Consider the following 56,061-nt stretch of genomic DNA (forward strand, 5'->3'; position numbering starts at 1 on the left):
CTCGTCATCGACGACTACTGCGACCTGAGCCGCAACGAGCGGGCCTGGGACGGGCTGCCCGGGGTGAAGAAGGCCTGTGACGAATTCTTCGCCGGCACCGACCATGTGGTGGAGGTCGTTCCGGGCACGTCGGACCTGACCCTCGGTTACGTCTACAAGCCCACGTCGGACGGCGGACCCCGATGACGGTCGACACCACCGCGGCGGTGAACCTCGATTCCTTGGCCGGCATCTCGCCGACGCGCGTGTTCCGCCAGGTGCTTGAGACGAGCACGCCCTACACGTTCAGTTCGGTCGTCTCGTTCACCGGATGGAGCACCCTCCTGCTGGTCGAGCGGGCCGACCGGCCCGGCGTGAAGTTCGTCGCCAAGGGGCTGTTCGGCTACCACAGCGTCATCGCCGCCGCGCCGCCGCACCTACGGGCCGAGCTGCACGGCTACTACTGGTACCGCCAGTTGCCGGAGCGGGCACACCGGCAGGCGAGGGACCAGTTCGGCCAGGAGGCCGACCTCCTCTCCCGCCTGAGCGGCTCGCCGTACTTCCCCGACCTGGTCGAGATGGACCTCGGTGCCCCGGTGCCGTACTACGTGATGGAGCACCTGCCGCTCGGCTCGGTCCGCCACTGGCTCGGCACGCACGGGGCGCCGGACGCCGCGACCGCCATCGCCTTCGCGCGCCGGCTGCTGAGCGGGATGACCGTCCTGCACGACATCGGCTACGTCCACCGCGACATCAATGCCGAGAACGTCCTGATGGCCGACGGCGGACCGGTCATCGCCGACCTCGGCTGCGCCCGCGCCCGCACCGCCACCGAGCCCCGATCGCCGAAGTCGGCGCTGATCTCGTGGCCACCGGAGTACGACGTGGGCTACCACGAGGCGGACATCACCAGCGATATCTACTGTTTCGGCATGGTCATGTACGAGCTGCTGACCGGCACCATGCCCCGCTACGGCGCACCGCCGCTGCCCAGCGTGGTGACCGGACACGACCCGCGCCTGATCGAGCTGGTCGAACGGTGCGTGCGGTGGGAGCCGGACCGCCGGCCACCCAACGCCACCGCCGCATTGGAGGTGCTCTCGTGACGACCCGGACGCTCGCCCCTCGACCGCAGACGACCGCCCCAGCCCACCCCGACGACCTGATGCGGCACATGTTCCTCGGCCGGTTGATCAGCCAACACACGATGATCTTCGAGCCGCTGGTGTACGCCGAACACCTGCGCGTCCTGGCCAAACTGGTGGACGACTACGTATTGACCCCGACCGGAGCCGGACAACTCGCCACGTACACGCCCGCGAACGTGGCTACCGTCTGCGTGGCCGCCGCCACCGGGGTGCCGGACGGTGGCTGGCCGGAGTTCGCCGCGAGCCTGCGAACCCACGAGGTCGCGGTGGGCATCCGCCGCCACCAGCTCGTGGTCGGCTCGTCCGGCCCCGCGGACCTGCGATACGTCCGGGAGGCGGTGGAGATCCTGGTCGACGGTGACCTGGGCGCGTTGGTGGAGCTGGGCACGGGCGGGCTGTTTCCCGCCGCTTCGCTGCCGCGCCCGCCGGGCCTGGGCGCCGGGCTGCTGCTGGCACCGGACCGAGCGTTCACGTCGGAGGCCTCCGCGCTGGAGCGCCTGCTGTACGAGATGATCGCCGCACCTGCCCGGATCTGGGCGGCGGTCGAGCCCTCCGTGTACGAGTGCCTTCGTCGCAGTCTCGGCGACGTCGGCGTCGACGATGTCTTCGTCGCCGGCTGTGTGGCCCAACTGCTCACCAGCGCCGACGAGCGGGGGCAGGACCTGGCCGCGCGGCTACCCGCGCTGGCCGCACTGGTGGAGACGGTCCGTTCGCCACTGACCAGCGCCGCCCGAACCGTGGCCCTGGGGTTGAAGGAGGCGTCCCTCTTCGCCGAGCTGCTGTGCTGCTGGTGGCCGGGGACCGAGCGGTCGGTGCATCTGTTCACCTCCCGGCTCGACTACCTGACCCGGCACCCGGCCGGGCGTACACCGCAGGAGCGTCAGCCGTGATCCCGGCGGGCCGGCAGGACCGGCGATTTCCGTTCATCGCGTTGGAGGGCACCGACGGCAGCGGGAAATCGACGCTACGGATCAGCCTCGCGCAGGCCCTCCGGCAGGTCGCGTCGACGGTGACGGAGTTCGGCCAGCACAGCTGGCTCGACACCGACGCCGCTCGGCTCATCGTGGGCAACCGGATGGCCCGCAGCAACGGGAACGCCGACGCCGTCGTGGAGGCGTACCTGCGCGACAAGCGGCTGCACTTCGAGTTCAACATCAAGCCCGCCCTCGCCGTCGGTCCGGTCCTCACCGACCGGTACGTGCTCAGCGACATCGTCTACCACCACGTCCTGCACGGCGTACCGATGGAACGCATCAGCGCCGCCATGACGGCGCTGCGGATGCCGACGCCCGACGTCATCGTCTTCGTGGACACCCCACCCGCGCTGGCCTGGACGCGCATCGGCACCCGCAACAAGGAGCTGCGGCCGTACGAGCGCCCGGACACCCTGGTCCAGCTGTACGACGCCTACGACCGCGCCATCCAGGCGAACCTCGTACCGACGCGCGTGCTGCGTTTCCGCAACCACGAGGAGTTGTCCGACAGCGCGACGCAGCGTCTGGTCGCCTCGCTGCTGTCACAGTTTCCGCAGTTGTCCCACGACCGAGAGGTGCCCACAGATGTCTGAGGTCCGAGTCCGCGTCGCCGTCTATGTCGTGCGTGACACGCTCACCGGGCCGGAGCTGCTGGTGTTCGACCACCGAGACCAGCCTGAGGCGGGCACGCAGGTGCCCGCCGGGGGCATCGAGGCCGGTGAACCACTTGAGGATGCGGTGCTGCGCGAGGTGGCCGAGGAGACCGGCGTCACCGCCGTCACGGTGCGGAAGAGTCTCGGCGTGCAGCAACGACCGCATCCGCACACCGGTCAGCCGCGGGTCACCGTCTTCTACCACGCGAGCACGACGGAGCGTCGGGACCGCTGGTCCCACCAGGTCGCCGGCAGCAGCGGCACCGATGACGGCATGGTGTTCGAGTGCTTCTTCATCCCGGTGGCGAAGGCGTTGGACCTGCTGCCCGACCGACAGGACGAGTTCGTTGCGGCGCTGCTCCAACTCCTGCCCGAGAATGCGTAGCGCGGCCACGGGCCTGCGGAAGGCGCCCCGTCCGATGTCGCGGTCGGGCGACCTCTCGTCGGGCAACCCGGATCCGGACCTGCTCCTCTGGCGTCACGACCGCTGGCCCACCGCCGTCGCGGCCGACCTGCTGCTCTACGGCACCCCCAGGATCGTCGACGCCCTGCTTGTCCCGGCCCAGGCGTACCTGGCCGGCCAGGGCGTCGCCAACGACCACCTGACGGCGCTGCCCGGTGGGCTTGAGGCTGTCGATCGGGCGTTGGCCACGCTGCTGCGTCCCGGGGACCGCGTGATCGTGGAGAGCCCCACCTACAACGGAGACCTTCCGCTGATCGCCGCGCTCGGTCTGGTGCCGGTGCCGGTACCCGTCGACGAGGAGGGGCTGCGACCAGAACCGTTCGTCGCGGCGCTCCGGGACGCCGCCGGTGTGCTGTACCGCCCGCGCGCACAGAACCCCACCGGGGCAGCACTCACGTCCGGGCGCGGCAACACGCTGCGCGCCATCATCGAACGCTTCCCGAGCCTGCTCGTGATCGAAGAGGACCATGCGGGCGGGATCGCGGGCACCGACTACCACTCCGTGATACCAGCCGGCCATCCACGATGGCTGCACGTCGCGTCGGTGTCCAAGTGGCTCGCCCCCGATCTCCGGTTCGCGTTGGTCTGTGGTGACCGGGAGTCGATCCAGCAGGTGGACCAGCGCAGGCTCCTGGGCGGTGGGTGGATCAGCCGGATGACCCAGCTCGCCGTGGCCGCCCACCTGGCCGACCCGGACCTCGCGGCAGACCTCGCCCGGGTGCGGGACGAGTACGGCAGACGCCGCCGACACGTGCTCGATCTGTTGGCCGAGCGGGGTCTGCGCGGATACGGGCGCACCGGACTGAACGTGTGGATCGAGGTGCCCGACGAGGCGGAGACCGTGTCCCGGCTGGCCAGGCGCGGTTGGCAGGTCGCCCCTGGGTCGCGATTCGCCGCACCGACACCGGCGATCCGGGTGACCGTGGCCGCGCTCGCTGTGGCACAGGCGCAGCGGTTCGCGGACGATCTGTTGTCGGCCACCCGGGGGCCCGGCCGTGTCGCTGATTGAGACCGCGATCCGCCGCGAGTTGCGCACGCGTCCGGATCAGGGCCAGCGGTCGGTCGACGAGATCCTGACGGGCAGATCCTTCGCAGCCGTCGTCCTCGATGACGGCAGCGTCGGCACCGCCATGGACTACCAGGGTTACCACGGCGGCGGGTCACCGGGCGCGGTCGTGTGCCGGCGTGGCCCCCAGGTCACCGACTACCTCGGTACGTCGCCCGGCAGGTCGCTGCTGGACTGTGACCTCGTGCGTACGCCACCGGCCGGGTTGGACCTGACCCGGCAGGCCGTCAAGATCGCGCTCCTCAGTGCGCTGTCCCGGCCCTGGCTCCGGCCGACCGCACTGGCGGAAGCGGGCCTGGGTCACGTGGTCGCGCCCTTTGACGAGGTGCACGCCCACCAGGCGGGGTCGACGGTGACGGAGGCGCTGACCCGGGCGGTGGGGAGCGCGGGCACGGTCGGGGTCATTGGCTTCGGCGGGCTGATGGAGCACCTGGCCGAGGTGGACGGGGTGGGTCGCGTGCTGGTGGCCGATCTGCACGACGCGCCACGAGCCGAGCGTGTCCGGTCCACTCTCGCCCGGTTCAACGCGAGGTTCGGCGAGGCGCGCATCCAGCTGGTCGGCGATGACCTGCACCGGCTGGCCGACGAGTGCGAGGTCGTCCAGATCACCCCATCGTCGCTCTGCAACGCGACGATGGACGAAGTCCTTCGTACGCTACGGGGGTTGCGGCTGATCGTCGTCGGGCCCAGCGGCGCGGTGCCACCGCCGGTGTGGCAGGCACACGGAGCCGTCCTGGCCTGCACCGAGCTGAGGGACAGCCGTTTCGTCCGGGCGTACCACCACGACGATCATCTGTACGAATGGTACGTGGAATACGATCGGCGGCTCGCCTACTGGCCGCAGGAACGGCGACCGGCCGAATGACCGGGCACTTGCGGTCGAGTCGCGCCGGGTTCCACCCCGGGTGGTCGGGGCACCACCTCGACCGTGGCCGACGTGGTGCCCCGACTACCGCAGAGCGATCGTCAGTACCGCAGGTTCCGCAGGTAGCGGTAGCCGATCTCGGCGGTGAGCTGAGGCGTCACGTCCGGAGTGTCGTTCTCCACGATGTACTCAAGCACCGGGTGCTTCCGGAAGATCCGCCTGAAGTCGATCATTCCGGTGCCCAGGTCGGCCATGTCGCCGTCGGCGGCGTGCCGGTCCTTGACGTGGTATTGGAGCACCCGCTGCGGTGCGGCGCGGATGACGTCCAGGGTGAAGCCCTCGGGGTCGGTCACCCCGTCACCGGACTCGATGCCGCCGGTGACCGCCCAGTAAATGTCGATCTCCAGGTGGACGAGCCGGGGGTCCAGCTCCTCGGTCAGGATGTCCCACGGGGTCCGACCACCGCCGAGGTCGATTGTGAACTCGTGGGCGTGGTTGTGGTAGCCGTACCGCAGACCCGCTCGGGCCGCTGCGGCGGCCTCCACGTTCATCTGCTCCGCCCACCGCTTCCAGTCGTCGGCGTTCTCCGAGTAGAGGTACGGCACCACCATGAACTTCTGGCCCAGCGTCACCGCGTTGCGGATCTTCTCCTGTAGCGCGGCGGGAGTTTCGCTGATCCCGTCGTGGCTGGACGTGGCCTTGATGCAGATGCTGTCCAGGAAACGGCGCAGCTGGGCGGCGTTGCGGCCGAAGTAGCCCAGCGCCAGCTCCACCTTCGGGTAGCCGATCCGGGCCAGGTGCCGCAGCGTGGCGTCGTACCCCGGCTCGCCGTTCAGCGCGTCACGGACCGTCCACAACTGAATGCTGATCAGCCCCGGCGGCACCCGCCGCCGACCGGCATGCCCGTGCCCGTGCCCCGGACCGTGCTTGGGACCGGCGGAGGCGGCCGTTGCGCCCGCCGTGGCGAGGCCGACACCGGCCATCGCGGCCACCGAGCCGCGTAGCAGGCCCCGCCGGTCGAGGACGGAACGCCGCAGTGCGGCCATCCCGTCGTAGCCGTAACACATGATGACTCCTCTCGTGGGTGTCTACACGCCCGGTACGAGCACGACCTGGTCGGTCCCGGTCAGCGGCGGCAGCCCGTCGTCACCCGGGTCGGTGTAGGAGGCGACGAACACGGCGGACAGGTTGTCCGTCTCCGGGTCGTGCCCCGAGGGGACAGTGGTCAGTATCGACCCGGTGCAGCCGTTGGCGGTGGTCTGCGGGTGGCCGTGGTCGTCGTGGCCGAGGATGTAGGTCACGCTGACCCGGGCACAGTCCACCGCCTGGTCGTCGGTCACCCGTACCTCGTACTGAATGGTGTCGCCGAAGGCGAAGGGTTGGCCCTCGACCGGCGCGACGAGCTCGACCACCGGCACGGCGTTGCCGACCACGACCCGCACCGACGCCGACGCCGAGCGTCCCTTCCGGTCGGTGACCTTGAGCGTTGCGTCGTAGCTGCCGTTCTCGCGGTAGGTGAAGGTCGGGTTCGCCGACCGCGAGTCGACCCGGTCGTCGTCGTCCAGGTACCACTCGTAGCGCAGTCGGTCGCCGTCCGGATCGGTGGTGCCCTCGCTTGAGAACTCCACCGTCAGCGGGGCCAGACCCGCGGTCTGGCTGGCCGAGACCGCCGGGATCGGGCTGCGGTTGCCGTCCCGACCGATGAAGTCGATCCGGGCCACCTGCGCCTCCGGATTCTCGCTGAAGAAACCGTCACCGTATTCGAGGACGTAGAGCGCGCCGTCGGGGCCGAACTCCAGGTCCATCGGGTTGTCGAAGACGACCGAGGGCAACACCGGCTCGATCCCGTCTAGCTTGCCGCGCCGGTCCAGCTGGAACGCCTTCACGTAGTCGCGGGTCCACTCGTAGAACAGCGGCTTGCCGTCGTAGTACGCCGGCCACGCCACCGGGTTGCGGCCCCGGGTGGTCGCCCGGTCGAAGCGGTACGCGGGACCGGCCATCGGGCCGATGCCGCCGGTGCCCAGCTCCGGGAACTCGGAGGAGAGATCGTAGCTGTACCACACGTCCGGCTGTTGCGTCGCTGGCAGCTTCCGCAGCCCGGTGTTGTTCGGCGACTCGTTTACCGGCGCCGAGCAGTCGAACTCCGCACCGGACTCCTCGGCGGCGAAGTCGTAGTCCCGGTAGGGCAGTTGCGGAGTGATGCAGTAGGGCCAGCCGTGGTTGCCGGCCTTGCGGGCCACGAACCACTTACCGTGCCCCGCCGGTCCGCGCAGCGGGTCGGGTTGACCAGCGTCCGGCGAGTAGTCGGCGACGTACAGGTCGTTGGTCTTGCGATCCAGTTCGATCCGGAACGGATTACGCAGACCCATCAGGTAGATCTCGGGGCGGGTGTCCCGGGTGCCGGGCTTGAACAGGTTGCCCTTGGGAATGGTGTACCTGCCGTCGGCGCCGACCTTGATCCGCAGGATCTTGCCGCGCAGGTCGTTGGTGTTGGCGCTGGTGCGCTGCGCGTCGTACGCGGGATTACGGCCGGGCCGCTCGTCGATCGGGGCGTACCCGCCAGACTCGAACGGGTTCGTGTCGTCGCCGGTGGAGAGGTACAGGTTGCCCTTGGCGTCGAAGACGATGTCCCCGCCGACGTGGCAGCAGATGCCCCGGTCCACCGGCACGTCGATGATCCGCTGCTCGGAGCGTAGATCCAGAGTGTCCTTGACCAGCCGGAACCGGGACAGTCGGATGACGCCCTCGAACGGCGCGAGTTCCTCCTCGGAGCCCCAGGCCGGCGCGTCGCCCTCGTTGACGTCCGGCGTGGACGGGTCGTCGACCGGAGTGTCCATCGGCGGCGAGTAGTACAGGTAGACCCAGTTGTTGCCGCGTCGGCCGAAGTTGGGGTCGACGGCGACGTTCTGCAGGCCCTCCTCGTCGTGCTGGTAGACGTCGAGAGTGGCGGCGATCGTGTTGCGGCCGGTGTCGGGGTTGTGCAGCCACACCACGCCGGCCCGGGTCACGTGCAGCACCCGGCCGTCGGGCAGCACGGCGAGGTCCATCGGCTCGCCGGGGCGGTCGTTGAGGGTGACCTTCTGGAAGGCCGTGTCCGGTGGGGGACTGGTGGTGCCGGGCGTGGCCGTGGGGGTGGTCGGCGCGGCCATCGAGCTGGCGGGCGGGGCGACGAGCGTGATGGTCGTCAGGCCCGCCACGGCGAGCGCGAGTCGTCTCTTCAACTGCCTCTCCTAGGTGTGAGGACGGGTCGGGCAGGTCGGGACGTACGGGTGCTGGGCTTCTCCTCCGGGTGTCGGGCAGCACCGGATGGCCCGTTGAATCGCCGGTGGGCGACGCGGGCGCGGGAACTGGGAGTTGGGGGTAGGTGTCCGAGGGGCCGTCGGAGGTCACGATCGAGACGCTGGCCCCGGCGACGGTTCACCTCGTCGTAACATCCGGGCTGAAGTTAACAAAAGCGATGTCGATATGTCCATGGCTTCTGCCAGGTTTAATCGAACTTTTGGCTATGGTGGCGAAAGGATCGTCCACACACGAAAAACCGCCCGCAGGGTCGGCGGGCGGATCCTCGGCCCTCAGGGCGGTGCAGGTCGGATCGACGGCTCAGCGTGGCCCGTCAGGCCACCGGGCCCGGGCTGCGGACGCCTCGGACCGCGTACCGGTGCATCGTCACACCCTGATCGAACGACGCCTGCTCAATCAGATCCAGCTCGACCGGCTCGTCGTGCGCGTCGAACAACGGCCGACCGGTGCCGAGCACCACCGGATGGGTGAAGAGCAGAAGCTCGTCGAGCAGCCCCGCCCGCAGCAGGCCGGTCGCCAGGGTGGCGCCGCCGACCCCGATGTCACCGTCGGACTGCGCCCGCAGCCGTCCGAGCTGCTCGATCGCGTCGTCCCCACCGATGACCCGGGTGTTGTGCCCGGCGCTGTCACGGGTACGCGAGACCAGCACCTTGGGCATCGAGGTCCAGATCTCGCCGTACTCACGCATGAAGTCCGGCAGGGATTCGTCGTCACGGGCGCCCGGCCAGAACGCCTCCATAGTCTCGTAGATCGTGCGACCCTCGATCATCAGCGACATCGCCCGAGCCCGCGCGTTGAACTCCCGGTGCAACGACTCCCCGATGCGCATCCAGTCACCGCCGCCCTGCTCACCCGGGGCGCGCTCGATCCGCAGATCGACCGACACGTTCATCCAGTACACGAACCGACCCGACACGCTGTCTCCCATGAGGTAGTGAACTGCAACTGCTTCCGGCTCGACGCCAGGTTGTGTCGGAACGTGGCTTCATCGAGGCTCGTCGAGCCGGGCCAGCAAGGTCCGGGGCGCCACCGACCGATAGCCGTCCTCGATGACCTCGGCCAGCTCGGACTCGCCGATCCCGGTGTCGAGGCGTACGCCGACCCACCCGCGATGCCCCACATAGGGCGGGCGAAAGTAGGTCCGGGGATTCTCCGCGATCAGCTCCTCGGCGGAGCCGGGCAGGGCGGCACACCACAGGTGGGCGAAGTCGTCCTGATGATGGCCGTCCGGCCAGACCATGACGAACGACCTCTTGCCCCGGACGAACCAGGTCGGGGTGCCGTGGCTCAGCCGCTCGCTGACCTCGGGAAGACGCAGGCAGGCCCGCCAGACGATCGCCACCATGTCGGTCATCGGCCCAAGCTACGACACCGGTCCGACAGAACTCGGGAACGCCGGGGGCAGGATCGGGAAGCCGGGGACGGGCGGCACTCACCGGCCCGGCCGAAGTCGACTGATGGGCCGGCGGCGGTAGGGTTCGGCCCCGTGGAACACGAACCGAACGACCCCGGGCTGGCCGACCTCGTGCACCGGCTGCGCCGGTTCGCCGACGAGCGGGACTGGCAACGGTTCCACACGCCGAAGAACCTGGCGATGGCCCTCGCCGGCGAGGTGGGCGAGTTGCTGGCCGAGTTGCAGTGGCTCACCCCGGAGGAATCCGCGCAGGTGATGGCCGATCCCGAGCACGGCGCACGGGTGCGCGCCGAGATCGGCGACGTCATGATCTACCTTGCCCGCCTGAGCGACATCCTGGGCATCGATCCGCTGGCTGCCGCAACCGACAAGTTGACGGAGGCAGCGCATCGCTACCCGGTCGAGCGGTCGTACGGCTCGGCCGTCAAGGCTCCTTCGGCCGACCGCACCGGCTAGCCACCAAGACCCTGATCCGACTCGGTAAGGTGCTCAGAGCCAAGCGGTCCGACGGGCTTCCGGTGCACGGATATGCCCCCCATCCGCACGATCACATCGTGCTGCCTGGGGGCATGTGCCAATGTCGGCGTTTCGGACGTCCGCCGCCAATCTGTTGCGTCTGGCCACTGACGGCACCCTCGCCGACCGGGTCGCCGAGCATCTGTGGTCGATCCGCCACGGAGTGAGCCCGGCTGAGCGGCGGTCCTGGATGAACAGCCTGCCGGTCCTGGCGCAGGATCTCGCCGACGCTGGCCTCGACCAGGTGGAGGTGCTGGTCGAGTACCAACTGCCGTTAACCAGCCGACGCATCGACGCGGTGCTCGCCGGCGTTGATCCTCGTAGCGGGGATGACTCCTATCTGGTCGTGGAGCTGAAGCAATGGTCCTACGCGACCGCGTACGAGGAATCCGACACCCTGGTCGCGGTCGAGCACGCACGTGGACCACGACTGCATCCCGGCGTGCAGGTCGCCGACTACTGCCAGTACCTCACCGATTTTCTCGGCATCCTGGGCCGCCGCCGCTACCCGCTCAATGGTGCCGCCTACCTGCACAACGCCGTCGACCGGGACATCGTCGACCTGCTCGGTCGACCAGTCACCGAGCAGAGCCGACTCTTCACCAGGCAGCGTCGCGGCCAGTGGCTCGCCTATCTCCAGTCGCGGTTCGCGCCGAAATCCGGCGCGGCCGCCGCCGATCGCTTCCTGACCAGCACCGTCCGGCCCAGTCGACATCTGCTTCGGTACGCCGCGCAGGAACTCAAAGACCGGTCACAGTTCACGCTGCTCGACGAGCAGCACGTGGCGTACGAATTGGTGCTGCACGCGGTCGAGCGGGCCCGGAAGGCGAACCGAAAGCGGGCAGTGGTGGTGGCCGGCGGACCAGGCAGCGGCAAGAGCGTCATCGCCCTGTCGGTGATGGGTGAATTGGCCCGTCAGGGTCGGACCGTGCTGCACGCCACCGGCTCCCGCGCGTTCACCCAAACCCTGCGTCGCTACGCCGGACACCGTTCGACCCGGCTCCAAGGGATGTTCAAGTACTTCAACAGCTTCATGGACGCCGGGGCCAACGACATCGAGGTGCTGCTCTGCGATGAGGCACACCGGATCCGGGAAACCTCCGTCAACCGGTACACACCCAAGGCTCGGCGGGACCGGGCGAGGCCGCAGCTGGACGAACTGATCTCGACTGCGCGCGTGCCGGTCTTCCTGCTCGATGAGCATCAGGTGGTCAAACCGGGGGAGCTGGGCAGCGTCGAGGTCATCTCGGCGTACGCCGGGAAGCTGGGCCTGGAGGTCGAAGTCGTCGCCCTGCACGACCAGTTCCGGTGCGGCGGCAGCGCGGCGTACGAGGACTGGGTGCTCACTCTGCTCGGCCTGGACGGCGATGGACCGACCGTGTGGGCCGGCGACGGACGGTTCGATCTGCGGCTGGCGGAGTCCCCGACGCAGCTGGAAGCGTTCCTGCGGGCGCGCCAACGCCCGCCGGGCGCCGCCGGTGAGCCGGGACAGACGGCCCGGATGTCGGCCGGCTACTGCTGGCCGTGGAGCGACCCTCGACTCGACGGCACCCTTGTGCCGGACGTGGTGGTCGGTGAGTGGGCCCGACCCTGGAACGTCAAGAGCGATCGCAGCGTGGGTGATGCTCCCGGTAGTGCCTTCTGGGCCACCGATCCGAACGGCTTCGACCAGGTGGGCTGCGTCTACACCGCCCAGGGCTTCGAGTACGACTGGTCCGGTGTCATCATCGGCCCCGACCTGGTGGCGCGCGACGGCCGACTGGTGACCCGGCGGGGCGAGTCGAAGGATCCGGCATTGCGGAGCCGCAAAGCCGTGAGCGACGACGAAGCCGACCGGCTGATCCGCAACACCTACAAGGTGCTGCTGACCCGCGGTATGCGCGGGACGATCATCCACTCGGTCGACCCGGAGACCCGCGAGTTCCTGGCTGCTCTGGTGAGACCCACCCGCGAGGTGGAAACCCACTATGAGCAGAATGGCGACGGCGGGGGTGGCCGCACGTTCGACTGACCGGTCCTGGCGGGGCAGAGGGCAGCGGTTGTCGGAGTACGTACGCAAGTAACGAACATTGGTGAAGTTCGATGCATTCTGGACCTTCCTCCGTCACGTCCCGGTAACGCTGCACTACCGTCGGGGCATGGTCTCGCGTCGATCGATTCTCGGAGCGGTGCCACTCGCGGCCGCCGCTCTCACCGCCGCCCCAGGTCATCCCCGCTGGCTCACCGGAGCGTCCGCGTCCAGCGATCCGGTACGCGTACCGCCCGACCCGGCCACCATGCAGGCCGCCGCGACAGCGGTACGCGGCTTCACCGCCGACCTCTACCGCACGATCGCGTCGAGCCACACCGGTGGCAACGTGGTCTGCGCGCCGTACTCGGTCCAGTTGGCTCTGGCGATGGCCAGGGCGGGTGCTGGCTCGACCACGGCGGACGAGATGGATGCCGTGCTGCACGCGCCGCATCCGCGACCCGGCGCGCTCGACAGCGGTCTGAACACCGTCGACCAGTCGCTCGCCGGGCGGTTCCAGGATGGCGACGGAGTGCGGCAGCCCCGGATGACCACGGCCAACGCGGTGTGGACCCGCCTCGACCTGGGCCTGCGATCCGGGTTCCGGGACACCCTGGCCGGCTACTACGGTGCCCTCCCGCACCCGGTCGACTTCCGTGACGCGCCGGAAGCGGCCCGCCAGGAGATCAACACCTGGGTGTCCGATCGGACCAACGCGAAGATCCCGGAGTTGTTGGTACCGGACTCGGTGCGCTCCGACACCAGCCTGATGCTCACCAACACGGCCTACCTCAAGGCGGCCTGGTACTACCCCTTCAGGGCGTCCGCCACAGTGGAGGAACCGTTCACCCGGGATGACGGCACGGTCGTCCAGGTGCCGATGATGCGCGGCCCGTTCGACCGGATGGGGCACCTCCTGGGCGACGGTTGGCGGGCGGTCGACGTACCGCTCGCGGGCAACGGGCTGGCCATGGCGATCGTCATGCCGACCCGGGACAACCTCGCCGCGGTCGAGGCCAACCTCGACGGGGCGTGGCTGAGCGCGTTGTTCGCCGGCTTCCAGTTCACCGACATCGAGCTGCGGATGCCCCGGTGGACGTTCCGCCTGCCGGCCCAGTTGGGCGCGGCGCTGAGTGGCCTCGGCATGCCCACGGCCTTCACGCCGTACGCCGACTTCACCGGGATGAGCACCACCGACCCGGCGTTGTGCATCGACGACGTGGTGCACGAGACGTTCATCGGGGTGGACGAGAAGGGTGTCGAGGCGGCTGCCGCGTCGGCGGTCATCATCCGGCCACCGTCGATCCCGCAGGGGCCGCAGTTCTTCGTGAACCGGCCGTTCCTGTACGTCATCCACGACCGGGTCACCGGCGTGCCGCTGTTCCTCGGCCGGGTCCACGACCCGCTGGTCACCGGCTGACCGGCCCGGCGGCACGGCCACGTCCGAGCCGGTCGCGTCCGGGCCGGTCGGGTCAGGTGGGCGGGGTGCGGTCCCGACGGGCGTCGGCCAGCACCTCCGCCCACCAGCGCAGTTCGGCCAGGCTCGCGGTCAGGCCACGGGAAAGCTCCGCGTCCGGTGTGTAGCGGCCCTGGTCGTCCAGGGCCGTCCACGGCACCCGCAGACCCAGGGCCCGGCGGGTGGTCACTACGCTGAGTTCGGCGAGTACGCCGCGCAGGTGTTCGATCGCCGCGTACCCGCCGTAAACGCCGTAGGCCACGATGGTCGCGGGCTTGAGCCGCCACTCGCCGTAGTGCCAGTCGATCAGGCGCTTGAGCGAGGCGGGGTAGCTGTGGTTGTACTCCGGCGTGACGAACACGAACGCGTCGGCTGCGGCTATCCGGTCGGCGACCTCGCTCTTCGGCCCGCCGCCGGGATACAGGAGGCTGTCGTCGGGCAGCTCCACGTGGGCCACGTCGATCAGGTCGATGTGAAGAGGGCCCATCCCGGCATCAGGCTTCAGCGCGGCAGCCGGGTTCAGGGCGGCGGCGACCCAGCGGGCGATCGTCGGGCCCATGCGGTCCTTACGGACGCTGCCCGAGATCACGGCCACCCGTATGCCGGCGGCGGGAGACAAGCTGCTGTGCTGGTCGGTCGAAACACTCATGTCCCAGACCGTGCAGGTTCAACATATGTTGAAGTCAAGTCGCCCGCGTGCCTATCCTGCCGCCATGACAGTGCTCGCGGGTTCCCCTCGGACGTTCAGCGTCGGTGAGGTCGCCGTCGACAGCGGCGTCGCGCCGTCCGCCGTGCGGTTCTACGAGAGCCACGGGGTCATCACCGCGGTACGCACGGCCGGCAACCAACGTCGTTTCGACGGGTCCGCCGCGTGCCGGATCCAGGTGGCCAAGCTCGCCCAGCGGGCGGGTCTGAGTGTCCGCGAGATCGCCGCTCTCTTCGCCGACCTGTCGGCCGATCCGACACCCGACGAGTGGGCAGGCGTCGCCCACCGGCTGGTGGCCGAGGTCGAGGGGCGGGTACGCAACCTCAAGGCGCAGCTCGCGGCGCTGGAGTCGGGCACCAGGTTGTGCGAGATCGGGCGGGCCGATCCCGCACGATGACCGACCCGTGAACGTGACCGCCTGCGGACTTGACTTCAACATATGTTGAACCCCGATCGTCGGGGGCATGAGTGATCTCCCTTCGTCCGCCCGGACGCTTGCCGCCCTCGTCGAATCGGCCACCATCGTCGGCCTCGGCACCAGCACCCGGGAGGCCAACGAGACCTTCCGACTGGTCGAGGAGGCCACCCACGAGTTGATCCGGCGCGGATTCCGGACCGTCGCGCTGCTGGACAACCAGCGGGTCGGCGACCTCTACGACTGCTACGTCCGGGGCGAGGACGTCGACCTGGACACTGCGCTCGGCCAGGCTTGGGGTCCGTGGCGGACGACCGAGATGCGCGACGCGCTGGTCCGGCTGCGCCGGCACAACGCACATCACCCCGACGATCCGGTACGCGTCATCGCGGTCAACGGGCGGCGTGCGCTGCCAGCCGACTACGACCGGGTCGTGGCGCTGCTCGATCCGGTGGAACCGGCGACCGCGGCCCGGATCGGCGAGATCTTCGCCGTCATCCGTACCGCACACGACAACGGTGAGCACGTCCAACGCCTGCGTGGCACCCACCCGGGCGTACCCTTCGTGGAACTCGCCCGCACCTCCCGCGACCTGGCCGCCCAGCTGTCGGCCGGCCCGGGGCGCGACGAGGCGCTACGGCTGATCGACGCGATCGTCGACTTCCACGCGCACGCCCTCGGCGGCGGCTACGACGCGGCTTCGGAGGAGCGTGCGGCCGCCGGGCGACTCCTCGACCACCTGCGGCGTACCGGCGACCGCGTGGTGTTCTGGGAGGGCAGCGCACACGTCGCGGCACACGGCGATGCCATGGTGGGCGCACACCTGAGGGCCGCGCTGGGCGATGGATACGTAGCCGTACATGTCACCTTCGGCCACGGCCGGCTCCCCGCGACGGACATTCCGCGCCCCGCCCCGTCGTCACTGGAGGCGGTGCTGCTCGACGACCCCGGTGAGCGGATCATCGACCTGCGCTCCGCCGTTCCTGCGAACCTCGCGGAGCGGCGTGAACGGCCGTGGCGAACCCGGTTGATCTCCGGCCTCTACCAGGCCGAGCGCGACGAGGACCACTACTACGAGCTGCCCACCCTTGCCGGCAGCTTCGACGTGATCGCCTTCATTCCCACCGTCACCCCGATCCACCCGCTGGTGATCGAGCCGGAGACCCGGCTGGGCCAGTACGGTCGGCAGACACCGCGCCACCTCGTCCTCGGTGAGGGTGTTCGCGTAGCGGCGAATTGTACGGCCTGGAGCAGGATTCGGTGAGCCGTCCGTACTTGGGGACCGGATCGACCGGATCGACCGGAGTGACAGGCCGTGCTGACGCGTGCGCATTCAGGGTCGTCGGACGTCATACCAATCATGTTTAAGTTCCTCTATGCTCTCGGAAGTCGCACCCCGACCTCCACCACCACCACCACCCCCGGAGGAATCACCATGATCGTTGCGAGACGTCACCGTCCCCGACGGCTGGCGGCCATCGGCGCGTCAGCTCTCGTCCTGGTGGGTGGGGCCATCCTGGCCCCACAGGTCCAGGTCGCGGTCGCTGCGCCGGGCCCGGTGATCGCCGAGGCCATCGTCCCGGGGCAGAGCGCCGTGATCACCGGTGTGGCCTCCGGGCGGTGCCTGGAGGTGCCGAACGCGAGCACCACGAACGGCACCCAGACCCAGTTGTGGGACTGCTTCGGCGCAGCCCACCAGACCTGGACCTACACCGCCGGCCGGCAACTTCAGGTGTACGGCACCAAGTGCCTGGACGCCAACGGCGCCGGCACCAGCAACGGCACCCAGGTGATCATCTGGGACTGCCACGGCGGCACGAACCAGCAGTGGAACGTCAACGCCAACGGCACCATCACCGGCGTGCAGTCCGGGCTCTGCCTGGACGCCAACAACGCCGGCACCGGCAACGGCACGAAGATGATCCTGTGGTCCTGTCACGGCGGCACCAACCAGCAGTGGACCTCGCCGGCACCCCCGCCGACGAGCCCGCCGCCCACCCCGCCGGCCGGGTCGCTGCCCTGCGACATCTACGCGGCCGGCGGTACGGCGTGCGTGGCGGCCCACAGCACGACCCGGGCGCTGTACGCGGCGTACCGTGGCAACCTCTACCAGGTGCGACGCTCGTCGGACAACACGACCCGCGACATCGGCCTGTTGACCACCGGCGGCACCGCAAACGCGGCCACGCAGGACTCGTTCTGCGCCGGTACGCAGTGCGTGATCACCGTGATCTACGACCAGTCCGGTCGGGGCAACGACCTGTGGTATCAGGGGTCCACAGTCGTCCCCGGCTCGCCGCAGAGCCGGCCGGCGATCGCCACCACCGAGTCGCTCACCGTCGGGGGCAGCAAGGCGTACTCGCTGTACATCAACCCGGGCAACAGTTACTGGCGCGACGGCCACCTGACCGGCGTGCCGACCGGCAGCGCGCCCGAGGGCATGTACATGGTGACGAGTGGCACCCACGTCAACAACGGCTGCTGCTTCGACTACGGCAACAGCGAGACGACCCGCAAGGCCGACGCCGCAGGCGCGATGGACGCGATCAACTTCAGCACCCAGTGCTGGTTCGGCGGGTGCTCCGGAACGGGCCCGTGGGTGCAGGCGGACCTGGAGTGGGGCCTGTTCCCCGGCGGCAGCCAGTCGTGGAACCCGAACCAGCGCTCCTTCCCGCACAAGTTCGTCACCGCCACCTTGAAGAACAACGGCACCACCCGCTTCGCCATCAAGGGCAGCAACGCCCAGTCCGGCAGCCTCTACACGCTCTACGAGGGACCGCTGCCGCCCGGCTACAGCCCGATGAAGAAGCAGGGCGCGATCGTCCTGGGCAGCGGTGGGGACTGCTGCAAGCCCGACGGCGGGGCCAACCTCAGCGCCGGCACCTTCTACGAGGGCGCCATGGTCGCCGGCTACCCCTCCGACGCCACCGAGAACGCCGTGCACGCCAACATCATCGCCGCCGGCTACCGCTGACGGTCGCCCACGGCGCGTGGATCACTGGCCGCACCCCCGGCCGGTGATCCACGCGTAACAACAGAGATTCGTCCATGAAACCCGTCACTGAGATCGTCGGGCATCGATCTTGTGTGGGAGGTGGCGGTGACGATACCGACGACACGGCGACAGTTCCTCCAGGCCGTCGGGGTGTCCGGCGGGGCCGGGGTGCTCTACGGGACGATGGGTGCGCTCGGCCTGGCACCCGCCGCGCAGGCGGCGCCACCGTTCCGGGCGCCGAACCGGTCCGACTTCACGCTTACCGGCCGCTCGGCGAAGTCCGTGCTGGTGCTCGGGGCCGGCATCGCCGGCCTGGCCACCGCGTACGAGCTGGGCAAGGCGGGCTACCTGGTGCGTCTGCTGGAGGCGCGTGACCGGCCCGGCGGGCGCAACTGGACGGTGCGCGGCGGCACCACCGAGACCGACCTGGACGGGCGTACCCAGCGGGCCCGCTTCGCCGACGGCCAGTACCTCAACGCCGGTCCGGCCCGCATCGCCCAGCACATGGTGACCCTCGACTACTGCCGGGAACTCGGCGTGCCGATCGAGATATTCGGCAACCAGAACGCCGACGCCTACTACGTAAACGAGAACGCCGGGGCGCTGTCCGGCCGGCCGATCCGGCACCGCGAGGCCAAGGCGGATGTCTACGGGTACGTCTCGGAACTGCTCGCCAAGGCCACCGACCAGGGTGCGCTCGACACCTACCTGACGGGTGAGGACAAGGAACGGCTGCTGGAGTTCCTGCGCGGCTTCGGCGCGATCGGCGGCCGGGTGGCCGACGACCCGGCGGCCAGCTGGCGGTACGCGGGCACCAACCGGCGCGGCTACCTGGTGGAGCCGGGCGCCGGCTTCGAGGCGGGCACCCCGAAACTCACCCCGTACCCGCTGACGGACGTGCTGGCCAGCGGCATCGGCCGGTACTTCTCCTTCGAGTTCGGCTACGACCAGGCGATGCTGATGTTCCAGCCGGTCGGCGGGATGGACCGCATCGCGTACGCCCTCGAAGCGGCCGTGGGGCGTCGGCTCGTCACCTACGGCGCGCAGGTGCGCTCGATCTCCAACACCGGCTCCGGGGTGACCGTGGTCTACGACGGGCCGGGCGGCCGGCCGCGTACCGCCACCGCAGACTTCTGTGTCTGCACCATCCCGCCACAGGTGCTGGCGAAGATCCCGGCCAATCTCACCCAGCCGGTCCGGGACGCGTTGGCCTACCCGGTCCCGAACGCGACCGGCAAGATCGGCTTGCAGTACCGGCGACGGTGGTGGGAGCAGGACGAGAACATCTACTCCGGCATCACCAACACCAACCTGGACCTCGCCACGATCTGGTACCCGTCCTACGGCTACCACGGGGCGAAGGGCGTGGTGGTCGGCTACTACAACTTCGGCGCCAACGCCCAGGCGTACGCGGCGCTCACGCCCGCCGAGCGGGAGGCCCGCGCCGTCGCCCAGGGCGTGCGGATCCACGGTGAGGCGTACCGGACGGAGTTGGAGACGTCGTTCTCGGTGGCCTGGGACCGCACCCGCTACTCGGAGGGCGGCTGGGTGTCGTGGCCGTCGCGCACCAGCGGGCAGTACGGCCGGCTGCTGGAGCCGGACGGTCGGGTCTACTTCGCCGGTGACCACCTCAGCCACTACATCGCCTGGCAGGCCGGTGCGTTCGAGTCCGCCCGCAAGGTGGTCACCGACCTGCACGCCCGGGTCATGTCGAGCTGAGCCCCGACAGTCCGACCTCGACGAAACGGCGTCACCTGCGAAAAGTGCCCGGCCGGCCGGCACGTCGCCGACCCTGGTGATCAATCTTGTCCAATAGCATTGCGCGCATGGTCGTAATCCGGTGGCTGGGGCACCGGCGGGTTCAGGCAGCCGCGCGATGACCCAGCCGGTCCCCGGTGCGGCCCGTCCCGCCACGTGGTGGCTGCGGGTCGTCTTCGGGGTGATCGGCCTGGTCGCCTCGGTGCTCGGCTACATCGGCCTGGACCGCCTTTCGCGGGTACGCCCCGAGGCCATCGGGGACCGGTACGACATCCTCTACTACGACCTGCAACTGTTCTTCCTCAGCGCCGAACTCTTCGAGCAGCCCGGTCCCTATCCGTGGCAGTTGCAGGTGGCCCGGTTCATGGCGCCGCTGTTCACCCTGCTGGCGGTGGCCGAGGCCGGCCGGCTGCTGTTGGCCACGGAGATCCGGCGGCGGCGGGCCCGGCGCGCCGGCGGCCACGCCGTCGTCTGCGGCGACTCCCAGTTCGCACACATGCTGGCCGACCGGCTCTACGCCGACGGCGACCGGGTGGTGGTCGTCCGCTCGGAACCGTTCGGGCCGCTGGAGTACCGCCGACGCCGCTACCTCGGCGTCGTCGGCGACCCGACGAACGAGGAGGTGCTGCGGGGGGCCGGCCTGCCCCGGGCGCACACCGTCTACGCCTGCACCGACGACGACGACCGCAACCACGCCATCGCCAACACCGCCAACCGGCTGATCCAGGACCGACGCCACCCGCCCCGGGTGTACGTGCAGGTCCACGACCCGGAGATGTGCCTGTCGTTGCAGGCCCGGCGGCTCGGCGCCGCCGGGTCCAGCCGGCTGCGTCTGGACTACTTCCACGTCGACGACATCGCCGCCCGGGCGCTGCACCGGCACCATCCGCTGCCGTCGGCCCCCGACCGGTCGACGACCGTCCTGATCGCCGGTGGCGGCAGCTTCCGCCGGGCGCTGCTGGTGGAGACCGCCCGGCACTGGCGGGCGCGTCAGGCCGACCAGAGCGGTTCCGGCCGTCGGCTGCGGGTGGATCTCGTGGCACCGGACGCCCGGGCCGAACTGGCCCTGGCCACCGCCCGTTACCCGTTCCTGCGGGAGGTCTGCCGGTTGGTCGGGTACGACCGGGACATCGCGGGGCTGGTCGGCCTGGACCATTTCGCCGCCGAGGGCTACGACCGCATCTACCTCTGTGCCCCTGACGAGATCAGCGGCCTGCGTTTCGCGCTGGACACCCCCGCGCTCTGGCGCGGGGCGCGCAGCATCGTCTTCGTGCCGGTCTACCGGCAGGCCGCGCTCGCCGCCGCCTTTCACGGCGACGTCCGCCACGACCTGCTCGACGAGGTGCACGGCAAGTTGCGGTTGTACCCGGTGCTGACGCACGCCTGCGACGCCCGGCTGATCGCCGAGGACCTCACCGAACGACTCGCCCAGCAGATTCATCTGCGGTACCTGCACGCCCAGCAGCGGGCCGGCGTACGTCTTGGTGACGCACCCGCCATGGTGCCCTGGTCCCGGCTGCCGGAGTCGCTGCGCCGCGCCAACCGCAGCCACGTCCAGGACATCGCGGCCAAGCTGCTGAACCTGGGCTGCGTCGTGGCACCCCGGCACGGCGGTGCCGGTGACGCCTCCGCGGCAGGGCGGGCCATCGACGACCGGGTCGAACAGCTGGCCCGACTCGAACACGAGCGGTGGTGCCGGGAACGGCGCTCCGAGGGCTGGACGTACGGCGAGCCACGCGACGACGTCCGCCGTCGGCATCACCTGCTGCGGCCGTGGGACGAGTTGCCACCGGCGGCCAAGGAGCAGAACCGGGAGGAGATCCGGGCGTTGCCCGATGTGCTGTCCGACTGCGGCTTCGAGTTGATCCGACTGGGCCACACCGTGCCGGTCCAGCGGGGAGGGTCGGCCGATGCCGCCTGAACGGGAACCGGTCCGCGTCGGGGTCACCGGCCACATCAACCTGACCCCGGCCACCGAGCGGCTGGTCGCCGAGGCGATCCGCCTCGAACTGCGCCGGATCAGCGACCGGCCGGTGCACGGTGTCACCTGCCTGGCGGCCGGCACCGACCAGATCTTCGCCCGCGCGGTTCTGGACAGCGGCGGCACGTACGAGGTGGTCCTGCCGGCCCCCGACTACCGGGACACCATCGCCCCGGCGGCCCGGGGCGCCTTCGACGAGCTGCTGGGCCGCGCCACCCGGGTCCTGCACACCGGCCACCGCACCTCCGGCACCGCCGCCTACGTGGCCGCGAACCGGGAGCTGCTGCTGCGGGTGCAGCGGCTGGTGGCGGTCTGGGACGGCGAACCGGGCTGCCACGACGCGTCGACCGACCGGACCGTCGGCTGGGCCCGCGAGCGGGGCATCCCCACCACCGTCATCTGGCCCACCGACGCGCGCCGGTCCCCGGCGGGATGAGCCCGGCAGTCGCGGCCCACGGTGGCGGGCGACGAGCTACTCGAACGGTATGTCACGCAGACCCGCGGCCACCGAGAGCCAGAAGAAGCCGTGCCCGGCGATGCCCAGGTCGTACTCGCCCGAATCCGGCACGCCGGGAAACTCGGCGCCGCCGGTCAACTCCCGGGGCCGGCAACCGACGTGCGAGGCCAGGCTCAGCGTTGTGGTCTGTGGATAGCGGGCGAAGTTGAACAGGCAGAGCACCTCGTCGTCGGGCTCACCACGTAGGAACGCCAGCACCGCCGGGTTTGTGGAGCGGACGATCCGGCAACCGGGGCGGGAGAACGCCGGGCAGGCGTGCCGGGTCTCGATGAGTTTCTCGACCACGTGCAGCAGCGACGAGCGCGAGCGGAGCTGGTTCTCCACGTTCACCGCCATGTAGCCGTAGATCGACTCGTGGATCGGGGGTGCCGGCAGGTTCTCCGGCTGCGCCACCGAGAAGCCGCCGTTGCGGTCCGGGGCCCACTGCATCGGGGTGTTGAACGCCAGGTGGCCGGGCAACGCCAGGTTCTCACCCATGCCGATCTCGTCGCCGTAGTACAGCACCGGTACGCCGGGCATCGACAGCAGCAGGGCGAAGGCGAGCTCCAACTGCCCCCGGTCGTCGTTGAGCAGGGTCGCCGTGCGCCGCCGGATGCCTGTCGCACCGCGCATCCGGGCCAGCGGGGCGTACGCGTGCAGCAGGTCGTCGCGTTCCCGCTCGTGCAGCAGGCCCAGCGACATCTCGTCGCCGTTGCGCAGGAACACCGCCCAGTGCCGGTCGGACGGTTGGTCGCCCATCTGCGCCAGCACCCGGGACACCGGCCGGTGCGCCTCCCGTCGCATGGCCAGCAGCAGGCTCGGCATCAGCGAGGCGTACATCACCAGATGGCACTCGGGGTGCTCGGCGGTGCCGAAGTAGGCGCCCGCCCCCTCCGGCCAGTCCTCACTCCAGGCGATCAGGATCCGGTCCGGGTACGTCGTGTCCAACCAGGATCGGAGTTGACGCAGGTAGCCGTGGGTTTCGTCGAGCCCCTTGCTGGAGGTGCCGCTGCGCTCGAACAGGTACGGGACGGTGAGCAGGCGCAGCCCGTCGACGCCCTGGCGGAGCCAGAACGCCATCACGTCGCGCATCGCCGCGCGTACCTCGGGCGCGTCGTAGTTCAGGTCCGGCTCGGACCGGCTGTAGCGGTGCCAGTAGTACTGGCGGCGTTGGCTGTCGTAGGTCCACCCCGCGCCGTGGCTGCCGAGCGGGTCGTCGGCCTCGGCGTAACTGTCGCCGCTGTCGCTCCAGACGTAGAAGTCGCCGTACGGGCCGGTCGGGTCGCTGCGCGACGCCTGGAACCACGGGTGCTGGTCGCTGGTGTGGTTGAGCACCAGGTCCAGCACCACCCGCAACCCCTGCCGATGCGCGAGGCTGAGCAGTTCCAGCAGGTGCGACGGGGCACCGAGGCCCTCGTCGATCGCCTCGAAGTCGGCGGCCGCCCGACCGTCGCCCAGCGCCGGGGCCGCCATGATCGGGTTGAGCAGCAGGCAGTCGACGCCGAGGCGGCGCAGGTAGTCCAGCTTCTCGGTGACACCCCGCAGGTCGCCGTGTCCGTCTCCGTCGGAGTCGTAGAAGAACCGGACGTTTACCTCGTAGAAGGTGCTGCCGGCCGCCCAGCCCGGCTCGCCCGCGGGCTCCGGCGGCCCGGGATCCTCCGCGACCTCGGCGCGGGTGACCCGCAGCCGCCCCGACAGGGCCTGGCGGGCGCGCTCGGCCACCCGTTCCGCCGGATCCCGTTCCAGGGTCTCCAGCGTCTCGAAGGCGGCGACCAGCTGGTCCCGGCTGCGCTGGTGGCCGTACGCCCAGTTGCTCAGCTCGTCCACCGCCAGCACCCGGGCCGCCGCGAGCCGGCTGCGGGTGAGCGCCAGCAGTTCCTCCGGGATCAGCTGGGGCCGGCGGGGCGCGTTGCTGAGGATGAGATCACCGACGCCGGCGGCGCGCATCTGCGGTGTCTGCCGGCGTTCCCGGTCGACCATGCGCACGGCCGCGTACTCGAACGCCTCTCGCACGCTGATGATCCCGTTGCCGTCCCGGTCGGCCCCGCCGGTACGTAGCCCCTCCAGGAACGGACCGGAGAATGCCGACGGCAGCGCGTGCTGCTTGTGACCGTCGCCCTCGTGGGCCAGCTCGGTGGCCCCGGCGGAGACCACGACGATGCGACTGCGGTCGCCGCGCTGTTTGAGGTCGCCGAAGGCGCCCGCGTGGCAGCAGTCGAGGATCAGCACCAGCTCGCGGGCGCGGCACTCGTCGACCCAGTGCCGGAACTCGTCGGTCGGCACCGAGGTCGGTGGCAGCCGGTCGGGGTCGGTGTCGGTCGCGGTGAGGTAGAGCCGGTGACCGTGATGCAGCCGCCCGTGGCCGGAGTAGTAGACGAGCAGGAAGTCGTGCGGGTCGGCGCTGGTCAGGAAGTCGTAGAGGGCGAGCTGGAGGCGGTACGAGTCGGCGTCCAGGAGATCGCGTACGTCGTCGAAGGCGCCGAGCGTCGGATCCCGTAGCAGCCGGGCCCAGTCCTTGAGGTCGCTGGCGGGGGAGTCGAGGGTGGGCAGCGCCTCGCTGGCGTAGCTGCCCACCCCGACCAGCAGCGCCCGCTTCACCGTGGCTCCGCCGGGTCAGTCACCGTCGACCTTCTCGGGCACGGCCGCCGTACCCTGCCGGGGCACCGACACCGACTTGATCAGCTCGGCCAGGGTCTTCTCCGACACGTCCCGTACGTCGATCTCGGTGCCGTCGGGAAGGGTCATGCGCAGTCGCTTGCCCTTGTTGCGCTCCTGATAGCGCTTGATGACCTCGGCCAGGTGCCGGATGTCCGCCGCCGCCCGCTTGACCGTCGGCACGGTGAACACGGCGAGGGCCAGCACGCCGAAGATGTAGCTCGCGGTGTCCCGGGTACCCGGTGCGGCCTCGGCGGTCAGTTCGCTCGCCTCGACACCGGGCAGCTGGTTCAGGTGTTCCTTCAGATGGCGGGCCTGCTCGGCCAACTCCTCGTCGCTGAGCGGACCGTCCGACCCGACCTGCAAGATCAATCCATCGACCATGATCCCATCGTGGTCGCTGTCACTACACCGTGCAAGGGCCGCCACGGCGGGATACGGGTCAGGGGCGGGAGTGACGGGCATCCGACAGAAAGCGGGGGGATCCCGCGCGGCGGCGGGTTGCTGTCCGTTTCGCTGATGCCAGTTCGTCGTACCTCAGGAGTAGACCGACCAGGACTGATGCATGTCGGTGCGGCGGTCGCGCGGCGACCGCCACACCGACCCGACGAAGACGAGAGAACGCTGATGAGTGGTGTACGCGTACTGGTGGGGACGCGCAAGGGCGCGTTCATCCTGACCTCCGACGGCAGACGCGGCAGCTGGACGGTCGACGGGCCGCACTTCGGCGGCTGGGAGATCTACCACCTCACCGGCTCGCCGGCCGATCCGGACCGGCTCTACGCCTCCCAGTCCGGCGGCTGGTTCGGGCAGCTGATCCAGCGCTCCGACGACGGCGGACGGACCTGGACCACGGTCGACAACGACTTCGCCTACGCCGGCGACGTCGGCGACCACCTCTGGTACGACGGAACCCCGCGGCCCTGGGAGTTCAAGCGCATCTGGCACCTCGAACCGTCCCGCGACGATCCCGACACCGTCTACGCGGGCGCGGAGGACGCGGCGCTCTACGTGTCCCACGACGGCGGCGGCAAGTGGACGGAGCTGACCGCCCTGCGTACCCACCCGAGCGGGCCGTCGTGGCAGCCCGGCGCGGGTGGCCTGTGCCTGCACACGATCATCCTGGATCCGGTCCACGAGGGTCGGATCTACACCGCCATCTCGGCGGCCGGCGCGTTCCGCAGCGACGACGGCGGCACCAGCTGGCTGCCGATCAACAAGGGCCTGCGGTCGGGGGAGATTCCCGACCAGGACTCCGAGGTCGGCCACTGCGTGCACCACATCACCCAGCACCCGTCGCGCCCTGACACGCTGTACATGCAGAAACACTGGGACGTGATGCGCAGCGACGACGCCGGCGCGAACTGGCGCGAGGTCAGCGGCAACCTGCCGTCGGACTTCGGCTTCCCGATCGCGGTGCACGCCCACGAGCCGGAGACCATCTACGTGGTGCCGATCAAGAGCGACTCCGAGCACTACCCGCCGGAGGGCAAGCTGCGCGTCTACCGCAGCCGCACCGGCGGCGACGAGTGGGAGCCGCTGACCGACGGGTTGCCGCAGTCCCACTGCTACGTCAACGTGCTGCGCGACGCGATGGCCGTCGACACGCTCGACCCCTGCGGCATCTACTTCGGCACCAGCGGCGGCCAGGTCTACCGCTCCGCCGACGGCGGTGACAGCTGGGCGCCGATCGTCCAACACCTGCCGCCGGTGCTCTCGGTGGAAGTTCAGGTGCTGCCGTGATCCGGGTCGTCCTCCCGGCTCACCTGAAGACCCTCGCCGGGGTCACCGGTGAGGTGCGAGTCGAGGTGGCCGGCCCCGGGCCGGCCACCCAGCGCCTGGTGCTCGACGCCGTCGAGGCGCGGTACCCGATGCTGCTCGGCACCATCCGCGACCGGCACAGCGGTAAGCGCCGCGCCTTCGTCCGCTTCTACGCCTGCGAGGAGGACCTGTCCAACTGCTCACCCGACACGCCCCTGCCCGAGCGGGTCGTCGCCGGGCAGGAGCCGTTCATCGTCCTCGGCGCGATGGCCGGCGGTTGACGCGGCTCACAGGCCGCGGGCGAACAGCGCCAGGCGTACCCGGTTGGGGCTGCCCGTCTTGGTCATCAGGCTGGTGACGTGGGACTTGACAGTGGTGACGCCGATGTGCAGCCGCTCGGCGATCTCGCCGTTGGACAGCCCGTCGGCGACCAGCTCCAGCACCTGCTGTTCCCGGGCGGTCAGCCCGGTGACAGGTGACGGCGGCCCGGTGCGGGCGTGCACCGCGCGCTGCACCAACCGGCGCAGCACCTCCTGACTGAACGGGCTGTCGCCCGTCGCGGCCCGGCGCACACCCTCCAACAGCTCGGTTGGCGGTGCGTCCTTGAGCAGGAAGCCGCAGGCGCCGGCCGTCAACGCCGGATACAGGTGGTCGTCGTCGCCGAACGTGGTCAGCACCAGGACGCGGGCACCGGGACGGTCGGCGATGATCCGGCTGGTGGCGGAGATCCCGTCGACCCCGGGCATGCGCAGGTCCATCACCACCACGTCGGGCACCAGCCGGGCGGCGAGGGTGATCGCGTCGCGGCCGTTGTCGGCCTCGCCGACGACCTCGATGTCGGGTTGGGCCTCGCAGAGCATGCGTAGGCCGGCGCGGATGAGGTGCTGGTCGTCGACCAGCAGTACCCGGATCACGCCGGCTCCGTCGCGCGTGGGCCGGCACGGGTTCCGTCCAGCACGGTGGCCACCCGCCACCCCGTGCCGGTCGGGCCGGCCGTCAACTGTCCGCCGAGGACCTCGACCCGCTCACGCATGCCGGTGATGCCGTGCCCGCCGCCGACCGGCACGGTGGCGGGCACCGAGCCGCGACCGTCGTCGACCACCTCCCAGTGAACGGCCCCGTCGACCACGCTTACCGAGAGCCGCGCCACCGCAGCGGTACCGGCGTGCTTGGCCACGTTCGTCAACGCCTCCTGGCTGAGCCGAAGCACCGCGAGGCCGCGTACCGCGTCGAGGGCGCCGACCGCCGGGTCGATGTCGGCGACCACTGTGACACCGGCCTGACGGGCCCGGTCCACCGCGGCGCCGAGCGCGGCCGGCAGCGCCGACGGTTCGATCGCGGTCAGCGCGGCGTCGCCGCGTACGCCGTCGGGGTCGCGTAGCACCGCGACCAGCCGGCGCAGGTCGGCAAGGGCTGCCGTGCCGGTGCCGTGGACGTCGTCGAAGACCTCACCGACCCGTGGATCCAGGTCGGTCAGCACGTGCCGGGCCACCCCGACGCGCAGCACCATCGACGCCACGTGGTGCGCCACCACGTCGTGCAGTTCCCGGGCGATGGCGCTGCGCTCGTCAGCACGCGCTGCACGGCTCTCCGACTCGCGCCGCCGCTGCTCCTCCTCGGCCCGCTGCCGCGACTGCTGCCCGAGTTCCCGGGTGGTCCGGATGACCAGCCCGAGCAGCAGCGGAACGCCGACCTCCACCAGCAGCCCGAACACACCGGAGAGCAGACGCGACAGCGGATCGCCGATCGAGTCGGTCAGGTCGACCACGGCCAGCAGCCCCGCCGCCAGCCAGATGGTCCGCCCCCGGCGGGCGACCATGGTCAGTTCGAGCAGCGCCCAACTGGCACCCACCTGATTGATCATGAAGTCGTCGACCAGCCAGATCGCGACCGCCAGCAGCGTGGTCTGGGTCAGCATGCCGGCCAGCGGCCGGTGGTGCAGCGCCAGCCCGATCGCGAAGGCGAGCACCGCGAGGATCCACTGGGTGCTGGTCGGTGCGGACAGGGCGCCGAAGAACAGGTAGCCCAGGCCGGAGAGGATGAGCAGCACCATCCGCACCAGGCTGTCGCGCGCGTCGAACAGCCGTCCCACCCAGGCCACGGCCTCAGCCTAGGCGGTGCTCGTCGAGGCCGGCAGCGGCCGTCGGGTCAGCCCATCTGGTGCGTACGACCAGATAGGCGGCCAGGCCGATCGGGCCCAGCAGGATCGTCAGCAGCAGCACCGGCGCCATCACCAGCGGTGGAACTGCCCGTTCCCGGCTGTCGAGCCAGGCCCAGCGGCCCACGAACAGGTCGAAGGCGATGAAGTGTGCCCAGGCCGCCGCGGCACCGTCGGCAGTGCCCAACAACTCCCGTACGCCGTCGAGGGTGGGGTCGATCACCGCCGGCAGAACCTCTGCGAACGCCGGGACCACCAGGATCGCGTAGATCGCCACGACCGGCACCACGATCAGCGGTGATCGGATGATCCGGTGGGTAATCGTCCAGTTCGGCAGCAGGATCATCAGCGCCCAGAAGGGTGCCGCCACCGCGAAGGTCAAGGAGAACAACGTGGCGCTCACACGGTCACCTCCGTCCGCTCGTCACCCGCGACCCGCCCGTCGCGCGGACCCGCCGCCCGCTGCTCACCCGGGCCCGCCGGCCGATGTTCGACAGTGGTCGCCGAAAACCGGTGTCGGGCCAGCACCGCGCCGGCAGCGGCTACGGTCGCCACTGCCAGCGCCGCCGCAGCGGCCAGGGTGAGCGTGTCCGGCCGGAGCAGCGGCTGCCCGCGCAGCGCCTGCCAGGTCAGCAGTACGGTCGCCGCACCGTAGCCGGCGCCTACGACGAGCAGCAACCGTGCTCGGGTGCGCTCGTCCAACGCACCACCGGTGAACCGGCTCAGCAGCAGCGCCAGGACCGGCAACACCTGCATCCCGTGCAGCCCCACGAAGTGCCCGATCCGCAGATCCCCACCGGTCGTGCTCCAGCCGACCAGCGGCAGCCCCGGCCCGCCGTCGGGCACGCCCACACTGTGTGCCCCGGCGACGCCCTCGATCACCGAAGCCTGATCCGGCAGGGTCATCGGTACCGCCACCAGCATGCCGAGTGCCGCCAGCCCGAGCCCCAGACCGATCGCGTAGCGGCCGGCGCGGCCGGCGATCGGCTGCCGTAGCACCGCGACACCGACGACGACGTGCGCGACGAACAGCACCATGATCGCTGCACCCATCAGCTGCCACAGCACGGCGTTGACCGGGCTGGTCTCGTTGTAGTGGCTGGTGGTGCCGCGGAGCACCTGTCCGACGATGATGCACATCTCCACCACACCCATGGCGACCATCACGGTCACCGCCCACTCCGCGACCCGGCTACGGCGACGTAGCAGGGAGAGCAGCCAGACCAGGGTGCCGCCGTACAGGACGAACGACACCGAGAACTTGAACGGCTTGAGCCAGATCGGCACGCCGGTCAGGACCCGCTGGTCGGCCACGACGCCGACCGCACAAACGACGGCGAGCACCGCCATCGCCGAGACGAAGACCATCAGGGGGCGGTGCCGGTACGCCCGCCGCGACAGGTTGTCAGTCATGTCTGTAGATGCTGGTCGGCGTACGGGCCGACGTCGCCCGACCACTGGCCTCGACCGCGGCCGGTGGTCGAGTGCCGTCTCCTCCCTGGGTAGGAGAGGAAGAACGGACCCGGAGGCAGGGCCAATGCCTCTGTCGGCAGGTCAGCGATGGTGGCAGCGTGGCGGAGTAAGGAGGCGACGATGACCACCCTGAAGAAGAAGACGCAATGGACGGTCGGCGACGTGATGACCCGCGACGTCGTGTCGGTGCGGCCCGACACCTCGTACCGTGAGGTGGTCGACGCGCTGGTGGGCAGCGGTGTGAGCGCGGCACCCGTGGTGGACGCGAAGGGTCACGTCCTCGGCGTGGTGTCCGAGGCCGACCTGCTGCACAAGATCGAGGCCGCGGGGGACGAGCGGCACCGCCGGATCATCGGCGTTCGCCGGGTGGCGGCGAAGGCACAGGCCACCGTCGCCGGCGACCTGATGACCGAGCCGGCGGTCGTCGTCGGGCCGACGGCGTCGGTCGCCGCAGCGGCCCGGCGGCTGGAGGCGGCACAGGTCAAGCGGATGCCGGTCGTGGACACCGACCGGCGGCTGGTCGGAATCGTGTCGCGGCGGGATCTGCTGCGGATCCACACCCGGCCGGACGCGGAGATCAGCGCCGACGTCGTCGACACCCTGCTGCGCGGCCTGTGGATCGACCCGAACACCGTGACGGTCGGCGTGGTGGACGGCGTGGTGACGTTGTCCGGCACCGTCGAGAGTCGCAGCCTCGCCGGTATGGTGGCCGATCACGCGGCCAGGCTCGCCGGAGTCGTCGAGGTGATCGACGAACTGGCCTGGGAGCGCGACGACTCGGAGTTGATCGAGTCGAGGGGCTACGCGTTCGGCACCGCCGAGCGTCTCATGCGACCCTCGCGTGACTGAAGACCGGCTCCGGCATCCCGACGGGGCGGAGTACCCGGCCCGGCGGGTGGCGGGTCGGGGGCCCGGCTGGTACCGGGGCGACGTCCACCTGCACACGACGCTCTCCGCCGGTGGCGAACTCACCCCGGGGCAGCTCGCCGCCGCCGCCCGCGAGATCGGGCTGGACTTCGTCGCCACCACCGAGCACAACACCACGGCCGGGCACGGTGAGTGGAGCCGGTACGCGGGCGACGACCTGCTGGTCATCCTCGGTCAGGAGGTCACCACCCACACCGGTCACTGGCTAGCCCTCGGCCTCGAACCCGGGCACCAGATCGAGTGGCGCTACGGCGTGCGCGACGACGCCATCGACCGGCAACTGGCCCGGGTACGCCGAGGGGGCGGGATCTGCGTGGCCGCCCACCCGTACGCGCCGTACGAGTCGGGGACGTTGGCCTATCCGTACCGGTGCTTCGACGCGGTGGAGGTGTGGAACGGACAGTGGCGCTCGGACCTGCCGTGGAACGCGGACAACGAGGCGGCGCTGGCCGAGTGGGGACGCAACCTCGGCCACGACATCCATCGGGGACGGTGGTGGCCGACGCTCGGTAACAGCGACGCCCACCTCGCCGGTCAGCTCGGCACCCCGCACACCGTGGTCTTCGCCGAGGAACTGGGCGTCGACGCGGTCCTCGCCGGCCTGCGGACCGGCCGGAGCTGGATCGCCGGCTCCGCCGCCGTCGACCTGGCGTTCACCGCCGCGAGCGGTGATCGCGTGGTCGGTGTCGGTGAACGCCTGGACTCTGGCGGCGAGCCGATCGAGGTGCGGTTGCGGGTGTATGGGGTGCCGTCCGGCGTCGTCAGTCTGCACACCGAACGCGGCACCGTGCTCCGCGAGCGACTTCCCGCCGACGGGGCGGGCACGGTCCGCTGGCGCACCGCCGTGCGGGAGGGCGGCTTCGTCCGGGCCGAGGTACGCCACCCGGATCGGCGGATGGCGGCCCTGACCAACCCCGTCATCCTGGCCTGACCGGCGGCACCCGTCCCGCCGGGCGCTGGCGCCCTCGGCACATCCAGACCGGTGCTCGTCACATTCAGGCTCCGGCCGGGGTCGGGTGGGTGAACCTTCAGGAAGGGGAGTGGCGTGGGCGAGTCCGCCTGGTTGGCCGAGCGGTTCGAGCAGCAACGGCCGTACCTGTATTCGGTGGCCTACCGGATGCTCGGCTCGCTCGGCGAGGCGGATGACGCCGTGCAGGAGACGTGGCTACGGCTCTCCCGCGCCGACCACGACGAGGTGGACAACCTCGCCGCCTGGCTGACCACTGTGGTCTCCCGCGTGTGCCTGAACATCCTGCGCAGCCGGCAGCGGCGACGCGAGGAGCCGTGGGACGTCCGGGTGCCGGACCCGGTGATCATGCCCGCCGGACCCGACGATCCCGAGCAGGCCGCTGTGCTGGCCGACTCGGTGGGGCTGGCGCTGTTGGTGGTGCTCGACACGCTGACGCCCGCCGAACGTCTCACGTTCGTGCTGCACGACATGTTCGGGGTGCCCTTCGACGAGATCGCCCCGATGATCGACAGGTCGCCGGCCACCGCACGGCAGCTGGCCAGCCGGGCCCGCCGTCGGGTACGCGGACAGGCCCCGCCGACCGACCGGGACCTCGCCCGGCAGCGCGCGGTGGTCGACGCGTTCCTCGCCGCAGCCCGGGACGGTGACCTCGAGGGACTCGTCGCCGTGCTGCACCCGGACGTGGTGCTTCGTGCCGACGGCGGCACCACCCGCACCCGCCACACCACCGTGATCATTAGCGCTCCGGCGGTGGCCGCCCAGGCCACGACGTTCGGACGATTCTCGCCGTTCGCGCGGCCCGCGTTGATCAACGGTGCCGCCGGGGTGGTCGTCATGGCGTCGGGCCGCCCACTGTCGGTGATGGCGTTCAGCATCCGCGACGGTCGCATCGCCGAGATCGACGTGATCGCCGACCCGGACCGCCTGACCCGGTTCGACCTGTCCGCCTTCACCGACTGACGCGCACATGGCGCGGCGCGGGGCCGTCGCGGTGTCCGTGCCGGTTCAGCGCGGCGCGGCGTACGCCAGTGAGACCCGGACGTCGTCCCAGCTGCCGGTCAAGGTGGCACCGGCGGGGGCGGCGGTGGATCCGGGGCGGCGGATCACCCCCAGCTCGACGGTGTCGGTGACGATGAGCGTCGGGTCGCCGTCGACCACCCGGAGCACCGCGCCGACCACAGGCACGGCGACGGCGGGGGCGTCGCTGGTGATGGCCATGCTGGGCGGGCGTACCTCGCGCCGGCCGTCAACCTCGAAGTACTCCTCGGCCTGTCCCGTGCCGGCCAGGACGGCCTCGGCCAGAGCAGCCGCGTACACCGGGTCGCCGACCGCGTCGTAGACCCAGCGCCGACCCAGCACCGAGTGCTCGGTGGTGCCCACCAGCCACTCGTCGGCGCCGTCCAGCGGCGCCCCACGGTAGGTCAACGGAACCTGGTGCACCGGCCCGTCGCCGCCGGCGACGAGGAGCGTCTCGATGCCCACCTGCCCGGCCGGGTCGTCGAACCGGTACCCGGCAACGCGCGCCACGTCGACGCCGCCCTCGTACCAGTCGCGGGTCGGCAGCCAGGCCGCCAACAGTTCCAGCTTGGTGGGACGGATGTCCGCTCGGTGCAACAACGCCATGTGCCGCATCGTACGCACCACCCGGACGGGAGCCGGCGTGCCGGGTGGAAGGGATGGCGCTGGGCCACATCGGGCAGGCGGTCGGCCGAGGGAGGTTCCTGGCCGCGGATGGCGGCGCGGTGGCGTTGTGGCCTAGCATCTCGGGCCAGTACAACGTCGAGCTCAACGCGGGTTCCCCCGACTCGCCGCCGGTGCCGCCGCCGGGTTCAACGGCCCGCGGGAAAGGCACCCCTCGTGAAGATCGTGGCCGCCGACGTCATCGTCACCAGCCCGGACCGCAACTTCGTCACCCTGAGGATCACCACAGAGGACGGCATCACCGGCCTCGGTGACGGCACGCTCAACGGGCGCGAACTCTCCGTCGCCTCGTACCTGCGCGACCACGTCGTGCCGTTGCTGCTCGGGCGCGACGCGCACCGTATCGAGGACACCTGGCAGTTTCTGTACCGCTCGGCGTACTGGCGGCGCGGGCCGGTCACCATGGCGGCCATCGCCGCGGTCGACGTCGCGCTCTGGGACATCAAGGCCAAGGCCGCGGGGATGCCGCTCTACCAGCTGCTCGGCGGCGCGTCCCGCACCGGCATCATGGCGTACGGCCACGCCTCCGGGCGGGACCTGCCGGAGCTGTTCGACTCCATCCGGGCCCACCTCGACCTCGGCTTCCGGTCCATCCGGGTGCAGACCTCGGTGCCCGGCATCAACGCCGTGTACGGGGTGGCCACCCAGCCCAGCGCCGACGGTAAGCGCTACGACTACGAGCCGGCGCAGCGCACCCCGTTGCCGGCCGAGGAGGACTGGGACACCCGGGCGTACCTGCGCCACCTGCCCGGCGTCTTCGAGGCGGTCCGCAACGAGTTCGGGCCCGAACTGCCGCTGCTGCACGACGGGCATCACCGGATGACCCCGATCCAGGCCGCGAGGCTGGGCAAGGCCCTGGAACCGTACGACCTGTTCTGGCTGGAGGACTGCACCCCGGCGGAGAACCAGGACGCGCTGCGGCTGGTCCGTCAGCACACCATCACCCCGCTGGCGATCGGCGAGGTGTTCAACACCGTCTGGGACTACCAGACCCTGATCCGGGAACAGTTGATCGACTACGTGCGTTCCGCGGTCACTCACACCGGCGGCATCACCGCGATGCGCAAGCTGCTCGACTTCGCCGCGCAGTACCAGATCAAGTCCGGCATCCACGGGCCGACCGACATCTCGCCGGTCGGCATGGCCGCCGCGCTCCACCTTGACCTGGCCATCCACAACTTCGGCATCCAGGAGTACATGCGGCACGGCGCCCTCACCGACGAGGTGTTCCGCCAGTCGTTCACCTTCACCGACGGTTACCTGCATCCGGGTGAGCAGCCGGGTCTCGGCGTCGAACTGGACGAGGAGGCCGCCGCCCGGTTCCCGTACCAACCGGCGTACCTGCCGTTCAACCGGCTCCAGGACGGCACCGTCCATGACTGGTGACCGCCCCCGCCCAGCTCTCGTCGATCTTGCACTTTTTGTCCCCGCGAAAGCCACGAAAGGGTTGTTTCGCCGACCGGAACTGCAAGATCGACGAAGTGGGGTTGGGGCGGCGGCGGGGTGGGGGTGTCGGGGGTAGCACGAGGTGGGATGGCGCGGGGTGGATTCGGGGGTTCTCAGGGCGCGGCGCGTGGGGGGAGTTCAGCATCTGTTCGGGTGGCCTTGGCTGGGTGACGCGACGGCAGGTGAGCGGGCATGCGGGAGACAGCGGTCGAGTCGATCGTCAGCGGCGAGGACACCACCCTGGCGGAGCAGGTGTGGCGCAACGCGGCCGAGGACCCGGACGCGGTGCAGTTCGTCCGGCCCGACCCGGATCCCCGGTCGTGGCCGGTGCGCCGCTCCGGGCGGGGCGGCGCCCTGCCGGTGACCTGCCGGCAGTTCCGCGATGACGTGGTCGCGGTGGCCCGCGGTTTCGTCGCCGCCGGGGTCGCGCACGGCGACCGGGTCGGGTTGCTCAGCCGCACCCGGTACGAGTGGACGCTCGTGGACTATGCGCTCTGGTCGATCGGCGCGGTGACCGTGCCGATCTACGACACCTCCAGCCCGGAACAGATCCGCTGGATGCTCGGCGACTCCGGTGCGGTCGGCTGCGTGCTGGAGACCGCGGACCACGCCTTCAGCGTGGCCGATCTGCGTTCGGAGCTGCCCGAGTTGCGGCAGACCTGGCGTATCGACGCCGGTGATCTCATCGAGCTGGTGGCGCGGGGCCGCGCCATCGACGCCACCGAGGTGGATGCGCGTCGAGCCGCCGTGACCGGCGCCGACATCGCCACCATCGTCTACACCAGCGGCACCACCGGCCCGCCGAAGGGCTGCGTGCTGGCGCACCGCAATCTCGCCGCCGACATCGGCAACGCCACCGCGGTGCTGCCCCAGTTGCTGCATCCGGGTGCGACGACTGTGCTGTTCCTGCCGCTGGCGCACGCCTTCGCCCGACTGATCCAGATCGGCATGGTGCACAACCGCGCCACCATGGTGCACAGCGCCGACATCTCCGGGGTGCTCGACCAGTTGCGCCGGTTCAAGCCCACCTTCATCCTCGCCGTGCCCCGGATGTTCGAGAAGCTGCACGACCAGGCCCGGCACACTGCCGAGGACGCGCACCGGGGATGGCTCTTCGGCCTCGCCGAGCGGGCGGCCGTGCGGTACAGCCGCGCGCTGGACACGTCACGTGGCCCCGGAAGGCTGCTCCGCCTGGCGCACCTGGTGTTCGACCTCGCCGCGTACCGCCGGTTGCGCGCCGCACTCGGCGGACGGTGCCGGATGGCCATCGTGGGCGGCGCGCCGCTGGGGGAGCGGCTGGGGCACTTCTTCCGGGGCGCCGGCATCACCGTGCTGGAGGGGTACGGGTTGACCGAGACCTCCCCGGCGCTTACCGCGAACCTGCCGACGGCGATGCGGATCGGCACGGTCGGGCGACCACTGCCGGGGGTACGGATCCGCATCGCCGACGACGGCGAGATCCACGCCCGGGGCGAGGTGGTGTTCGGCGGCTACTGGAACAACCCGGAGGCCACCCGGGCGGCGTTGACCGACGACGGGTGGCTGCGTACCGGCGACCTCGGCACGATCGACGACGACGGTTTCCTGCGGATCACCGGACGGACGAAGGACATCATGGTCACGGCCGCCGGCAAGAACATCGCGCCCGCGCCGATCGAGGAGCGGATCCGAGCGTATCCACTGATCAGTCAGGTGATGCTGGTCGCCGACGGTCGCCCCTACGTCGCCGCGCTGGTGACGGTGGACCCGCAGGCGTGGACGCGCTGGCGGGAGCAGCACGGGCATCCCGGGGCGTCGGTGTCCGCGTTGCGGGACGATCCGGAGTTACGTGGCGAGATCCAGATGGCGATCGACCGGGCCAACCGCAGCATCTCCCGGGCCGAACAGGTCAAGACCTTCCGGATCCTGCACCGGGATCTCACCGAGGTGGACGGGGAACTCACCCCCACGCTCAAGATCAAGCGGGAGGCGGTGCAGGATCATTTCGCCGACGAGGTCGCCGCCCTCTACCAGGGCCATTAGGTTCGGTGCCGGCTCGCCGCTGCCCAGCCGGTGCTGATCAGGAACAGTGCGGCGCTGTAGGTCGCCATCACCAGCACGCCGTGTCCGGGCAGCGTCGTACCGGCCGCACCGAGGCCGATCAACAGGTCCGAGAAGAGGAACAGCGCGCCGCCGATCGCGACCCGCAGGCCGAACGCGGTCGCGGTCGCCGCCATCAGGCACAACGCCAGGCTGTACCCGAGCACCGGCAGCCGCAGGTCGCCCAGCCGCGGCCACAGCAGCGCGTTCGCCACCACCCACAGCGCCAGGTACCCGGCCAGCGCCGCCGGTCGGGCCCGGCGGTGACCCACGAACGCGGTGACGAACGCCAGCTGGGTGCCGAGGAAACAGCCCATCCCGACCAGGAACGCGGCGTCCGACGGCATCAGCAGCGCGACGTCTCCGGCGGTGGCGAGCAGCAGGCCGACCGCGATCGGGGCGTTCGCCGCGCGGACCCGCCACAGCCAGGCCAGCAGCAGCGGCGCCAGCAGCGGCTTGGCCAACCACTGCACCGCGAGCACGTCGGTGGCGACGGCGACCAGTTCGACGGCCGCCACGACGGCGAACGCCCAGAGCAACACCACATCCCGGTCCGGCCGCCGCAGCCGCGTGTCCACCAGCCTCCGGCCGGCGCCGGTCGCGGTGTTCATCGGGCCGGCTGCCAGCCCGGGCGGCGCAGCAGGTACCCGAGCCGCTCCCGCCAGGACCTGGTGGTGCGCAGGTCCCGCCAGATGGCCGCGTACTCGTGGGTCGCCACCCGCAGCGGGTTGTAGGTGCCGATGTTCTTGGTCAGGCCGTACCGGACCGCGTCGCCCTCAGCCTGGAAGGTCCCGAAGAGTCGATCCCAGATGATCAGAATGCCGCCGTAGTTGCGGTCCAGGTACTCGTCGTTCGAGCCGTGGTGCACCCGGTGATGTGAGGGGGTGTTGAACAGCAACTCGATCGGTCGGGGCAGCAGGTTGATCCGCTCGGTGTGCAGGAAGAACTGGTAGAGCAGGCTGATCGACTGCTGAAGGAAGATCATCCACGGTGGAATGCCGAGCAGGGCCAGGCCCAGCCAGAAGGGCAGCGAGGTCATCGGCGTCCAGCTCTGCCGCAGCGCGGTGGAGAAGTTGAAGAACACGCTGGAGTGGTGCACCACGTGTCCCGCCCACAGCAGTCGCACCTCGTGGTGGGCCCGGTGGAACCAGTAGTAGGCGAAGTCGTCGGCGAAGAACAACAACACCCAGACCCACCAGTCGCCGGGGGAGAGACTGAACGGCGAGATCGTGTAGGCGGCGGCGTACAGGCCGATCGTGAGCAGCTTCCACGGCACGCCGATGACCTGGCTGCCGGCCCCCATGGTCAGGCTGGTGGCGGTGTCCCGGGCCTCGTAGCCCCGTTCGGCGTCGTCGGGCGCGAACCGGTACGACAGCGCCTCGACGGTGATGAGCAGGAGGAACGCGGGGATGGCGTAGAGCACGGCGGGGATCATGCCCGGCTGTCCTTTCTGGTCGGGGCGGTGAGCGCGGCGGTGAGCAGCGATCGGGCCTCTTCGGCGGCCTCGACGTCCCGGCCGTCGGCGATGGCCGACGCCAGCCGGCGGTGCCCGGTGACGTCGAGCAGTTCGGTGGCGCGCCGTTGGGGCGGCACCTCGGCCACCGCCAGGGCGCCGGCCACCAGGCTGTTGAAGGCCAGCAGGTACGCGGTGTTGCCGCAGCCGTCCAGGATCAACCGCCAGACGGCGATGTTGGCCTCACCCATCGCGGTCAGATCGGGTGCGAGGTCGGCGAACTCTTCCACCGCGCGGACGATCCGTCGCCGCGCCGCGTCGTCGGCCCGGCGGGCGCAGAGCCGGGCCGCGTCGACGCCGATGCAGGCCCGCATGTCCATCATGTCGCGGACCAGGGTGGCGACCGGCAGTACGTCGCCGGAGCGCACCAGCGACAGCGCGAGATCCAGACCGGCGTGCACCCGCCAGTTCAGCACCCGGGTGGCCCCGCCCTGGCTGATCCGGACCAGGCCGAGTTGCTGCAACCGACGCAGCGCCTCCCGGACCGCATGTCGGTTCACCTGGAAGGTCGTCGCCAGCTCCCGTTCGCCGGGCAGCGTGTCGTCGGTGCGGTAGGTGCCACTGACGATGGCGTCGCGCAACTGTCCGAAGACCAGGTCGGAGACGGAGGCCCGGGTGACGGGGACGAATGCCATGCCCGGCAGTGTGGCCCAGGGCACATCAACCCGTCAACTGGTTGGACCAGTTGGGAACCTGGCGGATCGACACGCCCGTGGCTCGTGACCGTACTGTCGCAGTGAGTTAGGGTGCGTTCGCAGCGGGTGGCGGTCGGGCACGGGAGGCGCCGGTGACGAGACGACGGCGTGGCCTCGCCCGCGCGGTCCTACGGCTCGGTTTCCTGACCGCGGTCGCCGGGGCGGCATGGTGCGCCTACGACGTCGCCTCGGCCGATTCCGCCGGGGCCGCCGGGGAGCCGTCGGTGGCCACTCAGGACGGAGCAACCCCCCGCGTCGGCGACCTCGTTCGAGGTCTGCTCGCCCCGGCACTCACGTCGGATCCGCCCGCCCCGGAGCCCCCGCCGCCGGCCCCATCGCCGCCGGCCCCACCGCCCAGGTCCGATCCGCCCCGACCGCTTCCGCCCGACGAGCCCGAACCACCCGCCGACGCCAGGCCGGCGGAACCGCCGGCACCACCTGCCGGTGGGCGACCACCGCAGGACACCGCGCCACCGGCCGACCCGGCACCACCGGCCGACCCGGCACCACCGGCCGACCCGGCGCCACCGCCGACCGACCCGAGCACGTCGAGACCGAGGCCGACCGCACCTCGGGTCGCTGCCCACCCGGCGGGTGCGGCACCGGCAGCGCAGCGGACGGCCGGGTCGCCAGCTGCGAGCCGGCCCCACAGCCGATCGGCGGAGCCGCTGGCGCGACTGCCCGAGGCGGTACGCGACGAGGTGGCCGCCGTGGTCGCCGAGGCCGGGACGCTCGCAGCGCCGCTCATCGCCGCCCTTGTGGAGCTGCTGGATCCCGAGTCGCCGCTGCTCGACTCCGTAGTGGTGGGGCTGGAGCCGGTGCTCGACGTGCTGGATCCGGTCGTCGAGCTGCCCCAACCCGCTCCGGCACCGGTGGACCCGACCCCCCGGCCCGATCCGGATCCCGCCACGCCACCGGCACCGGAAGCCGAACCCGCGCTACCGGCCAGGCCGGACCGGGCCGACGCCGGCGCGGACGGCGCCCGGCAGATCGGCTCCGTCCACCACGTCATCCGTCACCGGTCCGGCCACCCGGCGGCTTCGCTGCCGCACAGCGGCGAGGAGATCGTCGACGGTGGACTGCACGAGCGGGACGGGCAGGCCGACCGTACGCCGGGTCCGCCGCCCTCGTCGCCGGCTCCCGGCACCAGCGGCGCCGAGTCGGCACCGACGTCGCACAGCGGCCCGGTCGACATGGCCGTGGCCGGCTGGTCGCCGCCGACGGTCAGCGGCCGGGTGACCCGGCTGGCGCGTACCCGGAGACGCCCCTCCCGCTCGCCACGCCCGCGCAGCCGGCCCGCCTGACCGCTCGCTGCCACCTCCGCGCCGCCACGTCGGTCCTGGCCGCGCGACGCGACACCTGACGGCGGTCTACCCCGCCGACCGTCCCGGGCCTGCCGGCGTGTGACTGCCTGGCACCGGCCCATCACCTACTTTTCCGACTTCATGCCTCACCAGGAGTAACCATGCACGTCACCCTGCCGGTCAACCGTGCCCGATGGTGCGACGTCGACTGGATCGTCGACCTGCTCACCGCCACGATCGTCCCCACGTCCCTCGGCGCGTGGCTCGTGCCCGATGAGCGGCGCCGTGCTGCCGTGATCGCCGCCGTGGCCCGCATCTGGACCGAGCACGCCCTGCTGTTCGGCGACGCGTTCCTGCTCAAGGACGGGACCGCCGCCACCGTCTGGTTCCACCGCTATCGCCCGATCCCGCCGCCACCCCGCTACGACGAGCGACTCGACGACGCCAGCGGCGAACACGCCGTGCGCTTCCGTCGCGTCGACCATCTCCTTGCCGCGCGGCGGCCCGCCGAGGCACACAACCACCTCGCGTTCCTCGCCGCACCCCCGGACGTCGACCGGGCTCGTCAGGCCGCCGCCGTCCTCGCCGGCAGCCACCGGTACATGGACAACCTCGGTCTGCCCGCGTACGCGGAGGTGCACGACGACGACCTGCGTCTCTATCGCCGGCTCGGCTACCGGGGCCGGCAACGTCTGTCGGGTCCCGGCGGCGCCACCGTCAACCTGCTCTGGCGGCCGGTCCCGTCGGTCCGGATCAGTCACTCGACCGTTGCGACGCGTCGGGTACCACCCGCCCTACAGGCGACGCCGCCCAGGACGGTGATGACGGTCGACGCCGGAGGAGGGGCCTGCCGCTGATCCGTGCTGAGATGGCACGAACGTGATCCGTCCTCCGGCGACCCGGACGCGCGCGGGTCGGCCCGGTCGACCCGCGCGCACCCGGGCTCGAAACCACCGTCGGCGGCTGGTGCGAAACGTCGGGCGTCAACGCTGGGCGGTCGGTGACGGGGGAGCGCTGCCGCCCTGGGGTGCCTCGGTGGACATCAGCTCCACGACCGCCTTGCGGTCGGCCGCCGACGGTAGGCCCCAGCCAGGTCGGTACCCGTACACCTCGCGCAGCGGAGTGGCGCTGGTCCGCCCGCCGAGTATCTCCACGGCGTCGGTGTCGATCAGCCCTGGATGCTCCACCCCGCACGCCTCGGAGACTTTCATCAGGTCCCGCCGCAGCGTCTTGAGGTAGTGCGCCGCCCGGACCGACTTCGATGCCGGGTCCAGCCCCCGGGTCAGCCAGGCGTTCTGGGTGGCCACTCCGGTGGGGCAGGTGTCGGTGTGGCACTTCTGCGCCTGGATGCAGCCGATCGCCAGCATCGCCTCCCGGCCCACGGCCACCAGGTCGCAGCCGAGCGCGAACGCGACCACCGCGTTGTCGGGCAGGCCGAGCTTGCCGGAGCCCACGAAGACGACCTGCTCGTGCAGGTCACGTTCGGCGAAGATGGGATAGATCCGGGCGAAGCCCTGCTGGAACGGCAGCGACACGGAATCGGTGAAGATCAGTGGCGCGGCCCCGGTGCCGCCCTCGCCGCCGTCGATGGTGACGAAGTCGACGCCTCGGCCGGTGTCGCGCATCAGGTCGGCCAGGTCGGTCCAGAAATCGAGGTCGCCCACGGCCGATTTGATACCGACCGGCAGACCGGTCTCGGTGGCCAGGAGTTCCACCCAGTCGAGCAGGCTGTCGCAGTCGGCGAACTCCGCGTGCCGCGAGGGGCTGACACAGTCCCGTCCGACCGGGATCCCCCGGGTCGCGGCGATCTCCGCCGACACCTTCGCCCCCGGCAGCAGGCCACCCAGGCTGGGCTTGGCGCCCTGACTGAGCTTGATCTCCAGCGCCCGCACCGGTGCGCCGGCGACCACGTCCTTGAGCCGGGCCAGGTCGAACCGGCCCCGATCGTCGCGGCAGCCGAAGTACGCGGTACCCAGTTGCAGGATCAGCTCGCCGCCGTGGCGGTGATACGGGGACAGCCCGCCCTCGCCGGTGTTGTGCAGGCAGTCGGCGAGCGCCGCGCCCCGGTTCAACGCCTCGACAGCGGGGCCGGACAGGGAGCCGAAGCTCATCCCGGAGATGGTCACCACCGACGCGGGGCGGAACGCGTGGGTGCGGCGTCGCGCGCCTCCGAGCACCTTCGCCGACGGCAGTCGCACCTCGTGCCCGGTAGTCGGCGTCGACGGCGGTACCGCCCGACCGAAGGTGCGGTGCTTGATGACCGGATATCCCGGGCTGTACTCGATGTCGTTGTCGGTGCCGAACCCGAAGTAGTTGTTCTGCCGCTTCGCCGAGGCGTACACCCAGCGGCGTTGGTCCCGGGTGAACGGACGTTCCTCGTTGTTGCCGGCCACGATGTACTGCCGCAGCTCCGGCCCGAGCGATTCGAGCAGGTAGCGGGCGCGACCCAGCAGCGGAAAGTTGCGCCTCAGCGCGTGCTCGCGTTGCAGCAGGTCACGGGCGGCGAGCGCGGCGAGGGCGGTGACGGCGGCGGGTACGGCGTGACGGGCCCATCTCATCCCGCCACACTTTCCGTCGCCGAGCCCGGTCAAACGTCGGGGCGGTGCAGCTCAGCGCCGGTCGGCGGCACCAGGCGCAACGGGTAGGCCGCCGACCGTGCCCACCGGACGACTCACCAGTTGGCCACCCGGTGGGGTCGGTGCACCCGCCGGGCCGATGGCGTCACCGGCGGCGGTGGCGATAATGATCGCGTGTTCAGCGGCACCGTTCACTTGCGCGTGGCACGGATAGTGGCGACATGAACGGTTGGCAGGTCTCCGGCTACACCCCGGTCCGTCGGCTCGGTGCCGGTGCCTCCGGCAGCGTCGATCTCGCCGTGCACGACGCCACCGGCACCGCGGTGGCGATCAAGTATCTGACCACCGGGCCCGACGACGAGCTGTTGCGGGCCGACTTCCGGGACGAGGCGCGGCTGCTTGCCGACATTGACGACCCGCACATCTGTCGCCTCTACGAGTACGTCGAGGCGTCCGGCGGGGCGGCGATCGTGATGGAGTTGGTCAACGGCGTGTCGCTGCGCCAGATGCTGCGTGCGCAGGGTCCCACCACACCGGAGTCGGCGCTCTGCGTGCTCAAGGGTTCCCTGGCCGGGCTCGGTGCGGCGCACGCGCGCGGCGTGGTGCATCGTGACTACAAACCCGAGAACGTGCTGGTGACTGCCGAGGGCGCGAGCAAGCTCGCCGACTTCGGCATCGCCATGCCGGTCGGTGTCGCCTCCGGTGGCACTGTCACCGGCACCCCCCGCTACATGGCTCCCGAGCAGTGGTCCGGTGCGCCGGCCAGCCCGGCCTGCGACATCTACGCCGCCACCGCCACCTTCTTCGAATGCCTCACCGGCCACCCGCCGTTCGACGGGCGGGATCTGGCCACGCTGCGCCGGCAGCACATCCGGGCGCCGATCCCCACCGATCGGGCACCGCGCCCGGTGCACGGCCTGCTGCGCGACGGAATGGCCAAGCGGCCCGACGACCGTCCACAGCCCGCGCAGGTCTTCCTCGCCAGCCTGGAGGAGGTAGCCGCCGGTGCCTACGGGGACGACTGGGAGGAACGCGGGTGGCGCGAGCTGGCTCGCCGGGCAGCGCTGCTGGCGGCCTTGTTTCCGTTCCCGGACGGCAGCGGGGGCGGCATCAGCGTGGCCAGCACGGCGGTCGGCGCCTCTGCGCCGACATCGGTGGGCGGGGCCGCCGACGGATCCGTACTTCGGCGGACCGGACGATCCCGGGCGGCGCTGGTCGGGTCCGGCCTGGTGGCGGCGATGCTGGTCGGCGTTGCCGGGCTCAGCTACGCCGGGAAGGACGAGCCACCGTCGGTCGGTGCGGCGGCGGCCACCGAGGCCCGCACGGATCTGACCGCCGGGACCGTCCCGACCGTCGGAGTGCCGGCCGCACAGCAGCCGACGCCGACGTCCGACGTGCCGACGGTCGGCACCCCCGGTTCACCCACCCCGACCGGTACGGGGACCGTCCCGACGGGCGGCACCACGGTCGAGCCGAGCCGGTCGGTGCGTCCCCCGGGCGGCTCACCGCCCGCGACGCCGGCGCCCACGTCGTCCACCAGTCCCGCACCGCCGTCGGACACCACCGCGCCCACCGTCGACCGGGTCACCGCGAGTCCGACCGAACTGGATCCGGCGGGCTGCCCGTTCGGGCCGACAGCGAGCACGGTCACCGCGCTCGTCGCCGACGACCGTACCGACTCGGGTGAACTGCGGGTCCGTCTGCGCTACACGCTCGAGAAGCGGTCCTACGAGCAGAACATGGCTCAGCTGCGTGGCGGCCAGTTCCGGGGCGTGCTCGGCGACCTGCCCAGGCCCGGAGCGACCACGCGGATCCCGGTCGCGGTCCTGGCCACCGACGCCGCCGGTAACACCACCACCGGTGCGACGGTGCACGTGACGCTCTACTCCTTCTGCACGCCCGGCTGACCAGCCGCCCCCGCACCCAGGCCCGCGACGAACGCAGGAGACGACAGCGTGAATCAGCCGGACGACGACGCCACGGAGGCCCTACCCACCCAACGGGTACCGGCCGAGCCGACCGTCACCCTGCCCGCACAGCCACCGTCCGTGACCGCACCTAAGCCGTCACTCGACGGTGCGGAGCCGACGCTGTCACTCGACGGTGCGGAGCGGACGCTGTCACTCGACGGTGCGGAGCGGACGCTGTCGCTGGCTGGGACCGGGGGAGACACGATGGCCGCGAATGTCACGGTCGGTACGCGTACCGGCGGCACGGCCCTGCCCGCGCCCACCGCCGGGCCCGGCGGCGAGCTGCGGTTCGGTCCCGGCGTGCCGGTCGCCCCGCCAGCGGCACCGGCCTGGCCGGCACCCGCGCCGCCGCGCCGGCCGTCGCCCTGGCGTCGCGTGACCACCGTGCTCTCCGCGCTGCTGAGCCTTGCGCTGCTGACGGCAGTGGGGTTGTGGATCTGGCAGCGACTCAGCCCGCTGGAGATCGCCGATGTCACCGCGAGCGTGCCCCGACCGGCCGAGGCACGCTGCGACGTCACCGTCGACGTGGTCGCCACCGTGCGGACCAACGGCCGCGCGGGCGTGATCGAGTATCAGTGGCTGCGGACCGGCAGTGCGCCTGGTGCTCTGCTCACCGAGCGCGTCGGTCGGGGACAGCGTAGCGTCACGCTGACGTTGCGCTGGTCGTTCACCGGGGTCGGCAGCACCACGGAGACCGCGACGGTGAACATCGTGTCGCCGGCACCGGCGCAGGCGGCGACCGAGGTCAGCTACGCCTGTCCAGGCTGACTCCGACGGGCCGCTGGTCGGGATGCGTCTGCGGCTGGGACGCCTACCGGCCCCCGGGATGCAGCGGCCCCATCCTGATCGCCCACGCCGTGGAACCGGGTAGCGCCGTGGAACCGGGCAGCGCCGCCGCCGAGCGGCTGCCGCTGCTCGCTGCGGACGCGACTTGACGACCTCTGCCGGCCACACCGACGTCCGCCTCTGGAACGAGCCGGCCTGACGGCGCTCTCGTACTATGAATCGCGAGCCGTCAACAACCGAAAGTTTCGATCCGGGACGTCGTTCGGGTGATCGGGTGGGTGGCGGAGTGGGTCATCGTCGCAGCACAGATGGGGCATTGGTGCCCTTCACGGTGACTCGGGCCGGCTCGGGACACAGTGGCACCAATTAAGATCATTATTGACATTTATGCGACTCGATGCTTATCTGGCGTTGGAAGCGCTCCCATCCACCGACACCACCGAGGAACGGAGGACGCACATGCGTTCACGCAGGCCTGATCAGAGCGGCGGACGGTCCCGGTCAGCCGTCCGCCAACCCCTTCGGGTGTTTGCCGTGCTACTCGCGATGATCGTTGGCGTGCTGCCCTGGGCCACCCCGGCCCAGGCGCACGGCACCATCATCAACCCGGCCTCCCGCGCCTACCAGTGCTGGCAGAGCTGGGGCAGCCAGCACACCAACCCGGCCATGCAGCAGCAGGACCCCATGTGTTGGCAGGCGTTCCAGGCCAACCCCGACACCATGTGGAACTGGATGAGCGCGTTGCGGGACGGTCTGGGCGGCAACTTCCAGGGCCGCACCCCCGACGGGCAGCTGTGCAGCAACGGGCTGTCCAGGAACAACAGCCTGAACCAGCCTGGCGCGTGGCGGACGACGAACGTGAGCCGCAACTTCACGGTCCAGCTCTACGACCAGGCCAGCCACGGCGCCGACTTCTTCCGCGTCTACGTCAGCAAGCAGGGGTTCGACCCCACCACCCAGCGGCTCGGCTGGGGCAACCTCGACTTCATCACGCAGACCGGCAGGTACGCGCCTGCGCAGAACATCTCGTTCAACGTCTCGACCTCCGGCTACACCGGACGCCACATCGTCTTCGTCATCTGGCAGGCTTCGCACCTCGACCAGGCGTACATGTGGTGCAGTGACGTGAACTTCGTCTGATCGACCAGCTCCATCGCTCCGGCCCAGGGTTGCCGTCCTGGGCCGGAGCGGCTCGTCGAGGCGGCCGCGACGCTGCGGCGGACCGGCACCGGCCGGCTCACTGCGTCCGGTCGGCCCGAGCACGGGCGATGCCGGCACCGATCAGGCGTACGCCTCGGGCCGTCGCGGGGTGAAAGCCGAGCAGGTCGTGGGCCCGGCGGATGCGATAGTCGAGCGTGCGCGGATGGATGTTGAGGGCCGCCGCGGTACGAAGGCGGTTCATGTCGTTGTCGTAGTAGGCAGCGAGCGTCTCGACAAGATCGGGGCCGGCGGAGAGACGGCGGGTGAGGTCGTCGAGCCAACGGTCGACCGCGGGCAGTTGTGCGACAGCGAGTTCGATCAGGACGTCGGCGACCGTGTGCAGGCAATCCGGCCTCGCCTGCGCGGGCGCGACGCAGCTGACCCGGCGGGCCAGGTCGGCGGTCTCGGCCAGGCTGCCGGTGGGGCCGGCGGCGGTGCCGATCGACAGCGGACGGCCGACGGTGTCGGCGAGACCGCGGATCACCGCGAGAGCGATCTGATGCTCCGTGGCGACGAGCGTTCCGACCGCCTCCGACACGGGGGTAAGCAGGACGAACTCCGACGGCTTGCGCCACATCATCGGCGTGCGGCGCACGTGCAGCAGCGTCTCGATGGTTCTGGCGCGCACCTTGGCGGTCAGGCGTCGCGTGTCGCCTCGGATGGTGACGACCGTGACCAGGTACGGCCCGTGGTGGGACAGGGCGAGGTCACCGGCGAGCTGACCGGCGGCGGGGTCGTCGTGAAGCAGTGCCAGCGTGAGGTGTTGTATCCGCGCTGCGAACGGCACGCTGCGGTGCTGCCCGGCGAGGAAACCCCGGGTGTACGCGGCCTGGGCGACCGCGCCCTGCGGGCCCAGCCACCGCAGCATTCGCATCACGTCCTCGATGTCGTCCGGCCCGGCCGCCTCGCGGATCTCCTGAAGTGTCAGCGTCGAGTGCAGCGTCAGCACCTGGCGTTGGGCTCCGGCGGAGATGCCACGTTCGCCGCGCTCCTGGCCGACCGACTCCATGTGCCGCAGATCGTCGTCGGTGAAAGGCTGCTCGTCGGCCGCGAGCGCAGCGGTGCGGCGGCGGAGCAGCACCGCGAAATCCATCATCGCGGCGAGCCCGTGGCTGGACACATCGACCCGCCGAAACTCGGGCAGCTCGCGTTGGTACACCCGAACAGCCCGTCGGGCGTTGCGGTCGACCTGCTTGCTGAGCTGGTGGAACAGGTCTCCCATTGAAGCCCCTGCCTCGAAGGTCCAGCCGTTCCCGCGTCACCTCAACCTCAGAGATTAGTGCCCCCGCCCGAGTAATAACCAGCGCTCCGCGAAGGGTGGCACCGCGTTCGATCGGGTCACCACAAGTGACAAGCGGCGTTGCCCGATCGCGCATCCGGGTTGTCACCGATGACGAAGACAAGCCGGTGCCGCGCGGTCCACGCTATTCGCGTCCGTCGATAACAGGGCGAAGGAGAATCGCCATGGGACGTCAACCGGTACGTACGCTCGTCGCCGCCACGCTGGCGGTCGCCCTGGCTGTTCCGGGTACGGCGGCGCCGGCGCACGCCGCCGACGGCACGGTGCCCGTGCAGAAGATCGGCACCACTGTCATCCAGCTGCTGAACCTGTTCAGTGACGGCGGGCTCAGCCCCGAGGAGATCGCCCAGCTGGTGACCGACACCATCCTGGCTGTCGACGATGCCGAGTCGGTGGTGCTCACGCACATGGACGCCCTCGCCGCGGCGCCGTGGCTCGGTGCGGCACGGGCGCACATCGTGGAGTTCAACGACATAGAGATCTTTGAGGAGGAGACGCTCTGGGACTGGGCGATGGCCGTCACCCGCGACGCCGACATGGCGGCGAGCGTCTTCAACGCGATGACGGACCCCAAGTCCCGCAACGACCTCGGGTACGCGATCCACACGCTCTACCCGATGGCGCTGGCCGCCCGGGCCAAGGCCGGGTTCGGCACGACCACGCTGATGCGCCACTACCGGGAGGCACTGGAGTCGATCGTGGAGAACCTCAAGCCGGTCTGCGCACCCCCCGCGCAAGGTGACCTGGACCCGCACCCGTCGATCTACCACGTCGTGCACGTCTGCACCGCGCCCGACGGTCGGCGACTGGAATTCCAGGACTACGAATACTTCGGCGACTGGCGGGAGGGCCCGTACTCGCCGGAGTCGCTGTTGGAGGCCGCCGGGGCGGGCACGAGTTGGGCGGTGGCCCGGGCGGTCCTACAAACCATGGACAACCAGGGAGGCGATCGGTGACAAGACTACGTAAGCGATTCGCTACCGGCATGGCGGCTGTGGTGCTGGCCACCGGGCTCGTCGTGCCGGGCGGAGCCCGACCGGCACAGGCGGCCGTGGACCCGACGACGGTGGCGGCCATCATCCAATTCGCTGCTGCGGCCTACTCGTACTTCAACAGTTCCCAGAACGGCGGACTCACTCTCGAACAGGCGACCAGCCAGATCATCGGCGCGGTAAACGCCTCGCGGGACGCGATCAACGCACACGCCGACGCCTTGGCGGTGGCGGAGGCGACCGGCTGCGTACGGCACCATGTGCTCGAGTTCGCCGACATCGCCGAGTTCCCGCTCAGCCTCAAGCAGCGCTGGGCGCAGGACGTGACAAGCTGCGTGACGCTCATCGACGCGCTGTGGAACGCGGTCACCAACGCCTCGGCGAAGAACCAGCTCGGCATCCTGCTCGGCGCCATCGGGCCGATCGCGCTGATCGCCCGGGCCCAGGCCCGCTTCAGCGTCACCGAGCTGAGGTCGTTGCTTGTCAACGCGTTCACCCGGGTGCAGACCCAGTGGCAGCCGTACTGCATGGGAACTCCGTACGGTGTCAACGAGGAATTCTGGATGAACTACCACGATCCGATCTGGCTCGACGGCGGCTTCTTCTGTTCCGGCCCGTACGACACCGTCACCCGTACGCACGTGGCCCAGGCATCCGCCGGCGGCATGGGGCTCTTCCAGTACGGGGCACTCATCCAGTACGACTTCAGCCCGCTGATCGACGCGGCGTCAAAGCAGTACGCGCACGGGGTCGCGGTCGCCTCACTGGCCCAACTGCGTCCGTAGGTCGTCTCCTCCACTGGTTTCTGCGCAGGGGCAGGCGGGTAGGTCGGGCCGGACGAACCACCTGCCCCTGTGGAGGACCATCCGATGCGAGACGACTTCGGTGACGCGGTGGGGGACACCCTCCGCTCGATACTTCTCTTCCTGCCCAAGGCGCTCGCCGTCGTGGCCATCCTGGTGGTCGGCTGGCTGCTGGCCAAGGCGGTGCTGAAGCTGGTCAACCGGCTGCTCGAAAGGGTCGGCTTCGACCGTGCGGTCGAGCGCGGCGGCATCCGCCGGGCCCTGGCCAGATCCCGCTACGACGCCAGCGACATCGTCGCCCGGCTCGCCTACTACGGGATCCTCCTGCTCACCCTCTACCTGGCCTTCGGGGTCTGGGGGCCGAACCCGATCTCCGACCTGATCGGCGGGGTCATCGCCTGGCTGCCCCGCGCCTTCGTGGCGATCGTCATCGTGGTTGTCGCCGCCGCCATCGCCAGTGCGGTGAAGGACATCATCTCGGGCGCGCTCGGCGGATTGTCCTACGGCCGGCTGCTGGCCACCGCCGCCTCGGCGTTCATTCTCGGACTCGGCATCATCGCCGCGCTCAACCAGATCGGTGTGGCGACCACGGTGACCACGCCGGTGCTGATCGCCGTGCTGGCCACGATCGGCGGCATCCTCGTGGTCGGGGTCGGCGGCGGGCTGGTGCGTCCGATGCAGAGCCGCTGGGAGTCCTGGCTCGCCCGGGCCGAGCAGGAGTCGCGGACCATCGCCGAGCACGCCCGGGCCTACTCCGCCAGCCGGCGCGAGGCCGACGAACGTCCCGCCGACCCCGCCGCCAGCGCGTCCACCCATGCGTCGGACGTCGCCACGCCCAGCACCTCCCACCCGGTCAACGCAGAGCCGACTTCCACCGGTGACGACCCGGAGGCGACCCAGGTCGTCACCGGCCCCGCCATCGATCCCGACGCGACCACGCCGCTACCACGCCAGGATCCGGCCCCGACGCAGCCCTCGGCGTCGCCGGAGAGCGACCCGGACACCACCCAGGTGGTCACTCCGAATCCGCCGCAGGTGCCGGCACCGCGCGACTCCGCCGACAGCGACTCGACAATCGTGCTGCCGAAGACCGGCGAGCAGCGTTGACCGTCGGGCGGGACGGGACCGGTACCGGTCCCGTCCCGCCCGGGCCGTTGGCCACGCCCGAATCACCCGTGCGGAACCGCCGGGTGGGCGTTAGCATCAGCGCCATGACCTGGCGACATTGATCCGTCATCCGAGGCCGTGGGCCGCCCCGGACGCCGTGACACCGGCGTCCGTGACCCGTCCACCTGAAAGGCCCCGATGACCCCGACCTCGCCGCGTGCCCGCCGCCTGGCCGGCACGCTCTACGCGTACGCGTTCCTCACCGACCTGGTGCTGCTCTACCCGGTGTACGCGCTGCTCTTCGCCGACACCGGCCTGTCGGTCGGGCAGATCTCCTCGTTGTTCGTCATCTGGTCGCTGGCCAGCATCGCGCTGGAGGTGCCCTCCGGTGCCTGGGCCGATGCGACCTCCCGACGGCGGATGCTCTGCCTCGCGCCGCTGTGCACCGCCGCCGGCTTCGCCCTCTGGACCCTCGCGCCGTCCTATCCGGCGTTCGCCGCCGGGTTCGTCCTCTGGGGGGCCGGCGGCGCGCTCGCCTCCGGCGCGACGGAGGCTCTGGTCTTCGACGAACTGGACCGGCTCGGTGCCGCCGACCGGTACGCCCGCGTCATCGGCCGGGCGCGCACCGCCGGGACCCTCGGTGTGCTGGCGTCGATCGTGCTGGCTGCTCCCGTGCTCGCGTTCGGTGGCTACCCGGCGGTTGGCGCGGCCAGCATCGCGGTGTGCCTGCTCGCCGCGGCCGTCGCCGTCCGCTTCCCCGAACACCGCCAGGCCACCCGCCCGGCCGGCGTCGCCTCCGCCCCGCCGGGCGGCCTCGACGTCGATCGCGCCGTGCCGCGTGGCGTCGATCGCGCCGCGTCGGCTGACCTCGACGCCGACCTCGCCGTGCCGGCCGTGGGCAGGGCGGCCCCAACCGTGGTCAGTGGGCCGGCGGACACCGTGACGGCCGCCGACCCGGACGGGGACGAACTCGGTTGGTGGCAGGGGCTGCGCGCGGGAGTCGCCGAGGCCCGAGGTCACCGGTCGGTGCGCCGGGCGGTGCTGCTCGTCGCCGGGGTCGGTGCAGTCTGGGGCGCACTCGACGAGTACACGCCGCTGCTGGCCCGCGACACCGGCGTCGCGCTGACCACCGTGCCGTTGCTGCTCCTGATCGTCACGCTCGGGCAGGTCGTCGGTGGTCTGCTCGCCCCGGTCGGTCAGCGGTTCGGCAGTCGTGGCTTTGCGCTGCTGCTGGCCGGCTCGGCGCTGGCCCTGGCCGGGGGCGCACTGTCGGGTCACCCGGCCGCGTTCGGGCTGGTGGCAGTGGCGTTCTGTGGTCTTCAACTGGCCTCTGTGCTGGCCGACGCGCGACTACAGGCCCGGATCACCGGGCCGGGGCGGGCCACCGTCACCTCGCTCGCCGGGATGGCCACCGACCTGACGATCATCGTGGTGTACGGCGGGTACGGCCTGGTCGCTACCGTGGCGGGCAATCGGGTGGCGTTCGCGGTCGCCGCCGTGCCGTACCTGCTGATCGCGGTGGCACTGGCGATCCGGCCGTCCGACGACCGGAGACCGCTCGCGTCGGTGGGGGTGGCCCGGGGCGGTTAACGGCTTCAGCCCAGGTCGTCGTCGAGGTATACCCAACGGCCGTCCTCACGGACGAAGCGGCTGCGTTCGGTCACCGTGCCCGGATCGTGCCCCTCCCGGTAGTGGGCGCGGAACTCCACGGTGCCGGTGCTGTCGAACAGGCCACCGCCGTCGGTGTCGAGCACCTCCAACCCGGTCCAGCGCTGGGTGGGGTCGAGGTGCAGCCGTGGCGGCCGGGTACCGGAGTGCCAGCTGCGCAGCAGATAGTCCGGGTCGCCCACGGCGAAGGCCGCGTACCGGGACCGCATCAGCGCCTCGGCCGTGGGCGCGTCGGCCTCACCCCGGTGCAGCCGTCCGCAGCAGTCCGCGTACGGCAGGCCCTGCCCGCACGGGCACGTCCCGGTCACCTCGGGTCCGCTGGCTGGTCGTCTGTCTCGCTTGGCCACGTCGCCATCCTTCCGGTCACGGCGTCGGCCACGGCCACCGGGGGCGCGTCGGCGCCGCTGCCGACCGCCGCGGCGGCCGTCGGAAAAACCGCCGAAGCTACGGCGGCCGGGCTCCCGACTCGCCCGCCCCAGGGCCCGACAGCCCTGCGGACGCGCCGGTCAGCGGGATCCCGAGCGGGGGCTCCGCCGGTTGCCGAACGACTCCATCGTGGTGGCCCGCTTCGCCGGTGCCGGCGTGGCCGAGCGGGACCGGGATGCGGCGGCCTGGGAGGCGGAGGTCTTCCTGGTCGGTGCCCGCTTCGTACCCGTGGCCTTCCCCGCCGGTGCCGTCCTGCCGGACGCTCTCGCCGCCGTCGCCTTCTTCGCCGATGCCTTCTTGACCGGGGCGGACTTCTTCGCCGCGGTTGCCTTGGCAGTGGGGCGGCGGGCCGGGGTGGCGGTGGCGGAGACTGCCTTCTTGCGGGCGACGCGGGAACTCGTCGGGGTGGGCTTCGTCTCGGGCGTCTTCGCGGCGGTGGCCCCGGTGGCCCGCTTCGCCGCCGTGGCCGCCTTCTTCGCCGCCACCTTCCGCGGCGGCGGGCCACCCTTCTCCGCGCCGGTCCGCTTGCTGGCCCGTGCTGCCTGCGCCATCGTCGCTCCTTGCGAATCTGCCGTGGGCGACAGTTCTTCCCGGCGCCCCGACGGTCAAACGCGGGTTCACGCTGCCCGGGTGGCGAAAACGATCACGTTGTCGACGTACTCGCCGGTGCCCCGGTCGAACCGACCGCCGCAGGTGATCAGTCGGAGGCCGGCCGCGTCGCCCGGCCCGTAGACCAGGTCCGTGGGGAACCGGTCCTTCGGATACGCCTCGACGTCGTGCACGGCGAAGCGCACCATCCGGGCGTCGGTCCGGACGATCTCGATGGTGTCGCCCGGACGCAGCCGCCCCAGGTGGAAGAAGACGGCTGGCCCGCCGGGGGAGTCCACGTGACCCACCAGCACCGCGTTGCCGGTCTCGCCGGGGCTGACTCCGGGCCGGTACCAGCCCGCGACACCCGGGCGGTCCAGTGGTGGCACCTCCAGCGCCCCGGCGGCGTCGGCGGCGACGGAGATCAGCGGTGCGCTGATGCCGACGGCCGGGATGCGTACCTCCACAGGGGCGGCCCGGGGCAGCGGCGACAGGTGCGGTGCCGGAACCGTCCGGTGCGGCGCCGTCGCGCCGTCGGGTTGCGGTGGTCGCGCCGGTAGCCGCGTCAGACCCGTGCCGACCAGCGCGAGGCCGGCCACCGCGAGCGCCGCGATCAGGAACCGGATCACCTGGTACGCCCGCACGGGAACCTCCGTTCGCGGTGCCCGCGAGGGGCGTGGGATCTTCGTCTGCCGGTGCCACCTCGGGTGCCCGCACCGTCGAGCACGGTGCGGGCACCCGTCGCAGGATGGGATGGGGTGAGTCGTGGATCAGTGGGTCGCGGCGGTGACGGCGTGGCGACGCCGCCGGGCCAGAATGACGGCACCGCCTAGCGCGGTGGCCAACAGGGTGGCGCCGGTGGCCAGGGTCCCGGCACCGTCGTCGTCACGGCCGCCGGCCTCGGCACCGCCGATCGGGGTGACCGTGAAGGTCGCACTGCCGTCGGCCGTACCGTCGCCGCAGGTGGCGGAGACCGTGTAGGTGCCGAGGGTGAAACCGGCGGTGAACAACTCCGCGCTCAACCCGCCACCGGCGGCTGCCGTGGTGGAGCGAACGTTCTGGTCGCGGTCAGGCCCGGTGACGCGGAAGATCGCGTCGCCTGATTTCGGGTTGCAGCCCGTCGCGGTCAGTACGACGGTTCCGCCGACCGGCGTGGTGGACGGCGACACGGTCGTGTCGGCCAGCGCGGTGCCGGGCAGCAACAGCGCGCCCAGAGCGATGCCACCTGCCGCCGGTATGAGAACTCTTCTTGCCTTCATACGCGTCTTCCCTCACTTTTCGTCCGCTGACTGCGTGGGACGTCGTTCGGGTGGCCAACTCCGTGACTAGCACCGGTGTGCCCAACACTAGGTGGCCTTGAGACTCGATCCGGTGAAAATGAGAAATCCTCGTTGCCGTCCGGTGTTCTCCCGGACGCCGTAGGCGTCGCGGAAGGGGCGGTCGGGGTACGCCGTGTCCGGCTGCTGGGGTTGTGGGCGCGATGCCCAGGTGGCCTACACCCGCGCCCCAGCCTGCGTGCGCCCTCCCAATGATCCCGGGGGGGTTTGGGGTGGGGTGTCGGGTTCCGGGGGAGGGGGTTGGGGAATGGTGTGGACCGGCCGGTCGTTGAACACTCGCGAACGGCCGTGAAAGACTGCCCGCACGGCGGGTGGCCCCGGGAATGTTGGCGGGTCGCCGGTCGTTGGACATGGTCGCGGCGATGCGAAGCGGCCCCTCAGGCCCCGCGTCCCGGAGATCTTTCCCCTTTCTGTTTTGAGCGCCTTTTGTGCT

53 protein-coding genes (1 of these 53 only partly in view) are annotated in these 56,061 nt (G+C 70.9%); 32 read left to right on the forward strand and 21 right to left on the reverse strand.

Features of this window, described 5'->3' with window-relative positions:
- The 7 genes in view from Vse01_RS10110 to Vse01_RS10140 are tightly spaced (at most 34 nt apart) and all read left to right on the forward strand, a layout consistent with a single transcriptional unit that may run on beyond the window.
- Positions 1–186, forward strand: the 3' portion of a protein-coding gene (locus Vse01_RS10110) for a TylF/MycF/NovP-related O-methyltransferase (RefSeq protein WP_093405719.1). It extends 474 nt beyond the left edge of the window; 186 of the gene's 660 nt are visible here — the last part of the coding sequence; its start codon lies beyond the left edge, outside the window; the stop codon is at positions 184–186.
- On the forward strand, positions 183–1,085 hold the full coding sequence (locus Vse01_RS10115; protein WP_093405717.1) for a protein kinase: 903 nt from the start codon (positions 183–185) through the stop codon (positions 1,083–1,085). Before Vse01_RS10110 ends, Vse01_RS10115 begins: the two co-directional genes overlap by 4 nt.
- Positions 1,082–2,017 carry a hypothetical protein gene (locus Vse01_RS10120; RefSeq protein WP_170863462.1) on the forward strand — a complete coding sequence of 312 codons (936 nt, stop codon included), beginning with the start codon at positions 1,082–1,084 and terminating at the stop codon, positions 2,015–2,017. Before Vse01_RS10115 ends, Vse01_RS10120 begins: the two co-directional genes overlap by 4 nt.
- Positions 2,014–2,694 carry a dTMP kinase gene (locus Vse01_RS10125; protein ID WP_170863461.1) on the forward strand — a complete coding sequence of 227 codons (681 nt, stop codon included), beginning with the start codon at positions 2,014–2,016 and terminating at the stop codon, positions 2,692–2,694. Before Vse01_RS10120 ends, Vse01_RS10125 begins: the two co-directional genes overlap by 4 nt.
- A complete protein-coding gene (locus tag Vse01_RS10130; protein ID WP_093405712.1) occupies positions 2,687–3,139 on the forward strand; it encodes an NUDIX hydrolase in 453 nt (150 codons plus the stop codon). The genes Vse01_RS10125 and Vse01_RS10130 overlap by 8 nt, the downstream gene beginning before the upstream one ends.
- Positions 3,140–3,173: 34 nt before the next feature.
- Positions 3,174–4,226, forward strand: a complete 1,053-nt coding sequence (locus tag Vse01_RS10135) for an aminotransferase class I/II-fold pyridoxal phosphate-dependent enzyme (protein WP_170863460.1) — start codon at positions 3,174–3,176, stop codon at positions 4,224–4,226.
- Positions 4,213–5,148 carry a Rossmann-like domain-containing protein gene (locus tag Vse01_RS10140; RefSeq protein ID WP_093405707.1) on the forward strand — a complete coding sequence of 312 codons (936 nt, stop codon included), beginning with the start codon at positions 4,213–4,215 and terminating at the stop codon, positions 5,146–5,148. Before Vse01_RS10135 ends, Vse01_RS10140 begins: the two co-directional genes overlap by 14 nt.
- 101 nt (positions 5,149–5,249) lie before the next feature.
- On the opposite strand, the gene Vse01_RS10145 is transcribed toward Vse01_RS10140, so the two are convergent.
- The 4 genes from Vse01_RS10145 to Vse01_RS10160 all read right to left on the reverse strand — a co-directional run bounded on the left by Vse01_RS10145 (position 5,250) and on the right by Vse01_RS10160 (position 9,802).
- Positions 5,250–6,215: a sugar phosphate isomerase/epimerase family protein gene (locus tag Vse01_RS10145; protein WP_093405704.1), complete on the reverse strand. Its 966-nt coding sequence runs from the start codon at positions 6,213–6,215 to the stop codon at positions 5,250–5,252.
- 21 nt (positions 6,216–6,236) lie between these two features.
- Entirely contained in the window at positions 6,237–8,369 is a 2,133-nt protein-coding gene (locus Vse01_RS10150) for a PQQ-dependent sugar dehydrogenase (protein WP_232511280.1), read from the reverse strand.
- A gap of 392 nt (positions 8,370–8,761) precedes the next feature.
- Entirely contained in the window at positions 8,762–9,364 is a 603-nt protein-coding gene (locus Vse01_RS10155) for a dihydrofolate reductase family protein (protein ID WP_093406113.1), read from the reverse strand.
- A gap of 69 nt (positions 9,365–9,433) precedes the next feature.
- On the reverse strand, positions 9,434–9,802 hold the full coding sequence (locus tag Vse01_RS10160; RefSeq protein ID WP_093405699.1) for an MmcQ/YjbR family DNA-binding protein: 369 nt from the start codon (positions 9,800–9,802) through the stop codon (positions 9,434–9,436).
- Between the two features lie 132 nt (positions 9,803–9,934).
- On the opposite strand from Vse01_RS10160, the gene Vse01_RS10165 reads away from it, so the two are divergent.
- The 3 genes from Vse01_RS10165 to Vse01_RS10175 all read left to right on the forward strand — a co-directional run bounded on the left by Vse01_RS10165 (position 9,935) and on the right by Vse01_RS10175 (position 13,806).
- Positions 9,935–10,318 carry a nucleotide pyrophosphohydrolase gene (locus Vse01_RS10165; protein ID WP_232511279.1) on the forward strand — a complete coding sequence of 128 codons (384 nt, stop codon included), beginning with the start codon at positions 9,935–9,937 and terminating at the stop codon, positions 10,316–10,318.
- A gap of 121 nt (positions 10,319–10,439) precedes the next feature.
- Entirely contained in the window at positions 10,440–12,389 is a 1,950-nt protein-coding gene (locus Vse01_RS10170) for a DUF2075 domain-containing protein (RefSeq protein WP_093405697.1), read from the forward strand.
- Positions 12,390–12,516: 127 nt separating this feature from the next.
- Positions 12,517–13,806, forward strand: coding sequence for a serpin family protein (locus tag Vse01_RS10175; protein ID WP_139233152.1), 1,290 nt, complete (start codon positions 12,517–12,519; stop codon positions 13,804–13,806).
- 52 nt (positions 13,807–13,858) lie between these two features.
- Here the strand turns inward: Vse01_RS10175 and Vse01_RS10180 are convergent, their stop codons facing one another.
- A complete protein-coding gene (locus Vse01_RS10180; RefSeq protein WP_093405692.1) occupies positions 13,859–14,491 on the reverse strand; it encodes an NADPH-dependent FMN reductase in 633 nt (210 codons plus the stop codon).
- A gap of 64 nt (positions 14,492–14,555) precedes the next feature.
- Between Vse01_RS10180 and Vse01_RS10185 the strand changes: the two genes are divergently transcribed.
- The 6 genes from Vse01_RS10185 to Vse01_RS10210 all read left to right on the forward strand — a co-directional run bounded on the left by Vse01_RS10185 (position 14,556) and on the right by Vse01_RS10210 (position 22,133).
- Entirely contained in the window at positions 14,556–14,945 is a 390-nt protein-coding gene (locus Vse01_RS10185; RefSeq protein ID WP_093405689.1) for a MerR family transcriptional regulator, read from the forward strand.
- A gap of 67 nt (positions 14,946–15,012) precedes the next feature.
- Positions 15,013–16,227, forward strand: coding sequence for an erythromycin esterase family protein (locus Vse01_RS10190; protein WP_093405687.1), 1,215 nt, complete (start codon positions 15,013–15,015; stop codon positions 16,225–16,227).
- A gap of 171 nt (positions 16,228–16,398) precedes the next feature.
- On the forward strand, positions 16,399–17,937 hold the full coding sequence (locus tag Vse01_RS10195) for an arabinofuranosidase catalytic domain-containing protein (protein ID WP_093406107.1): 1,539 nt from the start codon (positions 16,399–16,401) through the stop codon (positions 17,935–17,937).
- Positions 17,938–18,063: 126 nt separating this feature from the next.
- On the forward strand, positions 18,064–19,677 hold the full coding sequence (locus Vse01_RS10200) for a flavin monoamine oxidase family protein (RefSeq protein ID WP_093406104.1): 1,614 nt from the start codon (positions 18,064–18,066) through the stop codon (positions 19,675–19,677).
- Between the two features lie 157 nt (positions 19,678–19,834).
- Positions 19,835–21,637 carry a RyR domain-containing protein gene (locus Vse01_RS10205; protein WP_093405684.1) on the forward strand — a complete coding sequence of 601 codons (1,803 nt, stop codon included), beginning with the start codon at positions 19,835–19,837 and terminating at the stop codon, positions 21,635–21,637.
- The gene (locus Vse01_RS10210) at positions 21,627–22,133 is read left to right on the forward strand and encodes a hypothetical protein (protein WP_093405682.1); all 507 of its coding nucleotides are present in this window, start codon (positions 21,627–21,629) and stop codon (positions 22,131–22,133) included. Before Vse01_RS10205 ends, Vse01_RS10210 begins: the two co-directional genes overlap by 11 nt.
- Before the next feature lie 36 nt (positions 22,134–22,169).
- On the opposite strand, the gene Vse01_RS10215 is transcribed toward Vse01_RS10210, so the two are convergent.
- Positions 22,170–24,791 carry a caspase, EACC1-associated type gene (locus Vse01_RS10215; RefSeq protein ID WP_093405679.1) on the reverse strand — a complete coding sequence of 874 codons (2,622 nt, stop codon included), beginning with the start codon at positions 24,789–24,791 and terminating at the stop codon, positions 22,170–22,172.
- A gap of 15 nt (positions 24,792–24,806) precedes the next feature.
- Positions 24,807–25,232 (reverse strand): hypothetical protein, encoded by a 426-nt coding sequence (locus Vse01_RS10220; RefSeq protein ID WP_093405676.1) that lies wholly within the window; start codon positions 25,230–25,232, stop codon positions 24,807–24,809.
- 243 nt (positions 25,233–25,475) lie between these two features.
- On the opposite strand from Vse01_RS10220, the gene Vse01_RS10225 reads away from it, so the two are divergent.
- Positions 25,476–26,591, forward strand: a complete 1,116-nt coding sequence (locus Vse01_RS10225; protein WP_093405674.1) for a WD40/YVTN/BNR-like repeat-containing protein — start codon at positions 25,476–25,478, stop codon at positions 26,589–26,591.
- A complete protein-coding gene (locus Vse01_RS10230) occupies positions 26,588–26,890 on the forward strand; it encodes a MoaD/ThiS family protein (RefSeq protein WP_093405671.1) in 303 nt (100 codons plus the stop codon). Before Vse01_RS10225 ends, Vse01_RS10230 begins: the two co-directional genes overlap by 4 nt.
- Before the next feature lie 6 nt (positions 26,891–26,896).
- On the opposite strand, the gene Vse01_RS10235 is transcribed toward Vse01_RS10230, so the two are convergent.
- Genes Vse01_RS10235 through Vse01_RS10250 form a run of 4 tightly spaced genes read right to left on the reverse strand, consistent with a single transcriptional unit; the run spans position 26,897 to position 30,180 of the window.
- Positions 26,897–27,523, reverse strand: coding sequence for a response regulator transcription factor (locus Vse01_RS10235; protein WP_093406102.1), 627 nt, complete (start codon positions 27,521–27,523; stop codon positions 26,897–26,899).
- Positions 27,520–28,710 carry a sensor histidine kinase gene (locus tag Vse01_RS10240; RefSeq protein WP_093405669.1) on the reverse strand — a complete coding sequence of 397 codons (1,191 nt, stop codon included), beginning with the start codon at positions 28,708–28,710 and terminating at the stop codon, positions 27,520–27,522. The genes Vse01_RS10235 and Vse01_RS10240 overlap by 4 nt, the downstream gene beginning before the upstream one ends.
- Positions 28,711–28,714: 4 nt before the next feature.
- Positions 28,715–29,170, reverse strand: coding sequence for an ABA4-like family protein (locus Vse01_RS10245; RefSeq protein ID WP_093405666.1), 456 nt, complete (start codon positions 29,168–29,170; stop codon positions 28,715–28,717).
- Positions 29,167–30,180: a hypothetical protein gene (locus Vse01_RS10250; protein WP_232511278.1), complete on the reverse strand. Its 1,014-nt coding sequence runs from the start codon at positions 30,178–30,180 to the stop codon at positions 29,167–29,169. Before Vse01_RS10250 ends, Vse01_RS10245 begins: the two co-directional genes overlap by 4 nt.
- Before the next feature lie 180 nt (positions 30,181–30,360).
- Between Vse01_RS10250 and Vse01_RS10255 the strand changes: the two genes are divergently transcribed.
- The 3 genes from Vse01_RS10255 (at position 30,361) to sigJ (ending at position 33,097) form a co-directional block, all read left to right on the forward strand.
- Complete coding sequence (locus Vse01_RS10255) at positions 30,361–31,089, forward strand: CBS domain-containing protein (protein WP_093405664.1); 729 nt, start codon at positions 30,361–30,363, stop codon at positions 31,087–31,089.
- Positions 31,082–32,098 (forward strand): CehA/McbA family metallohydrolase, encoded by a 1,017-nt coding sequence (locus Vse01_RS10260; RefSeq protein ID WP_170863459.1) that lies wholly within the window; start codon positions 31,082–31,084, stop codon positions 32,096–32,098. The genes Vse01_RS10255 and Vse01_RS10260 overlap by 8 nt, the downstream gene beginning before the upstream one ends.
- A gap of 114 nt (positions 32,099–32,212) precedes the next feature.
- Positions 32,213–33,097, forward strand: coding sequence for an RNA polymerase sigma factor SigJ (gene sigJ / locus Vse01_RS10265; protein WP_093405661.1), 885 nt, complete (start codon positions 32,213–32,215; stop codon positions 33,095–33,097).
- A gap of 45 nt (positions 33,098–33,142) precedes the next feature.
- On the opposite strand, the gene Vse01_RS10270 is transcribed toward sigJ, so the two are convergent.
- A complete protein-coding gene (locus tag Vse01_RS10270; RefSeq protein WP_093405659.1) occupies positions 33,143–33,760 on the reverse strand; it encodes a CG0192-related protein in 618 nt (205 codons plus the stop codon).
- Between the two features lie 234 nt (positions 33,761–33,994).
- Here Vse01_RS10270 and manD point away from each other — a divergent pair, with 234 nt between their 5' ends.
- Positions 33,995–35,224, forward strand: a complete 1,230-nt coding sequence (gene manD, locus Vse01_RS10275) for a D-mannonate dehydratase ManD (protein WP_093405656.1) — start codon at positions 33,995–33,997, stop codon at positions 35,222–35,224.
- A 252-nt stretch (positions 35,225–35,476) separates the two neighbouring features.
- Positions 35,477–37,306, forward strand: a complete 1,830-nt coding sequence (locus Vse01_RS10280; RefSeq protein WP_093405652.1) for an AMP-dependent synthetase/ligase — start codon at positions 35,477–35,479, stop codon at positions 37,304–37,306.
- Here the strand turns inward: Vse01_RS10280 and Vse01_RS10285 are convergent.
- From Vse01_RS10285 to Vse01_RS10295, 3 genes are read right to left on the reverse strand one after another with little or no spacing between them, the layout of a single operon-like run.
- Complete coding sequence (locus tag Vse01_RS10285; RefSeq protein WP_093405649.1) at positions 37,303–37,974, reverse strand: lysoplasmalogenase; 672 nt, start codon at positions 37,972–37,974, stop codon at positions 37,303–37,305. The genes Vse01_RS10280 and Vse01_RS10285 overlap by 4 nt on opposite strands.
- Positions 37,971–38,798: a sterol desaturase family protein gene (locus Vse01_RS10290; RefSeq protein ID WP_093405647.1), complete on the reverse strand. Its 828-nt coding sequence runs from the start codon at positions 38,796–38,798 to the stop codon at positions 37,971–37,973. The genes Vse01_RS10285 and Vse01_RS10290 overlap by 4 nt, the downstream gene beginning before the upstream one ends.
- The gene (locus tag Vse01_RS10295) at positions 38,795–39,511 is read right to left on the reverse strand and encodes a FadR/GntR family transcriptional regulator (RefSeq protein WP_093405644.1); all 717 of its coding nucleotides are present in this window, start codon (positions 39,509–39,511) and stop codon (positions 38,795–38,797) included. Before Vse01_RS10295 ends, Vse01_RS10290 begins: the two co-directional genes overlap by 4 nt.
- A gap of 152 nt (positions 39,512–39,663) precedes the next feature.
- Between Vse01_RS10295 and Vse01_RS10300 the strand changes: the two genes are divergently transcribed.
- Both Vse01_RS10300 and Vse01_RS10305 read left to right on the forward strand, forming a co-directional pair.
- Positions 39,664–40,875: a hypothetical protein gene (locus tag Vse01_RS10300; protein ID WP_170863458.1), complete on the forward strand. Its 1,212-nt coding sequence runs from the start codon at positions 39,664–39,666 to the stop codon at positions 40,873–40,875.
- A gap of 161 nt (positions 40,876–41,036) precedes the next feature.
- The gene (locus Vse01_RS10305; RefSeq protein WP_093405637.1) at positions 41,037–41,732 is read left to right on the forward strand and encodes a hypothetical protein; all 696 of its coding nucleotides are present in this window, start codon (positions 41,037–41,039) and stop codon (positions 41,730–41,732) included.
- Positions 41,733–41,858: 126 nt separating this feature from the next.
- On the opposite strand, the gene Vse01_RS10310 is transcribed toward Vse01_RS10305, so the two are convergent.
- Positions 41,859–43,433 (reverse strand): FMN-binding glutamate synthase family protein, encoded by a 1,575-nt coding sequence (locus Vse01_RS10310; RefSeq protein WP_093405634.1) that lies wholly within the window; start codon positions 43,431–43,433, stop codon positions 41,859–41,861.
- 239 nt (positions 43,434–43,672) lie between these two features.
- Here Vse01_RS10310 and Vse01_RS10315 point away from each other — a divergent pair, with 239 nt between their 5' ends.
- The 3 genes from Vse01_RS10315 (at position 43,673) to Vse01_RS10325 (ending at position 47,347) form a co-directional block, all read left to right on the forward strand.
- Positions 43,673–45,358, forward strand: coding sequence for a serine/threonine-protein kinase (locus Vse01_RS10315; protein WP_093405632.1), 1,686 nt, complete (start codon positions 43,673–43,675; stop codon positions 45,356–45,358).
- A 48-nt stretch (positions 45,359–45,406) separates the two neighbouring features.
- The gene (locus Vse01_RS10320) at positions 45,407–46,189 is read left to right on the forward strand and encodes a hypothetical protein (protein WP_204019241.1); all 783 of its coding nucleotides are present in this window, start codon (positions 45,407–45,409) and stop codon (positions 46,187–46,189) included.
- A 552-nt stretch (positions 46,190–46,741) separates the two neighbouring features.
- On the forward strand, positions 46,742–47,347 hold the full coding sequence (locus Vse01_RS10325; protein WP_093406097.1) for a lytic polysaccharide monooxygenase auxiliary activity family 9 protein: 606 nt from the start codon (positions 46,742–46,744) through the stop codon (positions 47,345–47,347).
- 97 nt (positions 47,348–47,444) lie between these two features.
- Here the strand turns inward: Vse01_RS10325 and Vse01_RS10330 are convergent, their stop codons facing one another.
- Positions 47,445–48,629 (reverse strand): PucR family transcriptional regulator, encoded by a 1,185-nt coding sequence (locus Vse01_RS10330; RefSeq protein WP_093405628.1) that lies wholly within the window; start codon positions 48,627–48,629, stop codon positions 47,445–47,447.
- 242 nt (positions 48,630–48,871) lie between these two features.
- On the opposite strand from Vse01_RS10330, the gene Vse01_RS10335 reads away from it, so the two are divergent.
- From Vse01_RS10335 to Vse01_RS10350, 4 genes are all read left to right on the forward strand, one after another.
- Positions 48,872–49,663, forward strand: a complete 792-nt coding sequence (locus Vse01_RS10335; protein ID WP_093405625.1) for a hypothetical protein — start codon at positions 48,872–48,874, stop codon at positions 49,661–49,663.
- Complete coding sequence (locus Vse01_RS10340; RefSeq protein WP_170863457.1) at positions 49,660–50,484, forward strand: hypothetical protein; 825 nt, start codon at positions 49,660–49,662, stop codon at positions 50,482–50,484. Before Vse01_RS10335 ends, Vse01_RS10340 begins: the two co-directional genes overlap by 4 nt.
- 84 nt (positions 50,485–50,568) lie before the next feature.
- A complete protein-coding gene (locus Vse01_RS10345) occupies positions 50,569–51,609 on the forward strand; it encodes a mechanosensitive ion channel family protein (RefSeq protein WP_093406094.1) in 1,041 nt (346 codons plus the stop codon).
- A 198-nt stretch (positions 51,610–51,807) separates the two neighbouring features.
- Positions 51,808–53,199: an MFS transporter gene (locus tag Vse01_RS10350; RefSeq protein ID WP_093405620.1), complete on the forward strand. Its 1,392-nt coding sequence runs from the start codon at positions 51,808–51,810 to the stop codon at positions 53,197–53,199.
- A gap of 5 nt (positions 53,200–53,204) precedes the next feature.
- On the opposite strand, the gene Vse01_RS10355 is transcribed toward Vse01_RS10350, so the two are convergent.
- The 4 genes from Vse01_RS10355 to Vse01_RS29605 all read right to left on the reverse strand — a co-directional run bounded on the left by Vse01_RS10355 (position 53,205) and on the right by Vse01_RS29605 (position 55,550).
- A complete protein-coding gene (locus tag Vse01_RS10355) occupies positions 53,205–53,624 on the reverse strand; it encodes a YchJ family protein (protein ID WP_170863456.1) in 420 nt (139 codons plus the stop codon).
- Positions 53,625–53,783: 159 nt separating this feature from the next.
- The gene (locus Vse01_RS10360) at positions 53,784–54,254 is read right to left on the reverse strand and encodes a hypothetical protein (protein WP_093405615.1); all 471 of its coding nucleotides are present in this window, start codon (positions 54,252–54,254) and stop codon (positions 53,784–53,786) included.
- Between the two features lie 66 nt (positions 54,255–54,320).
- Positions 54,321–54,935 carry a class F sortase gene (locus Vse01_RS10365; protein ID WP_093405613.1) on the reverse strand — a complete coding sequence of 205 codons (615 nt, stop codon included), beginning with the start codon at positions 54,933–54,935 and terminating at the stop codon, positions 54,321–54,323.
- 126 nt (positions 54,936–55,061) lie between these two features.
- The gene (locus Vse01_RS29605) at positions 55,062–55,550 is read right to left on the reverse strand and encodes a hypothetical protein (RefSeq protein WP_093405611.1); all 489 of its coding nucleotides are present in this window, start codon (positions 55,548–55,550) and stop codon (positions 55,062–55,064) included.
- Positions 55,551–56,061: the final 511 nt, after the last annotated feature.

This window comes from Micromonospora sediminimaris (assembly GCF_016863575.1).
In the GTDB taxonomy this organism is placed as follows: domain Bacteria; phylum Actinomycetota; class Actinomycetes; order Mycobacteriales; family Micromonosporaceae; genus Micromonospora; species Micromonospora sediminimaris.

What these genes read in the sequence shown, in the direction of transcription:
- Vse01_RS10185 (WP_093405689.1), top strand. Translation starts at nt 14,556, where the DNA reads ATGACAGTGCTCGCGGGTTCCCCTCGGACGTTCAGCGTCGGTGAGGTC.
- Vse01_RS29605 (WP_093405611.1), bottom strand. Translation starts at nt 55,550, where the DNA reads ATGAAGGCAAGAAGAGTTCTCATACCGGCGGCAGGTGGCATCGCTCTG.
- Vse01_RS10255 (WP_093405664.1), top strand. Translation starts at nt 30,361, where the DNA reads ATGACCACCCTGAAGAAGAAGACGCAATGGACGGTCGGCGACGTGATG.
- Vse01_RS10345 (WP_093406094.1), top strand. Translation starts at nt 50,569, where the DNA reads ATGCGAGACGACTTCGGTGACGCGGTGGGGGACACCCTCCGCTCGATA.
- Vse01_RS10335 (WP_093405625.1), top strand. Translation starts at nt 48,872, where the DNA reads ATGGGACGTCAACCGGTACGTACGCTCGTCGCCGCCACGCTGGCGGTC.
- Vse01_RS10210 (WP_093405682.1), top strand. Translation starts at nt 21,627, where the DNA reads ATGCCGCCTGAACGGGAACCGGTCCGCGTCGGGGTCACCGGCCACATC.
- Vse01_RS10175 (WP_139233152.1), top strand. Translation starts at nt 12,517, where the DNA reads ATGGTCTCGCGTCGATCGATTCTCGGAGCGGTGCCACTCGCGGCCGCC.
- Vse01_RS10170 (WP_093405697.1), top strand. Translation starts at nt 10,440, where the DNA reads ATGTCGGCGTTTCGGACGTCCGCCGCCAATCTGTTGCGTCTGGCCACT.
- Vse01_RS10135 (WP_170863460.1), top strand. Translation starts at nt 3,174, where the DNA reads ATGTCGCGGTCGGGCGACCTCTCGTCGGGCAACCCGGATCCGGACCTG.
- Vse01_RS10195 (WP_093406107.1), top strand. Translation starts at nt 16,399, where the DNA reads ATGATCGTTGCGAGACGTCACCGTCCCCGACGGCTGGCGGCCATCGGC.
- Vse01_RS10360 (WP_093405615.1), bottom strand. Translation starts at nt 54,254, where the DNA reads ATGGCGCAGGCAGCACGGGCCAGCAAGCGGACCGGCGCGGAGAAGGGT.
- Vse01_RS10250 (WP_232511278.1), bottom strand. Translation starts at nt 30,180, where the DNA reads ATGACTGACAACCTGTCGCGGCGGGCGTACCGGCACCGCCCCCTGATG.
- Vse01_RS10305 (WP_093405637.1), top strand. Translation starts at nt 41,037, where the DNA reads ATGCACGTCACCCTGCCGGTCAACCGTGCCCGATGGTGCGACGTCGAC.
- Vse01_RS10225 (WP_093405674.1), top strand. Translation starts at nt 25,476, where the DNA reads ATGAGTGGTGTACGCGTACTGGTGGGGACGCGCAAGGGCGCGTTCATC.
- Vse01_RS10220 (WP_093405676.1), bottom strand. Translation starts at nt 25,232, where the DNA reads ATGGTCGATGGATTGATCTTGCAGGTCGGGTCGGACGGTCCGCTCAGC.
- Vse01_RS10295 (WP_093405644.1), bottom strand. Translation starts at nt 39,511, where the DNA reads ATGGCATTCGTCCCCGTCACCCGGGCCTCCGTCTCCGACCTGGTCTTC.
- Vse01_RS10290 (WP_093405647.1), bottom strand. Translation starts at nt 38,798, where the DNA reads ATGATCCCCGCCGTGCTCTACGCCATCCCCGCGTTCCTCCTGCTCATC.
- Vse01_RS10205 (WP_093405684.1), top strand. Translation starts at nt 19,835, where the DNA reads ATGACCCAGCCGGTCCCCGGTGCGGCCCGTCCCGCCACGTGGTGGCTG.
- Vse01_RS10330 (WP_093405628.1), bottom strand. Translation starts at nt 48,629, where the DNA reads ATGGGAGACCTGTTCCACCAGCTCAGCAAGCAGGTCGACCGCAACGCC.
- Vse01_RS10180 (WP_093405692.1), bottom strand. Translation starts at nt 14,491, where the DNA reads ATGAGTGTTTCGACCGACCAGCACAGCAGCTTGTCTCCCGCCGCCGGC.
- Vse01_RS10350 (WP_093405620.1), top strand. Translation starts at nt 51,808, where the DNA reads ATGACCCCGACCTCGCCGCGTGCCCGCCGCCTGGCCGGCACGCTCTAC.
- Vse01_RS10315 (WP_093405632.1), top strand. Translation starts at nt 43,673, where the DNA reads ATGAACGGTTGGCAGGTCTCCGGCTACACCCCGGTCCGTCGGCTCGGT.
- Vse01_RS10115 (WP_093405717.1), top strand. Translation starts at nt 183, where the DNA reads ATGACGGTCGACACCACCGCGGCGGTGAACCTCGATTCCTTGGCCGGC.
- Vse01_RS10160 (WP_093405699.1), bottom strand. Translation starts at nt 9,802, where the DNA reads ATGACCGACATGGTGGCGATCGTCTGGCGGGCCTGCCTGCGTCTTCCC.
- Vse01_RS10145 (WP_093405704.1), bottom strand. Translation starts at nt 6,215, where the DNA reads ATGTGTTACGGCTACGACGGGATGGCCGCACTGCGGCGTTCCGTCCTC.
- Vse01_RS10190 (WP_093405687.1), top strand. Translation starts at nt 15,013, where the DNA reads ATGAGTGATCTCCCTTCGTCCGCCCGGACGCTTGCCGCCCTCGTCGAA.
- Vse01_RS10310 (WP_093405634.1), bottom strand. Translation starts at nt 43,433, where the DNA reads ATGAGATGGGCCCGTCACGCCGTACCCGCCGCCGTCACCGCCCTCGCC.
- Vse01_RS10130 (WP_093405712.1), top strand. Translation starts at nt 2,687, where the DNA reads ATGTCTGAGGTCCGAGTCCGCGTCGCCGTCTATGTCGTGCGTGACACG.
- Vse01_RS10280 (WP_093405652.1), top strand. Translation starts at nt 35,477, where the DNA reads ATGCGGGAGACAGCGGTCGAGTCGATCGTCAGCGGCGAGGACACCACC.
- Vse01_RS10270 (WP_093405659.1), bottom strand. Translation starts at nt 33,760, where the DNA reads ATGGCGTTGTTGCACCGAGCGGACATCCGTCCCACCAAGCTGGAACTG.
- Vse01_RS10285 (WP_093405649.1), bottom strand. Translation starts at nt 37,974, where the DNA reads ATGAACACCGCGACCGGCGCCGGCCGGAGGCTGGTGGACACGCGGCTG.